Origin of the sequence: Variovorax sp. RO1 (genome assembly GCF_002849325.1) — a bacterium.
Taxonomy (GTDB): Bacteria; Pseudomonadota; Gammaproteobacteria; order Burkholderiales; family Burkholderiaceae_C; genus Variovorax.
The window spans coordinates 171,244-223,717 of sequence record NZ_PKMT01000004.1; the positions used below are offsets into that span (position 1 = coordinate 171,244).

General features: G+C 68.5%; 61 protein-coding genes (2 of these 61 running past the window's edge). 17 read left to right on the forward strand and 44 right to left on the reverse strand.

The window, feature by feature from the left end:
- The 4 genes in view from CY658_RS21075 to CY658_RS21090 are tightly spaced (at most 46 nt apart) and all read right to left on the reverse strand, a layout consistent with a single transcriptional unit that may run on beyond the window.
- Nucleotides 1-884, reverse strand: partial view of a phosphatidate phosphatase App1 family protein gene (locus CY658_RS21075; protein ID WP_101492050.1) — the 5' portion only. Its footprint begins 244 nt before the window's first position; 884 of the gene's 1,128 nt are visible here — the first part of the coding sequence; its start codon is at nt 882-884; its stop codon lies beyond the left edge, outside the window.
- The gene (locus CY658_RS21080) at nt 881-1,384 is read right to left on the reverse strand and encodes a dihydrofolate reductase (protein WP_101492051.1); all 504 of its coding nucleotides are present in this window, start codon (nt 1,382-1,384) and stop codon (nt 881-883) included. The genes CY658_RS21075 and CY658_RS21080 overlap by 4 nt, the downstream gene beginning before the upstream one ends.
- A 25-nt stretch (nt 1,385-1,409) precedes the next feature.
- Nucleotides 1,410-3,275: a M48 family metalloprotease gene (locus tag CY658_RS21085; protein ID WP_101492052.1), complete on the reverse strand. Its 1,866-nt coding sequence runs from the start codon at nt 3,273-3,275 to the stop codon at nt 1,410-1,412.
- A 46-nt stretch (nt 3,276-3,321) separates the two neighbouring features.
- Nucleotides 3,322-4,161, reverse strand: coding sequence for a thymidylate synthase (locus tag CY658_RS21090; protein ID WP_101492053.1), 840 nt, complete (start codon nt 4,159-4,161; stop codon nt 3,322-3,324).
- A gap of 36 nt (nt 4,162-4,197) precedes the next feature.
- Here CY658_RS21090 and nthA point away from each other — a divergent pair, with 36 nt between their 5' ends.
- Genes nthA through CY658_RS21105 form a run of 3 tightly spaced genes read left to right on the forward strand, consistent with a single transcriptional unit; the run spans nt 4,198 to nt 5,881 of the window.
- Nucleotides 4,198-4,845 carry a nitrile hydratase subunit alpha gene (gene nthA, locus CY658_RS21095; protein WP_101492054.1) on the forward strand — a complete coding sequence of 216 codons (648 nt, stop codon included), beginning with the start codon at nt 4,198-4,200 and terminating at the stop codon, nt 4,843-4,845.
- Nucleotides 4,842-5,507 (forward strand): nitrile hydratase subunit beta, encoded by a 666-nt coding sequence (nthB, locus tag CY658_RS21100; protein ID WP_101492055.1) that lies wholly within the window; start codon nt 4,842-4,844, stop codon nt 5,505-5,507. Before nthA ends, nthB begins: the two co-directional genes overlap by 4 nt.
- Entirely contained in the window at nt 5,504-5,881 is a 378-nt protein-coding gene (locus tag CY658_RS21105) for a nitrile hydratase accessory protein (protein WP_101492056.1), read from the forward strand. The genes nthB and CY658_RS21105 overlap by 4 nt, the downstream gene beginning before the upstream one ends.
- Before the next feature lie 142 nt (nt 5,882-6,023).
- On the opposite strand, the gene CY658_RS21110 is transcribed toward CY658_RS21105, so the two are convergent.
- On the reverse strand, nt 6,024-7,457 hold the full coding sequence (locus CY658_RS21110; protein ID WP_101492057.1) for an FAD-binding oxidoreductase: 1,434 nt from the start codon (nt 7,455-7,457) through the stop codon (nt 6,024-6,026).
- Nucleotides 7,454-7,870, reverse strand: coding sequence for a DUF2069 domain-containing protein (locus CY658_RS21115; protein WP_101492058.1), 417 nt, complete (start codon nt 7,868-7,870; stop codon nt 7,454-7,456). The genes CY658_RS21110 and CY658_RS21115 overlap by 4 nt, the downstream gene beginning before the upstream one ends.
- 109 nt (nt 7,871-7,979) lie before the next feature.
- On the opposite strand from CY658_RS21115, the gene CY658_RS21125 reads away from it, so the two are divergent.
- A complete protein-coding gene (locus CY658_RS21125; protein WP_101492059.1) occupies nt 7,980-9,191 on the forward strand; it encodes a YihY family inner membrane protein in 1,212 nt (403 codons plus the stop codon).
- A 5-nt stretch (nt 9,192-9,196) separates the two neighbouring features.
- Here the strand turns inward: CY658_RS21125 and CY658_RS21130 are convergent, their stop codons facing one another.
- Nucleotides 9,197-9,547 (reverse strand): Mpo1-like protein, encoded by a 351-nt coding sequence (locus CY658_RS21130; protein WP_101492060.1) that lies wholly within the window; start codon nt 9,545-9,547, stop codon nt 9,197-9,199.
- Between the two features lie 98 nt (nt 9,548-9,645).
- Between CY658_RS21130 and CY658_RS21135 the strand changes: the two genes are divergently transcribed.
- Both CY658_RS21135 and CY658_RS21140 read left to right on the forward strand, forming a co-directional pair.
- Entirely contained in the window at nt 9,646-10,029 is a 384-nt protein-coding gene (locus CY658_RS21135; RefSeq protein ID WP_101492397.1) for a thioredoxin family protein, read from the forward strand.
- 25 nt (nt 10,030-10,054) lie between these two features.
- Nucleotides 10,055-10,720, forward strand: a complete 666-nt coding sequence (locus tag CY658_RS21140; RefSeq protein ID WP_101492061.1) for an NAD-dependent epimerase/dehydratase family protein — start codon at nt 10,055-10,057, stop codon at nt 10,718-10,720.
- A 30-nt stretch (nt 10,721-10,750) separates the two neighbouring features.
- On the opposite strand, the gene CY658_RS21145 is transcribed toward CY658_RS21140, so the two are convergent.
- Both CY658_RS21145 and CY658_RS21150 read right to left on the reverse strand, forming a co-directional pair.
- Nucleotides 10,751-11,557 (reverse strand): alpha/beta fold hydrolase, encoded by an 807-nt coding sequence (locus tag CY658_RS21145; protein ID WP_101492062.1) that lies wholly within the window; start codon nt 11,555-11,557, stop codon nt 10,751-10,753.
- A 1-nt stretch (nt 11,558) separates the two neighbouring features.
- Nucleotides 11,559-12,869 (reverse strand): O-acetylhomoserine aminocarboxypropyltransferase, encoded by a 1,311-nt coding sequence (locus tag CY658_RS21150; RefSeq protein ID WP_101492063.1) that lies wholly within the window; start codon nt 12,867-12,869, stop codon nt 11,559-11,561.
- A 148-nt stretch (nt 12,870-13,017) separates the two neighbouring features.
- Here CY658_RS21150 and CY658_RS21155 point away from each other — a divergent pair, with 148 nt between their 5' ends.
- Nucleotides 13,018-13,476, forward strand: a complete 459-nt coding sequence (locus CY658_RS21155; protein ID WP_099796075.1) for a CBS domain-containing protein — start codon at nt 13,018-13,020, stop codon at nt 13,474-13,476.
- 31 nt (nt 13,477-13,507) lie between these two features.
- On the opposite strand, the gene CY658_RS21160 is transcribed toward CY658_RS21155, so the two are convergent.
- Entirely contained in the window at nt 13,508-14,491 is a 984-nt protein-coding gene (locus tag CY658_RS21160; RefSeq protein WP_101492064.1) for a Bug family tripartite tricarboxylate transporter substrate binding protein, read from the reverse strand.
- An 8-nt stretch (nt 14,492-14,499) separates the two neighbouring features.
- A complete protein-coding gene (locus CY658_RS21165; RefSeq protein ID WP_257884954.1) occupies nt 14,500-15,612 on the reverse strand; it encodes an adenosine deaminase family protein in 1,113 nt (370 codons plus the stop codon).
- Between the two features lie 85 nt (nt 15,613-15,697).
- Between CY658_RS21165 and CY658_RS21170 the strand changes: the two genes are divergently transcribed.
- On the forward strand, nt 15,698-16,600 hold the full coding sequence (locus CY658_RS21170; RefSeq protein WP_101492066.1) for a LysR family transcriptional regulator: 903 nt from the start codon (nt 15,698-15,700) through the stop codon (nt 16,598-16,600).
- On the opposite strand, the gene CY658_RS21175 is transcribed toward CY658_RS21170, so the two are convergent.
- From CY658_RS21175 to CY658_RS21180, 3 genes are all read right to left on the reverse strand, one after another.
- Nucleotides 16,597-17,295 (reverse strand): GNAT family N-acetyltransferase, encoded by a 699-nt coding sequence (locus CY658_RS21175; protein WP_257884955.1) that lies wholly within the window; start codon nt 17,293-17,295, stop codon nt 16,597-16,599. The two genes, CY658_RS21170 and CY658_RS21175, sit on opposite strands and share 4 nt — an antisense overlap.
- 212 nt (nt 17,296-17,507) lie before the next feature.
- Nucleotides 17,508-17,633, reverse strand: coding sequence for a hypothetical protein (locus CY658_RS33065; protein WP_257884956.1), 126 nt, complete (start codon nt 17,631-17,633; stop codon nt 17,508-17,510).
- Between the two features lie 68 nt (nt 17,634-17,701).
- Nucleotides 17,702-18,922 (reverse strand): polyhydroxyalkanoate depolymerase, encoded by a 1,221-nt coding sequence (locus CY658_RS21180; protein WP_101492067.1) that lies wholly within the window; start codon nt 18,920-18,922, stop codon nt 17,702-17,704.
- Between the two features lie 91 nt (nt 18,923-19,013).
- Between CY658_RS21180 and CY658_RS21185 the strand changes: the two genes are divergently transcribed.
- Nucleotides 19,014-19,670 (forward strand): glutathione S-transferase family protein, encoded by a 657-nt coding sequence (locus CY658_RS21185; protein WP_101492068.1) that lies wholly within the window; start codon nt 19,014-19,016, stop codon nt 19,668-19,670.
- Nucleotides 19,671-19,680: 10 nt separating this feature from the next.
- On the opposite strand, the gene CY658_RS21190 is transcribed toward CY658_RS21185, so the two are convergent.
- Nucleotides 19,681-20,508, reverse strand: coding sequence for a helix-turn-helix domain-containing protein (locus CY658_RS21190; RefSeq protein ID WP_101492069.1), 828 nt, complete (start codon nt 20,506-20,508; stop codon nt 19,681-19,683).
- Nucleotides 20,509-20,623: 115 nt separating this feature from the next.
- Between CY658_RS21190 and CY658_RS21195 the strand changes: the two genes are divergently transcribed.
- The 3 genes from CY658_RS21195 to CY658_RS21205 all read left to right on the forward strand — a co-directional run bounded on the left by CY658_RS21195 (nt 20,624) and on the right by CY658_RS21205 (nt 23,709).
- The gene (locus CY658_RS21195) at nt 20,624-21,607 is read left to right on the forward strand and encodes a Bug family tripartite tricarboxylate transporter substrate binding protein (protein ID WP_101492070.1); all 984 of its coding nucleotides are present in this window, start codon (nt 20,624-20,626) and stop codon (nt 21,605-21,607) included.
- A 29-nt stretch (nt 21,608-21,636) separates the two neighbouring features.
- Nucleotides 21,637-22,974: an aromatic ring-hydroxylating dioxygenase subunit alpha gene (locus CY658_RS21200; RefSeq protein WP_101492071.1), complete on the forward strand. Its 1,338-nt coding sequence runs from the start codon at nt 21,637-21,639 to the stop codon at nt 22,972-22,974.
- An 87-nt stretch (nt 22,975-23,061) separates the two neighbouring features.
- Entirely contained in the window at nt 23,062-23,709 is a 648-nt protein-coding gene (locus tag CY658_RS21205) for a phosphoribosyltransferase (protein WP_257884957.1), read from the forward strand.
- Here CY658_RS21205 and CY658_RS21210 read toward each other — a convergent pair.
- The 6 genes from CY658_RS21210 to CY658_RS21235 form a co-directional block, all read right to left on the reverse strand.
- A complete protein-coding gene (locus CY658_RS21210; protein WP_101492073.1) occupies nt 23,706-24,053 on the reverse strand; it encodes a DOPA 4,5-dioxygenase family protein in 348 nt (115 codons plus the stop codon). The genes CY658_RS21205 and CY658_RS21210 overlap by 4 nt on opposite strands.
- A gap of 7 nt (nt 24,054-24,060) precedes the next feature.
- Nucleotides 24,061-24,678, reverse strand: a complete 618-nt coding sequence (locus CY658_RS21215; protein ID WP_101492074.1) for a DUF4166 domain-containing protein — start codon at nt 24,676-24,678, stop codon at nt 24,061-24,063.
- Entirely contained in the window at nt 24,675-25,715 is a 1,041-nt protein-coding gene (locus tag CY658_RS21220) for a polyketide cyclase (RefSeq protein ID WP_101492075.1), read from the reverse strand. Before CY658_RS21220 ends, CY658_RS21215 begins: the two co-directional genes overlap by 4 nt.
- A gap of 34 nt (nt 25,716-25,749) precedes the next feature.
- The gene (locus CY658_RS21225; RefSeq protein ID WP_101492076.1) at nt 25,750-26,691 is read right to left on the reverse strand and encodes an SAM-dependent methyltransferase; all 942 of its coding nucleotides are present in this window, start codon (nt 26,689-26,691) and stop codon (nt 25,750-25,752) included.
- 29 nt (nt 26,692-26,720) lie between these two features.
- Nucleotides 26,721-27,152: a thiol-disulfide oxidoreductase DCC family protein gene (locus tag CY658_RS21230; protein WP_101492077.1), complete on the reverse strand. Its 432-nt coding sequence runs from the start codon at nt 27,150-27,152 to the stop codon at nt 26,721-26,723.
- Between the two features lie 69 nt (nt 27,153-27,221).
- Entirely contained in the window at nt 27,222-27,815 is a 594-nt protein-coding gene (locus tag CY658_RS21235) for a GbsR/MarR family transcriptional regulator (protein ID WP_101492078.1), read from the reverse strand.
- Between the two features lie 135 nt (nt 27,816-27,950).
- Between CY658_RS21235 and CY658_RS21240 the strand changes: the two genes are divergently transcribed.
- Nucleotides 27,951-29,045 carry a PA0069 family radical SAM protein gene (locus CY658_RS21240; protein ID WP_101492079.1) on the forward strand — a complete coding sequence of 365 codons (1,095 nt, stop codon included), beginning with the start codon at nt 27,951-27,953 and terminating at the stop codon, nt 29,043-29,045.
- Between the two features lie 13 nt (nt 29,046-29,058).
- On the opposite strand, the gene gnd is transcribed toward CY658_RS21240, so the two are convergent.
- Entirely contained in the window at nt 29,059-30,480 is a 1,422-nt protein-coding gene (gene gnd, locus CY658_RS21245; RefSeq protein ID WP_101492080.1) for a decarboxylating NADP(+)-dependent phosphogluconate dehydrogenase, read from the reverse strand.
- A 148-nt stretch (nt 30,481-30,628) separates the two neighbouring features.
- Between gnd and CY658_RS21250 the strand changes: the two genes are divergently transcribed.
- Complete coding sequence (locus CY658_RS21250; RefSeq protein WP_101492081.1) at nt 30,629-31,597, forward strand: helix-turn-helix domain-containing protein; 969 nt, start codon at nt 30,629-30,631, stop codon at nt 31,595-31,597.
- 7 nt (nt 31,598-31,604) lie between these two features.
- On the opposite strand, the gene CY658_RS21255 is transcribed toward CY658_RS21250, so the two are convergent.
- The 6 genes from CY658_RS21255 to CY658_RS21280 are packed head-to-tail and all read right to left on the reverse strand — an operon-like array spanning nt 31,605 to nt 37,065.
- The gene (locus CY658_RS21255; RefSeq protein WP_101492082.1) at nt 31,605-32,390 is read right to left on the reverse strand and encodes an SDR family oxidoreductase; all 786 of its coding nucleotides are present in this window, start codon (nt 32,388-32,390) and stop codon (nt 31,605-31,607) included.
- The gene (locus CY658_RS21260) at nt 32,387-32,980 is read right to left on the reverse strand and encodes a cysteine hydrolase family protein (RefSeq protein WP_101492083.1); all 594 of its coding nucleotides are present in this window, start codon (nt 32,978-32,980) and stop codon (nt 32,387-32,389) included. The genes CY658_RS21255 and CY658_RS21260 overlap by 4 nt, the downstream gene beginning before the upstream one ends.
- Nucleotides 32,977-33,465 carry an aromatic-ring-hydroxylating dioxygenase subunit beta gene (locus CY658_RS21265; RefSeq protein WP_101492084.1) on the reverse strand — a complete coding sequence of 163 codons (489 nt, stop codon included), beginning with the start codon at nt 33,463-33,465 and terminating at the stop codon, nt 32,977-32,979. The genes CY658_RS21260 and CY658_RS21265 overlap by 4 nt, the downstream gene beginning before the upstream one ends.
- Nucleotides 33,462-34,817 carry an aromatic ring-hydroxylating dioxygenase subunit alpha gene (locus tag CY658_RS21270; protein WP_101492085.1) on the reverse strand — a complete coding sequence of 452 codons (1,356 nt, stop codon included), beginning with the start codon at nt 34,815-34,817 and terminating at the stop codon, nt 33,462-33,464. The genes CY658_RS21265 and CY658_RS21270 overlap by 4 nt, the downstream gene beginning before the upstream one ends.
- A 23-nt stretch (nt 34,818-34,840) precedes the next feature.
- A complete protein-coding gene (locus CY658_RS21275; RefSeq protein ID WP_101492086.1) occupies nt 34,841-35,806 on the reverse strand; it encodes a PDR/VanB family oxidoreductase in 966 nt (321 codons plus the stop codon).
- Nucleotides 35,803-37,065 (reverse strand): dienelactone hydrolase family protein, encoded by a 1,263-nt coding sequence (locus CY658_RS21280; RefSeq protein WP_101492087.1) that lies wholly within the window; start codon nt 37,063-37,065, stop codon nt 35,803-35,805. Before CY658_RS21280 ends, CY658_RS21275 begins: the two co-directional genes overlap by 4 nt.
- A gap of 189 nt (nt 37,066-37,254) precedes the next feature.
- Here CY658_RS21280 and CY658_RS21285 point away from each other — a divergent pair, with 189 nt between their 5' ends.
- Nucleotides 37,255-38,442 (forward strand): ABC transporter substrate-binding protein, encoded by a 1,188-nt coding sequence (locus CY658_RS21285; protein ID WP_101492088.1) that lies wholly within the window; start codon nt 37,255-37,257, stop codon nt 38,440-38,442.
- A 26-nt stretch (nt 38,443-38,468) separates the two neighbouring features.
- Here CY658_RS21285 and CY658_RS21290 read toward each other — a convergent pair whose 3' ends face one another.
- The 6 genes from CY658_RS21290 to CY658_RS21315 all read right to left on the reverse strand — a co-directional run bounded on the left by CY658_RS21290 (nt 38,469) and on the right by CY658_RS21315 (nt 43,911).
- Nucleotides 38,469-39,557: a hypothetical protein gene (locus CY658_RS21290; protein WP_101492089.1), complete on the reverse strand. Its 1,089-nt coding sequence runs from the start codon at nt 39,555-39,557 to the stop codon at nt 38,469-38,471.
- Nucleotides 39,558-39,629: 72 nt separating this feature from the next.
- Complete coding sequence (locus CY658_RS21295) at nt 39,630-40,667, reverse strand: AraC family transcriptional regulator (protein ID WP_101492090.1); 1,038 nt, start codon at nt 40,665-40,667, stop codon at nt 39,630-39,632.
- A 149-nt stretch (nt 40,668-40,816) separates the two neighbouring features.
- Nucleotides 40,817-41,536, reverse strand: a complete 720-nt coding sequence (gene arsH, locus CY658_RS21300; RefSeq protein WP_101492091.1) for an arsenical resistance protein ArsH — start codon at nt 41,534-41,536, stop codon at nt 40,817-40,819.
- Entirely contained in the window at nt 41,520-41,951 is a 432-nt protein-coding gene (gene arsC / locus CY658_RS21305; protein WP_101492092.1) for an arsenate reductase (glutaredoxin), read from the reverse strand. Before arsC ends, arsH begins: the two co-directional genes overlap by 17 nt.
- A gap of 35 nt (nt 41,952-41,986) precedes the next feature.
- Nucleotides 41,987-43,273 carry an arsenic transporter gene (locus CY658_RS21310; protein WP_101492093.1) on the reverse strand — a complete coding sequence of 429 codons (1,287 nt, stop codon included), beginning with the start codon at nt 43,271-43,273 and terminating at the stop codon, nt 41,987-41,989.
- A gap of 311 nt (nt 43,274-43,584) precedes the next feature.
- Nucleotides 43,585-43,911, reverse strand: a complete 327-nt coding sequence (locus CY658_RS21315) for an ArsR/SmtB family transcription factor (RefSeq protein WP_101492094.1) — start codon at nt 43,909-43,911, stop codon at nt 43,585-43,587.
- Nucleotides 43,912-44,078: 167 nt separating this feature from the next.
- Here CY658_RS21315 and CY658_RS21320 point away from each other — a divergent pair, with 167 nt between their 5' ends.
- On the forward strand, nt 44,079-44,807 hold the full coding sequence (locus CY658_RS21320) for an alpha/beta fold hydrolase (protein WP_101492095.1): 729 nt from the start codon (nt 44,079-44,081) through the stop codon (nt 44,805-44,807).
- Between the two features lie 18 nt (nt 44,808-44,825).
- On the opposite strand, the gene CY658_RS21325 is transcribed toward CY658_RS21320, so the two are convergent.
- From CY658_RS21325 to CY658_RS21370, 10 genes are read right to left on the reverse strand one after another with little or no spacing between them, the layout of a single operon-like run.
- Nucleotides 44,826-45,458 (reverse strand): 3'-5' exonuclease, encoded by a 633-nt coding sequence (locus CY658_RS21325; RefSeq protein WP_101492096.1) that lies wholly within the window; start codon nt 45,456-45,458, stop codon nt 44,826-44,828.
- Complete coding sequence (locus CY658_RS21330; protein WP_101492097.1) at nt 45,455-45,847, reverse strand: TfoX/Sxy family protein; 393 nt, start codon at nt 45,845-45,847, stop codon at nt 45,455-45,457. The genes CY658_RS21325 and CY658_RS21330 overlap by 4 nt, the downstream gene beginning before the upstream one ends.
- A complete protein-coding gene (locus tag CY658_RS21335) occupies nt 45,844-46,239 on the reverse strand; it encodes a VOC family protein (RefSeq protein WP_257884958.1) in 396 nt (131 codons plus the stop codon). The genes CY658_RS21330 and CY658_RS21335 overlap by 4 nt, the downstream gene beginning before the upstream one ends.
- A gap of 27 nt (nt 46,240-46,266) precedes the next feature.
- A complete protein-coding gene (locus tag CY658_RS21340; protein ID WP_101492098.1) occupies nt 46,267-46,770 on the reverse strand; it encodes a GNAT family N-acetyltransferase in 504 nt (167 codons plus the stop codon).
- 36 nt (nt 46,771-46,806) lie between these two features.
- Nucleotides 46,807-47,691: an S-formylglutathione hydrolase gene (fghA, locus tag CY658_RS21345; RefSeq protein WP_101492099.1), complete on the reverse strand. Its 885-nt coding sequence runs from the start codon at nt 47,689-47,691 to the stop codon at nt 46,807-46,809.
- Nucleotides 47,688-48,620: an alpha/beta fold hydrolase gene (locus tag CY658_RS21350; RefSeq protein ID WP_101492100.1), complete on the reverse strand. Its 933-nt coding sequence runs from the start codon at nt 48,618-48,620 to the stop codon at nt 47,688-47,690. The genes fghA and CY658_RS21350 overlap by 4 nt, the downstream gene beginning before the upstream one ends.
- A 19-nt stretch (nt 48,621-48,639) precedes the next feature.
- Nucleotides 48,640-49,746, reverse strand: coding sequence for an S-(hydroxymethyl)glutathione dehydrogenase/class III alcohol dehydrogenase (locus CY658_RS21355; RefSeq protein ID WP_101492101.1), 1,107 nt, complete (start codon nt 49,744-49,746; stop codon nt 48,640-48,642).
- Nucleotides 49,747-49,798: 52 nt separating this feature from the next.
- Nucleotides 49,799-50,446, reverse strand: a complete 648-nt coding sequence (locus CY658_RS21360; RefSeq protein ID WP_101492102.1) for a glutathione S-transferase family protein — start codon at nt 50,444-50,446, stop codon at nt 49,799-49,801.
- On the reverse strand, nt 50,443-51,288 hold the full coding sequence (locus CY658_RS21365) for an aromatic ring-hydroxylating oxygenase subunit alpha (protein WP_101492103.1): 846 nt from the start codon (nt 51,286-51,288) through the stop codon (nt 50,443-50,445). Before CY658_RS21365 ends, CY658_RS21360 begins: the two co-directional genes overlap by 4 nt.
- A gap of 17 nt (nt 51,289-51,305) precedes the next feature.
- A complete protein-coding gene (locus CY658_RS21370; RefSeq protein WP_101492104.1) occupies nt 51,306-51,980 on the reverse strand; it encodes a Rieske (2Fe-2S) protein in 675 nt (224 codons plus the stop codon).
- 171 nt (nt 51,981-52,151) lie between these two features.
- Between CY658_RS21370 and CY658_RS21375 the strand changes: the two genes are divergently transcribed.
- Nucleotides 52,152-52,474 carry the 5' portion of a LysR family transcriptional regulator gene (locus CY658_RS21375; RefSeq protein WP_101492105.1) on the forward strand. 676 nt of this gene lie beyond the right edge of the window, so 323 of the gene's 999 nt are visible here — the first part of the coding sequence; the start codon lies at nt 52,152-52,154; its stop codon lies off the right edge, out of view.

Below are 52,474 nucleotides of genomic sequence, written 5' to 3' on the forward strand. Positions count from 1 at the left end.
AGCAGCCGCTCGATCACGCCGAGCTTGTGCGCGCGCGATTCTTCACCGCTGGGGATCAGCGTGCGCCACGTCGTGCTCTCGCGCAGGTGCATGCTGCCGGCGGGAAAGTCGGCATCGCGAATGAAGTCGGTGAGCGCCGGGTACAGCTGGATCGGGCTGCCCGAGAGGTAGTGAAAGCGCGTGCCCGGCGCCTGCGCCAGCGCGCGGTAGTACGCCGCCATGCCCGGCGCGGCCTCGAAGCGGCGCGCGAAGGTGTTCAGCAGCATCTCGCGCCGGTCGCGCACCTGCGTGCGCTTGATGGTGTCGTCGATGTCCGAGATGACCGACACGCCCTGCGCCGGCACGATCTGCGCACGGCCGCGAAAGCGCGGCAGCAGCTCGCCCGGACCGGTCACACCGTGGAACGGCAGCCACTCCTGCGACGCCGGGATGTGCGAGGCCTCGACGACCGCGCGCAGGTTGCTGCGGCCGTCGGCGCCCGAGGGCGGCATCGTGAGGCGCGTGGCCGAGCCGTCGAAGACGACGTCGATCACCTTGTCTTCTTCTGACTCGGCGTGGAACAGCGCGGTGCGCTGGCTGAAGCGCAGCCGCGCGGCCGGCGTGAGCTTCTTCAGGTTCATGCCGAGGTAGCGCGCGAGCGCGGCGTCCAGGCCCCAGCGGTGCTCGCGCTCGAACACCCAGGCATGCACGTCGACCTCGATCCGGCCGTCGGCGGTGGGGCGCGCGGTGCCGGGCATGAAGAGCGCTTCTTCGTCCGACTCCAGCGGCCCGGCGGCGTGCAGGGCCTGCAGCGGCGCGAGGCCGGCGAGCAGGGCGGCACCGGCCAGCACGGTGCGCCGCGAGAGTTGGGGCGAGGTACCGGGCGCGCGGTGCTTGATCGTCATGCAGTGATGCGTTCGTAGGTCACGAAGCTGAAGGGCAGGCCGTCCTTGGCCGAGACGTGCGACTCGCGCTGTGTCTCGCGCCACACGGCCGCGTCGAGCACGGGCGCGTGCGCATCGCCTTCGTAATCGCGTGCGATCTCGGTGACGACTGCGCGCTGGGCCAGTGGTTCGGCTTCGGCGTAGATCTGTGCGCCGCCGATCACCCAGGCATCGGGCAGCTTCAGTGCTTCGCACAGCGCGATCGCCTCCTGCACGCTGCCCACTCGCTGCGCGCCATCGGCGGCCCAGTCGGCCTGCCGCGTGATCACGATGTTCTGGCGACCCGGCAACGGGCGGAAGCGCGGCGGCAGCGAGTCCCAGGTCTTGCGCCCCATGATCACCGGCGCGCCCAGCGTCTGCTGCTTGAAGTGCGCCATGTCCTCCGGCAGGTGCCAGGGAATGGTGTTGTTCGCGCCGATCACGCCGTTGGCGGCGCGCGCGAAGATCAGGTGGATGTTCATGGCAGGTACGGCAGTTTCGTCGGAATCAGAGCGAATCGATCTTGATCAGGCCCACGTTGATCGGTACGGTCGGCGTGCGGATCTCGCAGCCACGGACTTGCGCGAAGCGCTCCAGCAGGCGGGGACTCATGACTTCCGTGTCGAAGAACACGCGCACGCGGGCCAGTTCATTGTGAGGGAAAAGCGTCCCGAGGTAAGACGCATACCGTTCGATGAGCGCGTCTTCGTTGGCTTCTTCCGCAGTCAGTTTTGCATGGCGCACGCGCACGACCAGGATGTTCACGGTGAACACCAGCTCCGCCTCGTTCGCGATGTCGGCGCGGACTGCCCAGCAGCCGTCAATGGCGTCGTCTTCGTCGATCGCCTTGGAGAGCAGCTGCGCGGCCCAGAGCGGCAGCGGACTCAGGGGCTCTTTCAACAGATGGCGCCAGAGTTTCTCCCGGATCTTGTCCAGCTTTTCCGCGGCGAGGTCCAGGCGCTTGGTGAATTCGCGAATCTCGGCTTCGGTGCCATGCGCATGCAGATGCCCGAGGATCTCGCCGTAGCCGGCCACGGCCAGGCGCTTGTCCAGCCGGATGGCGTTGCGCATCTGCTCGATGCCTTCGTTGCGTGCACGTTGCAGCAGCGCACGGCCCAGGCCGTATTGCGCCAGCGCGTCGGAGGCGTGCGCTTGGGCGTGGCGCTCCAGATTCGACAGGCTTTCGTCCGTTGCGTTGATCGCGTCGTCCGCGAGCAGACGCTCAAGCGCATGGCCATCGCCGCCAGGCGCGCCCGCGGGCCATTGCTCCGCCTGCAGGGCCGCCAGCTTCAGATGCTGAAGCCGCCAGGTGGGCGCCGTCTTTTCGTGCCAGCGTGTGTTGGCGGCGGCCAGTTCGGTGGCCCAGTTGGCGCCGAACAGAAGCTCGCCGGCACAGACGGGTTCGGTCCAATGGGGGATGGCGACCGATTGACCGAGGGCCTGAGCGCGGTCGTCGAGCGCGGGATGGCTGTCGTTGCGCCGGGGCGGGCGGCGGCGCGCATCGGCGAGGGCGGCTTCCAACTGAGTGGTGCCCGTGTCGCGCACGAATTCCCCGACGACGTTCCAGAAGGTCCGTGGCGCGTCGATCGATGCGGCCTGCAGTTCGCCCAGTCGGGTACGCAGGTCCGATCGCATCAAGCTGCCGGTGATTTCGAGCTTGGTCAACGCGCGCGCGAGATCGGCGCCGCTCGTTGCCTGGGCCGCGAGCGCATCGGCTTCGAACTCGCAGGCGCGCGACCAGCTGGCAGACATCCGGATGAAGCGCGGCAGGAAGGCCGACGCGATCCAGCGGCGCAGCCGATCGATGCCGCCATCGCGTGCGGGATTGCTGTCGAGATAGATGTCCCACTTGGCGCGCACGTTGTAGATCCAGTGCCCGAGCCGGCCATGGCGGCGCGAGAAGTGCCCGAGCTCATGTGCGACCACCGCCAGCAGTTCCCGATCGGACAGCAGCTTGAGCAGCGGCACGCCGAGCATCAGGGTACGCCGGCCACCGGCCAGGGCCAGAAAGCCGCCGGACTGGTAGGCGGCGGCATTGGGTTCGTCGATCAGCACGACGTGGTCGATCGACGGTGCGTCGAGCTGCTGCCGGAGATCGTCGAGCGCGCGGAAGAAGGTGGGCGCCTTGTCCCGGGGCAGCACCGTGCCGGTGATCCAGACCGTCGGCTGGACGATCCACCAGGTCATCAGGGTGAAGGCGACGCCGGTGGCGGTTGCCACCACGGGGCCGAGAAAGACGCCCTGCAGGATGATCAAGGGAGCCCAGCCCAGCATCGAGGCGCCGACGAAAGTCAGCTCGGCTAGCACGGCGAGCGTTGCCAGCGTCGCGCGCTGGCTGAAAGGGTGGGGCCGGGCCTGGGCTGCCACCGTCACCGCGCGTCGCTCAGGCAGGGCGAGGCGGCCGCGCGGCTTGTTGCCATCACACCGCCACCGGCGCCTTGATCGGATCGCCGTGCTTGTAGTCGAGCACTTCGAAGTCTTCGTACTGGTAGTCGAAGATCGAATCGGGCTTGCGCTTGATGTTCAGCGTGGGGTAGGGGTAGGGGTCGCGGCTCAGCTGCAGCTTCACCTGCTCGGCGTGGTTGCTGTAGATGTGGCAGTCGCCGCCAGTCCAGACGAAGTCGCCCACGTCGAGGTCGCACTGTTGCGCGACCATGTGCGTGAGCAGCGCGTAGCTGGCGATGTTGAAGGGTACGCCCAGGAAGATGTCGGCGCTGCGCTGGTAGAGCTGGCAGCTGAGCTTGCCGCGCTCGCCTTCGGCCTGCGGCGGCGCCACGTAGAACTGGAAGAAGGCATGGCAGGGCATGAGCGCCATCTTCGACAGCTCGGCCACGTTCCAGGCGCTCACGATGATGCGGCGCGAATCGGGGTTGGTCTTCAGGGTCTTGATGACGTCGGAAATCTGGTCGATGTGGCCGCCGTCGGGCGTGGGCCAGCTGCGCCACTGCACGCCGTACACCGGGCCCAGGTCGCCGTCTTCACGCGCCCACTCGTCCCAGATGCTGACGCCGCGCTCCTTGAGCCAGTTGTTGTTGCTGGAGCCGGTCAGGAACCACAGCAGTTCCTGGATGATGGATTTGAGGTGCACCTTCTTCGTGGTCACCAGCGGAAAGCCCTCGTTCAGGTCGAAGCGCATCTGGTGGCCGAACACGCTCTTGGTGCCCGTGCCCGTGCGGTCGCTCTTGAAGACGCCATGGGTGTCGACATGGCGCATGAAGTCTTCGTACTGGGAGCGGATGGGGCGGGTGGACGAGGTCATGTTGGGAATTTTACGGGGCGGCGCTAGCATCGGCCGATGACCGGCCATGACCACTCCCACGACTCCCACGACCATTCCCACGACCACAGCGAACTCGGCGAGATGGACCTGCGGGTGCGCGCCCTCGAAAGCGTGCTCACCCAAAAGGGCTACATCGACCCCGCCGCGCTCGACGCGCTGATCGACACCTACCAGACCCGCATCGGCCCGCGCAACGGGGCGCGGGTGGTGGCACGGGCCTGGGTCGACCCAAGCTTCCATGAATGGCTGATGGCCGATGCCACGGCTGCGATCGCCTCGCTGGGCTACACCGGCCGACAGGGCGAGCACATGGTGGCCGTGGCCAACACCGACGACCAGCACCACATGGTCGTCTGCACCCTCTGCAGTTGCTACCCCTGGCCCGTGCTCGGCCTGCCACCTACCTGGTACAAGAGCGCGCCGTACCGCTCGCGCGCCGTGAAAGATCCGCGCGGTGTGCTGGCTGATTTCGGCACCACGCTGCCCGAGAACACCCGTATCCGCGTCTGGGACTCGACCGCCGAGGTGCGCTACCTCGTGATCCCGCAGCGCCCCGCCGGCACCGAAGGCTGGAGCGAGGACGAGTTGGCGGCGCTGGTCTCGCGCGATTCGATGATCGGCACGCGCGTGGTCGAGGCGCCGTCTGCAAGGAGCGCCGCATGACCTACACGACCCACGCCGACCTCGGCGGGCAACCCGGTTTCGGCCCCGTCACGCCCGAGCCTGAGGGCGAGCTGTTCCATGGCGCCTGGGAGCCGCGCGCGCTGGCGCTCACGCTGGCCATGGGGGCCACCGGCTCCTGGAACATCGACACCAGCCGCGCCGCGCGCGAGACGCTGCCCGATTACCGCGACCTGAGCTACTACCAGATCTGGCTCGGCGCGCTGGAGCAGCTGATGCTGCAGCGCGGCCAGGTCTTCGCGGACGAGATCGCGTCGGGCGAGATGCACCATCCGGCCGCCTCGGTCGCCCGCGTGCTGCAGGCCGCGAACGTGCCCGCCGTGCTCGCCAAGGGCTCGGGCACCGAACGCCCCGCACCGGCGCCCGCGCGCTTCGCGATCGGCCAGTCCGTGCGCATGCACCTCGGGCGCGTCGACCACCACACGCGCCTGCCGGGCTATGTGCAGGGCAAGCGCGGCACGATCGAACACATCCACGGCGCGCATGTGTTCGCCGATGCGAACGCGCAGGGCCTGGGCGAGCAGCCGCAATGGCTCTACACCGTGGTCTTCGACGAGGCCGAACTGTGGGGCGGCGACGCGCCGCGCCAGAACCTCGCCGTGTCGGTCGATGCGTGGGAAAGCTACCTGGAGCCCGCGGCATGAAGGCGAACGACATGCCGCCACTCGCGCTCGCCCCGGGCATGCCGCGCGACGCCGACGGGCCGGTGTTCAGGGAGCCGTGGGAGGCGCAGGCCTTCGCGATGACACTGGCGCTGCACGAGCGCGGCCTGTTCAGCTGGGTCGAATGGGCCGAGGCGCTGGCCACCCAGATCACCGCCGCGCAAGCCGCGGGCGACCCGGACACGGGCGACACCTACTACCGCCACTGGCTTGCGGCGCTCGAAGGCCTCGTGGCCCGCAAGGGCGCGAGCTCCGGCGACGAGCTGGCCCGTTACCGCCACGCCTGGGACCACGCGGCGGAGCGCACGCCGCACGGGCAGCCGATCGAGCTGCGGGGCGAAGACTTCGCCGGCTGAGTGTTTTGTCTTGCTCCTTCCCCCGCTGGGGGAAGGTTGGGATGGGGGCAAGCGGCGCTGGTTCGGCGCAGTGCTTCATCGAGCGCCGCGTGCCCCCACCCCGGCCCTCCCCCGGGAGGGGAGGGAGAAATACCCGGGAGCCTTAAACGCGGATCACGCGCCCTGGGTTGAGGATGTTCTTCGGATCGAGCCCGCGCTTGATCGCCCGCATCATCTCCAGCGCCACCGGCGACTTGTGCTTCTCGAGCTTGTCGACCTTGAGCGAGCCCACGCCATGCTCGGCCGAGAACGAGCCGCCGAACTGCTCGACCGCGTCGTAGACCAGCGTGTTGATGCGCTCTTCCTCCTTCTTCAAAAACGCCTTGGTGTCGATGTTCTCGGGCGCCTGCACGTTGTAGTGCAGGTTGCCGTCGCCCAGGTGGCCGAAGTTGACCAGCCGCACGCCGGCGATCTCGCGCTGGAGCAGCGCGTCGGTCGCTTCCACGAAGGCCGGGATGCGCGACACCGGAATGGAGATGTCGTGCTTGATGTTCAGCCCCTCTTCGGCCTGCGCGAGAGGAATGCTCTCGCGAATGTGCCAGAGCTGGTGCGCCTGCGTGAGGTTCTCGGCCACCACTGCGTCGCTCACGCAGCCGTCTTCAAACGCGGTTTCGAGCAGCGCTTCGAAGCGCGCGCGGGCGTGGTCTTCGGACTCGCTGTCGGAGTTCTCGAGCAGCACGCAGTAGGGCACCGCTTCATCGTTGATGAAGGGCACGCGCAGCTGCGGCATGTGCTTGTCGACCAGGCTCAGCGCAAACTTGCCCATCACTTCGAAGCCCGTGAGGCCCGAGCCCAGGTGCTTGTGCGCCAGGCCCAGCAGCGTGACCGCGTGGTCGAGCGAAGGCACTGCCGCCCAGGCCGTGAGCTGCGCGGCGGGCAGCGGGTACAGCTTCATGGTCGCGGCGGTGATGACGCCCAGCGTGCCTTCGCTGCCGACGATCAGGTCGCGCAGGTCGTAGCCGGTGTTGTCCTTGCGCAGGCCGCTCGTGCCTTCCCAGATTTCGCCCTGCGGCGTGACCACTTCCAGGCCCAGGCACAGGTCGCGCGTGTTGCCGTAGCGCACCACCTGCGTGCCGCCCGCGTTGGTGGCCAGGTTGCCGCCGATGGTGCAGCTGCCCTCGGCCGCGAGGCTCAGCGGGAACAGGTAGCCGGCCTTCTCGGCCGTCTCTTGCAGGGTCTGCAGGATGCAGCCGGCCTCGACGGTCATCGTGAGGTTGGCTGCGTCGATGCTGCGGATCGCGTTCAGGCGCTGCAGGCTCAGCACCACCTGCGTGCCGCTGTCGTCGGGAATGGAGCCGACCGCCAGGCCGGTGTTGCCGCCCTGCGGAATGACGGCCGTGCCGGCCGCGGCGCAGGCCTTGACCACGTCGGCCACCTGCTGCGCATTGGCCGGGCGCACCACGGCCAGCGACTTGCCGCGCGCGCGCTTGCGCCAGTCCTGCTCGTAGGCGGTGAGGTCGCCCTCGTTCAGCACATGCGAGGCGCCGACGATGGCGCGCAGTTGGTCGATCAATGCGGTGTTGGCAGAAGAAGTCATTGGGCGGAAGCCTCCAGTTGACGGGCAGCAGCAGCGGCCTTGGCGTGGCGCAGGCGAAGGCGCACATGCCACGCGCAGGCCGCGAAGAGCACGAGGCACAGCAGCACCTCGATGAGCGCGAGGATCTGTCCCACGCCGTTGGTGTCGCTCCAGGCGCGCACCACGCCTTCGGTGAAGTAGAGCCAGATCATCAGGCTGACCCAGCGGTAGGTGTACATGCGGTTCTTGTAGAGCCCCGCGAGCGGAATGACCAGCGGCAGCACCTTGAGCGCGAGCAGCGAGCCGCCCGGACGCAGCGGCGCCAGCCACAGCTCCCAGGCCAGGCCCAGCACGATCAGGCCGACGAGGCTGCCCACGGCAAACCAACGGGTGGCGCGGACGGAAGAGGGAGGAAGCGGCTGATTGGCATTCATGAGCGGGATACCGCGGAACCGGCTTTGCCGGGCCGCTGGTATCGCCCCCGGTGAGGGGGTTGGCGCAGCGACACGAAGTGCGCGGAGACTGGGGGAGAGTTCAACTCCTATGATACCGGCCATGAATCGTCGGCAGCTTTGGAGGGATCTTTCGCGCTTTCCTTGGCGCAACACCGCAGCCGTGCTGGGCGAGCGTTTTCGCGAAGACCGCCTCGGGCTCACGGCCAGCAGTCTGACCTTCACCACGACCATCGCGATGGTGCCGTTCTTCACGGTGGCGCTCGCGCTGTTCACCGTGTTCCCGATGTTCGCCACCATGCAGGGCCGCCTGCAGCGCTGGCTGATCGAGAGCCTGATTCCCGACAACATCGCGCGCCAGGTGCTGGGCTACCTGAACCAGTTCGCGAGCAAGGCCGGCGGCCTGGGCATCGCGGGGCTGGTGGTGCTGCTGATCACAGCGATTGCGCTGATCCTCACCGTCGACAAGACGCTCAACAACATCTGGCGCGTGCGCACGCCGCGGCCGTTGGCGCAGCGGGTGCTCATCTACTGGGCCACCATCACGCTCGGGCCGCTGATCCTCGCGGTGAGCCTGTCGACCACCTCGTATGTGTTCACCGCCTCGCGCGGCGTGGTGGGCGTAAGCATCGTGAAGCTGGTCTTCGACACCTTCGAATTCGTGCTGCTCGCGGCCGGCATGGCCGCGCTGTACCACTACGTGCCGAACACCACGGTGCGCTGGTCGCACGCCTGGGCCGGTGGCCTCTTCGTGGCGGCCGCCATCGAGATCGCCAAGCGTGTGCTCGGCTACTACCTGAGCCTGGTGCCGACCTACTCGGTGCTGTACGGCGCCTTTGCCACCTTTCCGATCCTGCTGGTGTGGATCTACGTGGCGTGGGTGATCGTGCTGCTGGGCGCCGTCATTGCGGCCTACCTGCCGAGCCTGTTGGTGGGCGTGGCGCGCCGGGGCGGTGCGGCGGGCTGGCCGATGCAGCTCGCGATGGAGGTGCTGCAGCACCTGGCGCGCGCGCGGGCCACGCCAGCCAAGGGCATGGGCGCGAGCGAGCTGCTGACGCGCATGCGGGTCGACGGGCTGCAATTGGTGCCGGTGATCGACACGCTGGTGCGGCTCGACTGGATCGCGCCGCTGGCCGAAGAGCCCGCCAACGAGGACCCGCGCTACGTGCTGCTGGCCGACCCGTCGACGCCCATCGAGCCGCTGCTGCGCGAGCTGCTGATGCCGCGCGCCGAGCCGCTCGAAGACCTGTGGCAGAAGGGCCCGCTGCACACGCTGCGGCTGGGCGACGTGCTATTGATCTAGGAGCGTCAGATTTTTACGCGGCCGGCCCAGATGTCGCGGTACATCGTCCAGTCGCCCATGAAGGAATACAGCGGGCGCTTGAACGAGGCCGGCTTGTTCTTCTCGAAGCCGAAGTGCCCGACCCAGGCGAAGCCGTAGCCCGCCACCAGCCCGGCCAGCAGCCACCACGGATTGAGCGTGACGACGAGGGCCACGAGGCACAGCAGCGAGATCGTCGAGCCCGCGAAATGCAGCCGCCGGCAGGTGACGTTGGCGTGCTCGGTCAGATAGAAGGGATAGAACTCGGCAAAGCTTGTGAAGCGGCGCGGATCGACCGTGGCCGGCGTGTCGGGCGCGGTGGGGGTGGAGGTGTTCATCGTGGGTCTCCTGCGCCCCGCAGGGGCTTTGTTGATAATAGCCACGAGCCTGCGGACGCACCACCCGGGTTCGCCATCCCACCTTCACCGTGTCCACTTTGAGCGCTGTTCCCGCCGTCCCCGCCGCTTCTTCTTCCGATGCCAACGCGCCGTGGGTCGTCTGCCTGTGCGCCGAATGGTGCGGCACCTGCCGCGACTACCGGCCGCTGCTGGTCGAACTGGCAAAGGCGCACCCGCAGTTCCGCTTTGCCTGGGTCGACATCGAAGACCACGCCGAGATCGCCGACGCCTTCGACGTCGAGACCTTCCCGACCCTGCTGGTGGCAGGCGCCGACGGCACACGCTTTCTGGGTCCGCTGCTGCCGCACATCGAGACGCTGTCGCGCCTGCTGGGCGCGCTGCAGCCGCCGCAACCTTCCAGCCTCGACGTCGACCTGCTCCTGGCCGTGCTCGACAAAAAGCCCGCGGTCTTCGCGGTCTGACTGACCCCTTCGGAGCCTCCCTCCCATGAACATCCTGATCTTTGGCGCCACCGGCATGGTGGGGCAGGGCGTGCTGCGCGAGTGCCTGCTGGCGCCCGACGTGGAACGCGTGGTGGCCGTGGGGCGCAGTGCCACCGGGCAGCAGCATCCCAAGCTGCAGGACCTGGTGCACAAAGACATGTACGACTACCGCGCCATCGAGTCGCAGCTGACAGGCTTCGATGCCTGCTTCTTCTGCCTGGGCGTGTCGTCGGTGGGCATGAAGGAGCCCGAGTACAAGCGCATCACCTACGACCTGACGATGGCCGCGGCCACCGTGCTGGCGCGGCTCAATCCGGGCATGACCTTCACCTACGTGACGGGCGCCGGCACCGACAGCAGCGAGCGCGGCGAACGCATGTGGGCGCGCGTGAAGGGCGCGACCGAGAACGCGCTGATGCGCCTGCCGTTCCGTGCGTCCTACATGTTCCGGCCCGGGATGATCCAGCCGCTGCACGGCGTGCGCTCGAAGACGCCGCTGTACGACGCCGCGATCGTCGTGCTCAAGCCCGTGCTCGGGCTGGCCCACCGCTGGTGGCCCGACCGCGTGACCACCACCGAGAAACTAGGCCGCGCGATGCTCACGGTGGCGCGCCAGGGCGCGCGCAAGGTACTGCTCGACCCGGCGGACATCAACGCCCTGGGCAGCTGAACAGCAGCTGAAACACCGCCCTGCGTTCTTTCAGCCCGCGACGAAGTCGCGCAGCGCGAACAGCACCTCGTCCGGCGCCTCGCTCATCAGCGCGTGGCCGGCGTGCACCGTCACCACCTTGGGATTGCGCGCCTTGCTCACCAGCGCCTTGGTGGCGCGCGGTGGCGTCATCTGGTCGGCGTCGCCGAGCAGGAACAGCACGGGGCACTGCACCTTCTCGATCGCTACTTCGCCGTTCGCGTAGTCGTTGCAGGCCTTGAAGCCGATGTGGAACACGTTGGCCTCGCGGTTGCTCGCGAGCACGCGGCGCATCAGCGCGCGCGAGCTGCCGTACAGCCACGTGCCCGGGCCGAGCGAGGAGGGCGGCGGCGCCAGCAGCGAGTGCGAGAAGGTGTTGACCATCGCGATGGCGCGCTGTGGGTCGCTCACCGAGCTTTCGAGCAGCGCGGGCGACACCACCATCGGGTAGGCCGTGCCGACCATCGCGAGCTGCGTGATGCGCTCGGGCGCGCGCGCCGCGGTTTCGAGCGCGATCAGCGAGCCGAAGCTGTGGCCGATGAGCGCGGCCTTCTGCACCCCCGCCGCGTCGAGCAGTGCAATGACGAACTGCGCCGCGTCTTCCACGCTGGCCGGCGGCGCGCCGGCGCTCTTGCAGTGGCCCGGCAGGTCGACCGCCAGCACGTTCCAGCCGTGGTTGGCGAACCAGCGGCTTTGCAGAATCCACACGCTGTGGTCGTTGAGCACGCCGTGGATGAACACCACCGTGGGCTTGGCCGCATCGAAGGGCTTTCCGGCGGTGTAGCAGTAGGTGCTGTGGCCGTTGACGGTGTAGTGCATCTCAGGCACCCGCCTTTTCCGCGGCCTTCAGCGCGCGCTTGAGGTCGTCGATCAGGTCGGCCGGGTCTTCCAGGCCGATCGACAGGCGGATCGTGCCCTGCGAGATGCCCGCGCCCGCGAGCGCCTCGTCGGTCATGCGGAAGTGCGTGGTGCTGGCCGGGTGGATCACCAGGCTGCGGCAGTCGCCCACGTTGGCCAGGTGGCTGAACAGCTTGAGCGCCTCGATGAAGGCCTTGCCCTGTGCGCGGCTGCCCTTGATGTCGAAGCTGAACACCGCGCCCGCGCCGCGCGCGCCGTGGCGCAGCAGCTTTTTCGCGAGCGCATGGCTGGGGTGTGACTCGATCAGCGGGTGGCCCACACGGGACACGAACGGGTGCGTGGACAGGAACTCGACCACCTTCTGCGTGTTGTCGATGTGGCGCTCCATGCGCAGCGGCAGCGTCTCGATGCCCTGCAAGATGAGCCACGCCGTGTGCGGGCTCATCGAGGCGCCGAAGTCGCGCAGGCCTTCGCGGCGCGCGCGCAGCAGGAAGGCGCCGACGGTGCTTTCCTCGCTGAACACCATGTTGTGGAAGCCGTCGTAGGCCTGCGTGAGTTCGGCGAACTTGCCCGACTTCTCCCAGTCGAAGCTGCCGCCGTCGACCACCACGCCGCCGATCACGGTGCCGTGGCCCGACAGGAACTTGGTGGCCGAGTGATAGACCAGGTCGGCGCCCCAGTCGAAGGGCTTGATGAGGTAGGGCGAAGTGAGCGTGGAGTCGACCAGCAGCGGCACGCCGGCTTCGTGGGCGATGTCGCTCACGGCGGGAATGTCGAGCACGTCGAGGCCCGGGTTGCCCACGGTTTCGCCGAAGAAGAGCTTGGTCTCGGGGCGCACCGCGGCGCGCCAGCCGTCGAGGTCGCCGGGCTTCACGAAGGTGGTGTCGATGCCGAAGCGGCGCATCGTGTAGTGCAGCAGGTTCTGCGAACCGCCGTACAGCGCCGTGCTGGCGACGATGTGCGAGCCCGCGCCCATCAGCGTGGCCACCGACAGATGCAGCGCCGCCTGGCCGCTGGCCGTGGCGATGGCGCCGATGCCGCCTTCGAGCGCCGACACGCGCTGCTCCAGCACCGCGTTGGTCGGGTTGCTGATGCGCGAATACACGTGGCCCGCGCGCTCCAGGTTGAAGAGCGCGGCGGCGTGGTCGCTGGATTCGAAGACGAAGGAGGTCGTCAGGTGGATGGGAACGGCCCGCGCACCGGTGGTGGGGTCGGGGGCGGCGCCGGCGTGCAGCGCGAGGGTGTCGAAACCGGGGTCGGAATAACCGGGCATGAAGGCCTTTCTGTTGTCTCTTCGCAATGCCCCGTTACGCCTGCAATGCATGCACAGGCGACAGGGGCGTTCGGGTCGGCGTCGATTGTGGGCTATATTCAAATTGGCACGACGCCGAGAACGACGAATCCCCGAGAGGAGCACCACCATGAAAGTCAGCGACATTCTTCGCGTCAAGGGCAACACGCTCTTCACCATCACGCCCGACGACCCGCTGGCAGAAGCCGCCCAGACCATGGCGGACAAGGACATCGGTTCGCTGGTGGTCATGGAGCACGGCGACCTAGTCGGCATGCTCACGTTCCGTGAAGTGATCATGGCCGTCGTCAAAAACGGCGGCCAGGTCGGGACCACGCTGGTGCGCAAGGCCATGGACGACGCGCCGGTCACCTGCACGCTCGAAACCGATCTCGACGAAATCCGCCGCATCATGCTGGAGCGCCACGCGCGCTACATGCCCGTGATGGACAAGCGCATGCTCATGGGCGTGATCAGCTTCTACGACGTGGCCAAGGCCGTGGTCGACGCGCAGAACTTCGAGAACAAGATGCTCAAGGCGTACATCCGCGACTGGCCGGAAGACGAGAGCAACGAAAAGGCCGGCTGAGCCTTTTCAGCCAGCCATGGCCGACTGACCGCTACTCCTTGATGTTGGCAGTCTCGACGATTTTCTTGTTTCGTGCGTACTCCGACTGCACGAACTTCCCGAACGTCTCCGGCGTTCCGCTGCCCGGCAATGCGCCTTGCTCCGCCAGCTTGGCGCGTACGCCTTCCTCCTGCAGCACCGCATTCAATTCCTGGTTGAGCCGCGCCACCACGGCCGGCGGCGTCTTCGCGGGCGCGAAGATGCCGGTCCAGCTCACCATGTCGTAGCCCTTCAGGCCAGGCATCTCGTTGAAGGTCGGGACCTGCGACAGCGCCGGCAGACGCTGACTGCCGGTGATGCCCAAGGCCTTCAGGCGCTTGCCGTTCACATGTGGAATGGCGCTCGTGCTCACCAGCATCGCGAGGTCGACCTGGTCGCCGATCACGTCGGTGGCAATCTGCGCACCGCCGCGGTAAGGCACGTGCGTCACGAAGATGCCGCTGCGCTCCTTGAGCAGTTCCATTGCCAGTTGCAGCACGGTGCCCACGCCCGAGGTGGCGTAGTTGTAGTGGCCGGGCTGGGCCTTGGCGAGCTTCACGAAGTCGGCGTAACTGCGCACGTCCAGGCCGGGGCGCGCCACCAGCACCATCGGCGCGGTGTTGAGCAGGCCGACGGGCGCCAGATCTTTCAACGGATCGAAGCGGAAGGCCGAGGGGTTGACCAGCCGACCGATGGCGATGGCGCTGTCGGGGCCGACCACCAGCGTGTAGCCGTCGGGCGCCGCGTTCACGGCCTTGGCCACGCCGATGGCGCCGCCCGCGCCGCTCACGTTCTCGATCACGACCGATTGCTTGAGCCGCTCGCCCAGGCGCTGCGCCACGAGGCGGGCGTTGACGTCCACGCTGCCGCCGGCCGTGTAGGGCACGATCAGCGTGAGAGGCTTGGCAGCGGGCCAGGCCTGCTGGGCGAAGGCGCCCGTGGGCAGGGCGGCGCAGAGTGCGGCAGCGGCAAGGATCAGGCGGCGGTTCGTGGTCATGGCGGGGTTCATCCGGGGAAGGGGGTGGCGGAAGGCGTGGGCTCGGTGGGCAGGCGGGCGCGCAGCGCGTCGAAGGCGGCGCTCCATTCGGCGCGCCACTGGCGGCGCTGCGTGTCGTCGATCCACGCGCCGTCCAGGCCGTTGTGCATGAAGCCGCGCAGGTCGTCCAGGCCGAAGCCGAAGTCGCGCACCATCATCAGCCAGGCGCCCGTGGGCGTGACCTGGTGCAGCGTCGGGTCGTCGGTGTTGGGGTGGATGCGCAGGCCCAGGCCGGGCATGCGGCGGATGGGGTGGTCAATAGCCCAACGTTCGGGCGGCAGCGTGCGCAGGTAGTACGAGTTGGTCGGCACGACCGTGAAGATCACGCCGCGGTCTGCACATTCGCGCGCGAAGTCGGGCTGGTCGACCACCGTGTAGCCGTGGTCGATGCGGTCGACCTGCAACAGCTCGACCGCGGTGCGCACATTGGTCCAGGGCATGCCGAACTCGCCGGCGTGCGCGGTGGTCTTGAGGCCGGCCTTCTTCGCATCGGCATACGCACGGGCGAACAGCTCGGGTGGCCGGTCGTTCTCGCGGTAGTCGATGCCGATGCCGATCACTTCGTCGCAGCGGTGGGCCTTGACCCACTCGACCATCTCCACGGCCGCCTCCGCGCTGGCCTCGCGGTCGATGGCGGCAATGAGCCGTCCGGTGATGCCGAACTCTTGCTGTGCATCCTGGATCGCGCGGACGATGGCGCCCTGCGCGAGCGGGTACGCAATGCCCGAGCCGTGCACCGTGCCGGTCGGGTTCCAGAAGAACTCGGCGTAGCGCACCTGGTGCGAGGCCGCGTCCTGCAGGTATTCGCGCGTGAGCTGGTACAGGTCGCCGGCGCTGCGCACCAGCTGGGCGTCGAGCGCGCGCAGCACGCGCAGCACGCCCACGGGCTTTTCGCCGCGCGTGTAGAAGCCGTCGATTTCCGCGTCGGCCAGCGGCGCGCCGGCGCGCTGGTTGAGCTGGCGGAAGGTCTCGTGGCGCACGGTGCCGAAGAGGTGGCAGTGCAGCTCCACCTTGGGAATCTCGCGCAGCATCGCTTCGAGCGCGAAAGGAGCGGAGGCGGGCGTGGGCGCGGCAAGGGTCATGCGGCGCAGTCTAGGCAGTGCGTGCTCATAAGGAAAATTTTGAATTTCTATAATTTGATTCATTGAATCGATAACCAGGACGTCCATGGTCGCCTTGCCCCTGCGTGCGCTCACGCTGCGCCAGCTGCAGTGTTTCTCGGTGCTGGTCGAGGAAGGGCACTTCGGACGCGCGGCGCGCCGGCTCGCCATCACGCAGCCCGCGCTGAGCAACGCGATCAAGCAGATGGAAAAGCTGCTCGGCGCCGAGCTGCTGACCCGCTCCACCCACCGGCTCGAACTCACACCCGTCGGCGCCGAGGTGCTGGCGCGCACCGATTTCCTGGTCCACACCTTCGAGGTGGCGCTGCGCGACATCGAAAGCACGGTGCAGCGCGGCCAGGCTTATGTGCGTGTGGGCGTGATCCCCTCGGCCAGCGCGCGCGTCGCGGCGGCGGCGGCCGACTTCCTGCAGCAGCGCGGCGAGGTCGAACTGGCCTGGCGCGACGCGCCCTCCACGGTGCTGCTGGCCGAGCTGCGCAGCGGCCAGCTCGACATGGCCGTGGCCGCGATCACCGAGCCGCCCGGCGGGCTGGAATGCATCGACCTGTTCCGCGACCCGCTGGTGCTGGTGGTGCGGCGCGACCACGCGCTGGCGGCGGCCGGCGAGGCGCGCTGGGAGGCCATCGGCAGCGAACGCCTCGTGCTGTTCGAAAGCGGCAGCATGCCGGCGCTGGGCGACCCGGCGCGCGCGCAGTTCGCGCAAGGCGCGCAGCCGTACCGCGTGAGCTATTCCGAAACGCTCTATGCGCTGGTGCGCAGCGGGCAGGCGCTGGGGCTGATGCCGCGGCTGTACACCTCGTCGCTGCGCGACCCCGAGCTGGCCGTGGTGCCGTTGTCGGCGCCGCGCATCGAGCGGCGCGTGGTGCTGGCCTACCTGCCGGGGCCGATGCGCAATGTGGCGGCGCAGGAGCTCATCGGGTTCCTGCGCGAGCGGTTGCCGCAGGCTTAGGCGACTTCCAACATCGCCATGCGCGTTTCGCTACTGAAACGCTCCAGCGTCCAGCCTTCGCCGAGCATGAACATGCGCGTGTGCAGCTGCGACAGCGTGTCGCCATCCACTTCGTCGCCGAGATAACTCAAGCGCTTCTCGCGCAGGTCGACAAAGCCCGTCGTGTAGTCACGCCCCAGGCGCAGCCACAGCGCATGCGCGCCCGGCGACTGGCGCGCGCCGCTCATCAGGCACATGCCACTGCCGAGTGCCCAGCGGTACACGGCCGTGGCCAGCCCGCGCCGCTGGTAGGCGGGGTCGTACTGCGAATGCGGCGCACGGATGTGGCGGTCGGCGCGGCGGTCGAGTTCGATGAGGCGGTTGAACACGGTGTAGCCGACCAGCCGCTGGTGGCGCACATCCTCGATGTACACATAGGTCTCGCCGTCGGCCTCGCGAAAGCGCGCGCGCAGGTCGGGGTCGTCCAGACGCAGTGCGGGCAGGTCCTGCACGCGGTCGCCCATGGCGCGCATGCGCTCGTACACGGGCGTCAGCGGCTCGCTCGGACGACCCTTCTTCGGGTCGACGTCGATGCGCAGTTCGGCCGGCCGCAGGAAGCGGCAGCGCAGCGCGTCGAACGACAGCCATGCGGGCCAGGGCGGCAGGGCAGGCGAAGGCGAAAAAGGAACGAAAGGGGAGCAGGCAAGAGCCACCACGGGGAAATCCTCACGACGAAACACGACGACGAAGCGGGCGAGGCTCTTCCGCGCGGCATGGGGCCGGAGGCGGGAAGAAGGTCGGACGCTGGGGAAGTGGTGCGTTGCCCGGGCCGATCGATCAAGCGATCAGGGCCAGGGCGCGCGACCGCGCGGGGCAGGTGCCCGACGGTCGATGTGCGCTGAAGAAAAAAGGAGGCTGACCGCCGGGCTCAGGGATGTGCGAGGGTCTGCTGCGACCTCGCCGTCATTGCGGCGGGCGCGCGCACGCGCGCATCGCCCGGGGCCGCGGAGGCCGCCGTGCGATCGAAACCGGCAATGAAAACCATGACGTTCATAGGGTCGATTGTAGAAAGCCGGGGGCGTTCGGGCAACCAAAGCCCCCGCGGTCTCTGCCAGATTGGCCCTAGTGCAGTTCGTCGGCCGCGTGGATCGTTTCGCGCACGCGCGGGTAGATCTGCGTGTTCCATTTGCTGCCGCTGAACACGCCGTAGTGCCCCACACCGGCCTGCAGGTGGTGCGTCTTGAGGTACGGGCGGATGCCGCTGCACAGGTCTTGCGCGGCCACGGTCTGGCCGACCGCGCAGATGTCGTCGCGCTCGCCTTCCACCGTGAGCAGTGCGGTGCGCCGGATCGCCGCGGGGTTCACGGTGCGCCCGGCCACGGTGAGCACGCCGCGCGGCAGGTCGTAGGTCTGGAACACGCGCTCGACGGTCTCCAGGTAGAACTCGGCCGGCAGGTCGTTCACCGCCAGGTACTCGTCGTAGAAGTCGGCGATGGTGCGGGCCTTGTCGAGCTCGCCCTCGACGAGCAGGCGCTCCATGTCCTCGAACTGCTTCTTGTGGCGCTCGGGGTTCATGCTCATGAAGGCCGTGAGTTGCAGGAAGCCAGGGTACACGCGCCGCATCGCGCCCGCATGCGGCCACGGCACATGGCTGATGAGGTTGCGGCGGAACCACTCGATGGGCTTGCTGGTTGCGAGCACGTTCACGCCGGTCGGGTTGATGCGGCAATCGACCGGCCCCGCCATCAGCGTGAGGCTGCGCGGCGTGGCCGGGTGGTCGTCTTCGGCCATGAGCGCGGTCGCGGCCAGTGCGGCCACGCAGGGCTGGCACACGGCCACCATGTGCGCGCCCGGGCCCATCGCCTCGAGGAAGCGCATCAGCTGCAGCGTGTAGTCGTCGAGCCCGAAGCCGCCCTGCCACAGCGGCACGTCGCGCGCGTTGTGCCAGTCGGTCAGGTACACGTCGTGGTCGCGCAGCAGGGTGCGCACGGTTTCGCGCAGCAAGGTCGCGAAATGGCCCGACAGTGGTGCGACCAGCAGCACGCGCGGGTGCACCGCATCGGTGTGCGCCTTGCGAAAGTGCAGCAAGGTGCCGAAAGGCGAGACCAGCGCGACCTCTTCGTGCACGGGCACGTCGGTGCCGTCGACCATGACCGAGTCAATGCCGTAGTCGGGCCGCGTGTGGGTGAGCCGCATGCGCGAGAAGACCTCGCAGCGTGCGGCCATGCGCCGCAGCGCGGTGCGCTCGGTGTCGTTCTGCCAGAGTGCGCGGCCCAGGTACTGCGCGGTGAGTCGCCATGGCGAGAGCAGGTCGGCCTGGTTCTGGTAAGCGCGGTACAGCATGCAGGGGGTGCAGGCAAGTTGCGGGCCAACAAACATTGCATCTCATGGCACGGCGCTTGCACACACTTGGCATCGTCCAAGGAGTGTCGCGATGGCCAAACCCGTTCTCACGATCAGCAGCAAGAACTACGGCGCGTGGTCGCTGCGCGGCTGGCTGATGTGCAGGCTCGCGGGGCTGGACTTCAGCGAGAAGGTCATCCCGCCCGACGACCCGGCCATGAAGGCCGAGATGCTGCTGCTGTCGTCGTCGATGCTGGTGCCCTCGCTGCAGCACGGCGGCATCAAGGTGTGGGACACGCTGGCCATCGGCGAGTACCTGAACGAGATCAAGCCGAAGGCCGGCCTGTTGCCCGCCGACGCCGCGGCGCGCGCGCACTGCCGCGCCATCTGCGGCGAGATGCACTCGGGCTTTGCCTCGATGCGCGGCGCATTGCCGATGAACATCAAGGCCCGCTTCAAGAACTTCAAGGTGTGGTCGCGCGCGCAGGGCGACATCGACCGCATCGTCGCCATCTGGCGCGAGTGCCTCAAGGCCTACGGCGGTCCCTACCTGTTCGGCAAGCAGCCCGGCATGGCCGACGCGATGTACGCACCCGTGGTCACGCGCTTCCTGAGCTACGACGTGGCACTCGACAGCACCTGCGCCGCCTACTGCAAGCGCGTGATGGAACTTCCCGCCATGAAGGAATGGGTGGCCGCCGCGCTGCAGGAGCCCGACGAGATCGACGAGCTCGAGGCCGAGTTCTGACGCTTGTTCTTCAGGGGCTCGCGGGCGGCAGGCCGAGGCCGTCTTGCCGCAGCCGTCGCTCGATGCTTTGCGCGGCCTGCTGCAGCTCGCCCAGGTGCGCCGTCACGATCTCGCGCTCGCTCTTCACCGTCGGCAGCCACGCGCAACTGAGGCAACCCACCACCTGATCGCCCAGCCGCACCGGCACCGACACCGCGCCGAAGCGGTCGGGCGAATCGAGGCTGGTGGACGTGGGGTCGCGCGCGGCGTAGCCCTGGTCGCGTGCGTGCGCCACCATGCGGCGGATGCTGTCGGGGCGCCGCGCGCCGCGGTCGAAATCGTTCGGTGAACGCGCCAGTGCGGCGAGGATTTCTCGGCGCTCGTCTTCGGGGCAGAAGGCGAGGTAGCAACGCCCGAGCGACGACAACAGCATCGGCGGGCGAAAGCCCAGTGCCCGGTAGTTCACCGCGAGCCCGTTGCGCGGCCGGTCGGTGTCGAGGATCAGCATGGCCGTGCCGTCGCGCACGCCGAGGTCGATCGGCCACGGCACCAGCCGCTGCAGCGTGGCGCGCGGCGACGCCGCCAGGGCCGTGAGCCGCGTGCGCCACGCCGCTGCGGTGCCCGACTGGCCGGTGGCCGAGGTGGGAACGTAGCGCTTCTCCAGCTCGTTGCGCTCGACCCATCCGGCCTGCTGCAGCGTCTTCAAGATGCGCAGCAGCGTGGCCTTCGAGAGGCCTGTCTGCCGGTGCAGCTCCTGCAGCGTGACGGCCGACGATCGCTGGATCGCCAGCATCACGTCGAGCCCGCGGCGCAGTGCGTCGATCGACTTGACGCTCTGCGCGCCGGTGGTGTCTGACATGCCGCCTCCGAAGAAAAAAGGTTCACTCAGTGAAACTATATCTTCTGGCAGCGCGGCGGCATTCCTACAGTCCGATGACACCCAACGTCGTCCCACCGAGAAGGAAAACAACATCATGTTTCACCAAAGAAACGCGGTCCGTGCCGCTGCAGGAGCCATTCTTTTGCTGTGTGCCGCCACGGCGTCCCTGGCGCAAGCGTGGCCGACGAAGCCGATCACCATCGTCGTCGCCTACCCGGCCGGCGGCGACACCGACGCCATCGCGCGCGCCTACGCCGAGAAGCTCGCACAGCGCGTCGGCCAGCCGGTGCTCATCGACAACCGCCCCGGCGCGAGCGGCATGATCGGCAACGCCTGGGTCGCGAAGGCGCCGGCCGACGGCTACACGCTGCTCTTCACGCCCAGCACCTTTCCCATTGCGCAGCACGTGCTGAAGGCCGGCCCCGGCGTGGCGCACGACGTGGTGAAAGACTTCACCCCCATCGTCAAGACCGGCAACATCCCGGTGCTGATGGTCACGGCGCCCACGAGCGGCATCCAGAACGTGGCGCAGCTCGTGGCCGGCGCCAAGGCCGGCAAGGCCTTCACCTACGGCACGCCGGGCGCGGGCTCGCCGATGCACATCGCGGGCGAGCTCTTCAACAAGGACGCCGGCATTGCCGTTGCGCATGCGCCGTACCGCGGCGTGGCGCCGGTGGTCAACGACACGCTGGGCGGTCACGTGAGCGTAGGCTGGATCACGCCGGGCGCGGTGGCGGCCCACATCACCGCCGGCAAGCTCGTGCCGTTGGCCGTGGCCGAGCGCCAGCGCACGAAGCTCATGCCCCACGTGCCCACCTTCCTGGAATTGGGCTACCGCGACATGGACGTGAGCGCCTGGATGGGCCTGCTTGGGCCGAAGGCCTTGCCAGCCGAGGTCGTGCAGACGCTCAACCGCCACTTCAACGAGATCCTGAAGATGCCCGACGTGCAGGCCCGCATGGCTGCGCTCGGCATCGAGCCCGTGGGCGGCGCGCCGGCCGTGCTGGCACAGCAGATCAGCGACGACGACCAGCGCTTCGGCAAGCTGGTGCGCGAGTTCGGCATCCGCGCCGATTGACGACAAGCAGACACCCAAGGAGACGATGCATGTTGAGCGAAGAAAAGAACCGCCTGCTGACCGAAGTCGGTCCGGGCAAGCCCATGGGCGACTACCTGCGCCGCTACTGGCACCCGATCGCCGGCGCCAGCGAGTTCGACGACAAGGCCGTGAAGCCGCTGCGCATCCTCGGCGAGGACCTGGTGCTCTACAAGGATCTGAGCGGCAACTACGGCCTGGTCGATCGGCGCTGCCCGCACCGCAACGCCGACATGTCGTACGGCTACGTCGAGAAGTGCGGCCTGCGCTGCAGCTACCACGGCTGGCAGTACGACACGAGCGGCCAGTGCATCCACCAGCCCTTTGAAGAAACGCTGGACCCCGATGCGCGCATGCGCAAGAACACGAAGATCAAGGCCTACCCGGTGCAGGAAAAGGCCGGCCTGCTGTGGGTCTACATGGGCCCGCAGCCTGCGCCGCTGCTGCCCGACTGGGAACTCTTCAACTGCAAGAACGGCTTCGCGCAGGCCGTGTTCGCCGAGATTCCCTGCAACTGGTTCCAGTGCCAGGAGAACTCCATCGACCCCGTGCATTTCGAATGGACGCACAACAACTGGACCACGCGCCTGCAGGGCGACGAAGGCCCCTACGTGCCCACGCACCTGAAGCTGGCCTTCGAAGAGTTCGAGCACGGCTTCGTCTACAAGCGCCTGCGCGGCGGCGAGCGCGAAGACAACGTCATGTGGACCACCGGCCGCGTCACGCTGTGGCCCAACGGCTTCTTCCTCGGCCACCACTTCGAATGGCGCGTGCCGATCGATGACCACCACACGCTGAGCGTGCTGTGGGTGCTCAGCCGCGTGCCCACCGAACAGGAACCGTACGTGCAGGAGCGCATTCCCTCGTGGTACGGCCCCATCAAAGATTCGGTCACGGGCCGCTGGATCACCAGCCATGTCGCCAACCAGGACTTCGTCGTGTGGGTGGGGCAGGGCACCGTGACCGACCGCACGCGCGAGAAGCTAGGTCAGAGCGACAAGGGCATCGTGATGATGCGGCGGCGCTTTTTTGAAGAACTCGAGTCGATGCAGTCCGACCCGTCGCACGAGCCCAAGGGCCTCATCCGCGACCCCGAGAAGAACCACGACGTGAGCCTGCCGTCGGCCTGCCGCGACGAGATGCTGCACGGCCTGCCGCGCGAGGAACTGGCGGCGCATCCGCTGCTGGGGCCGTACCTGAAGGACTTCTTCGGTCAGGCCGGGCAGCCCGACGATGTGCGCGCGGCGTATGAGCAGGCCATCGGGCAGAAGGTCGAAGGGGCGCAGTTCTTCAAGGTGCACGGCGGCGCGTCGGACGCCGAGGTGGAAACGCAAGAGGCTGCGAGTTAGTTAATGCACGCCGCGATCCGGGTCTTTGCGCCGGGGCTCGCCTCGACGCCAACAGCGTGTGAACATCCCGTGTCGGGAGCACACGCCGTGAAGTTTCGTGATCGCGCACAGGCCGGCCGCCAGCTCGCTGCGTTGCTGCAGCGGCGTGGCGGATTTCCGGACGCCGTGGTGCTGGCGCTGCCGCGCGGCGGCGTGCCGGTGGCCTTCGAGGTGGCCCGCGCGCTGCGGCTGCCGCTCGACGTGCTGGTGGTTCGCAAGCTGGGCCTGCCGGAACAACCCGAGTACGCCTTCGGCGCGCTCGCGGGCGATGGCGTGCCCGAGATCGACGAGCACCTGGTGCGCACGCTGGACCTGCGCCCGTCGGAGATCGATGCCGTCGTCCGCGCCGAACGCGCGGAGCTGGCGCGCCGCACGCAGGTCTACCGCGGTGATCGTCCGGCGTGCGATGTGCAAGGCCGCACGGTGCTCGTGATCGACGACGGGCTTGCCACCGGTGCCACGATGCGCGCGGCCGTTCGCGGGCTGCGCCGGCAGGGCGCCGGCACCATCGTCGCCGCCGTGCCCGTGGGCTCGCCCGAGGCCTGCGAGGTCTTGCAGCGCGAAGCCGACGATGTGTTGTGCGTGCGCTGCCCCACGGTGTTTCGCGCGGTTGGCGCCTGGTACGGCGATTTCTCGCAGACGACGGATGACGAGGTGTGCGCGCTGCTGGCGCAGGCGCGCGACGAAGCGCTCTAGCGCCGGAACATCCGCAGATCGAGCGCGCTCTCTTCGCCCAGCCACATCGCATGCGTCGTGTGGTCCGCGAAGTCGTCGCCGGTCACGCCGTGCACGAACACATCGAGGCCGTTGCGGTTGGCGTCGAGCCAGCCGATGACCTCGTCGAACTCGGCGGCGTCGAAGGCCAGCTGGCAGCTCCAGTGGGGGTGCGGGCCGACGAGGCGTTCGTGCACGCGGCCGACCACCACCATCAGCTCGTGGCCCGCCCGCTCGCAGAGGGCGCGCGCCTGCGCCACCGTATCGGGTGCGAAGTAGATGTGGGCGTGGTACTGGGCGTAGAGGTTTTCGGGGCGGCGCGGCATGGTGGGCTCATTGTGAACCGAGGCGGAAACGTCCGCTGTAGCGGAACACGTCGCCGAACCAGCGGTGGCGCAGCAGCATCTTCATGGTGAAGTGATCGGGGTCGGTGGGGTCGGGCCGCTCCTCGACATAGGCGGTGCCGAGCAAGAGGCCCAGCGGCAGCGGAATGCGCAGCCCCGCGATGCGCCAAATGTAGCCCCTGTCGCGGAACACCACCGCGCCATCTTCCGCGCTCACCGCCAGGCGCATGCCGATGCCGAAGCGCACGTACTCGATCACCTCGTTGCCTTGGCTCGCGTCGTGTTCCATGTGCGAACGGAAATGGAAGGGCGGCCTGCCCGGGAAGTGGAAGACGCGGTCCCAGTAGAGGTGGGCGTCGTCGGGGTGGCAGCGGTAGTGCACCTCGATCGGCACGTGGGTGCCCTGGTGCGGCACCAGCGCGCCGAACAACCGGCCGAAGGGCATCAGCAGCGCAGCCCACGGGGCGTGCCAGACCTCGCGCATCGTGCCGCGCACGCACACGTAGTCGTCAGAGAACGGCGCCATCGTGTAGTGGCGGCGGATGACGTCGCCGAGCTGGTTCCATGCGGGGCCGAGCGCCTGCTGGAAGACGGGGGGCGCGCTCATCCTGCCACCGCCAGAGTGGCTTCGCTGCGCGCCTTGTAGAAGCGCAGGATGTTCTCGGAAGCGTCGCCAAGCAGGAACTGCATGACCGGGTCCGCATACCAGTTGAAGCGCGTGCTCAGCCGCCACGACACCGCGACGCGCAGCTCGGTGCCACCGTCGCGCGGGGTCAGGGTGTAGGTGGCGTCGCGCAGGTCGAAGTACTGGCCGCCAATCATCACGTGGTCGTCGAGCGCGCCGGCGGGGAAGGAGTCGGGCGTGAAGCGGAAGCGCCACTTCAGCAGGCGGTTGGGTTGCCACTCGGTGACGACCTCGTCGAAGTGCACGTTCTTCTGCCACTGCACCTGGCGCACGCGGCCCTCGGGCGTGTCGACGGTCACGCCCGACACCGGCATCGGCACGCCGACGCGGTAGGCCCACGCGTCGCCGACTTCGCTGGGGCGGATGTCGCGCGCGGCGTTGAGCTCGTGCCACACGCGCTCGGCCGGCGCTGCAATGAAGAGCGTGCGCGAGGTGTTCGAGAACTGGTCCGGGTTGGGCCATTGCGGCTCGATGCCGCCGAGCAGCAGCGGCACCAGGGCAAAGCTGTAGAGCGCGGGCTTCGGCCAGTTGGTGATGCGGCACACGATGCCCATGGCCAGCCCGCCGACACTGCCCATCACCGCGAACAGCGGCACGATGAAGGCGGCGCAGATGATGCCCTCGATGAACACCATCAGCGTGCCGCCGACGAACAGCGCAGTGGCCACCCACGGCGCCCAGAGGTAGTAGCCCCAGCTGCGCCGCTCGATGCGCTCGGCCATGTACACGGTGACCGCGCCGCATGCCGCGGGCGCGAGATAGACAAAGGAGCCCAACATGGCCGAGAAGGGCTCGCCGGGGCCGCCGCCGAAGACGATGCGCAGCACGAACGCGACCGCCGCGCCGGCGAACATCGGCCAGAACCAGCCGAAGGGCATGCCGCGCACGGGCTTGGCGGCCGGCACTTCGTTGTTGGGGGCCAGGTCGGCGCGCCTGCTTTCTTCGGGATCGGTGCGCATGGAAATCTCTTCTCCTCTTCTTTCTGGCGGGGGCTCAGTCGGCGCGGCGCCGGGCCGTCACCATGGCGTAGTCGAAGTCGCGCCAGAACATGCCCAGCGCGAGCGCGCAGTAGCTGGCCACGATGTGCTTGCGCCGCCAGGGGCTGAGCTTGCCGCGCGCCTTCCAGAGTTCGGCCAGCGTGAAGCGCGTGGCCAGCACCGGGATGTGCAGCGCGCTCGGTGCCACGCGCCAGCGCAGCGACGTCACTTCGATGTCGTCGAAGCCGTGCGTGCGCAGCGCGGCGACGAAGTCTTCGCGCACGGCCAGCGTGGGCACGGCCCAGCTGTCGGCCCACAGGCGGTGCAGCCAGCCCGCGAGGCGGCCCGGCTGGCGGCGCAGCAGGAAGCCGTCGACCACCACCAGCCGCGCGCCGGGCTTGAGCAGCCGCGCGGCTTCGCGCACGAAGTTGGCCTTGGCGGTGCCTTCTGCATAGCAGGCACTTTCGAGTGCCCAGGCGCCATCGGCCTGGGCGGCGGGCAGGCCGGTGCGCGTGTAGTCGGCCTCGACGTGCGCAACGCGGTCGGCCACGCCGGCCCGGGCGTCGAGCCGCGCGGCGATGCCGTTCTGCACCGGCACGTTGGTCACGGTGACCGCATGCAGCGCAGGGTCGTCGTCGACCAGCGTGCGCGAGGTGGCGCCGGCGCCGCAGCCGAGGTCGAGCACGCAGCGCGGGCCGGTGGTGGCGGTGTCGAGCTGCAGTGCGCGACCGACGGTGCGGTTCATCTCGATCAGCATGCCTTCGCGCCGCAGCGGGTTCAGGCCCAGGCGCCAGAAGCCGAAGTGCATGTTGTAGCTCGGGCTCCAGGCGCGGTAGTCGTCGGCGACCTCGGTGAAATAGTCCTGCGTGTCCTCGCGGCTCACGTGGCCTTCGACCGCGGGCGGCGTGGGCCGCGCGGTGCCGGGCAGGCGGAAGTCGGGCTGGAAGACGTCGGGCATCGAAACTCCTTCAGGCGATGTGAGTTTTTTCAGAGCTTGCAGTGGTCGTCGGCGCAGGTGGTTGGCGCGATCGCACCGTGCCCCGCGAGCCGCAGCACCAGCCAGCGCGGCAGCCGGTAGCGGTTGCGGGCCAGCACCGCGTAGGCGCGGTCGGCCAGCCGGCCGATCACCGGCAGATCGAGCACCGCGCCACCGGCCGGCAGGCCCACCGCGGCGCGGCAGGCGCGGATGGCGTTCACGCCCACGCGCAGTTGGCCAGCCGCATCGACCGCGTGCAGTGAACGCATCAGCGCCTCGCGCGGCGCCGGGCCGTTCGCGAAGCCGACGGGCGAGCAGTCGATCAGGCGCAGCCGGCCAGCGCTGTCGCGCGCCTGCATGGCGCCCATCTCGGCCGTGCACAGCGGGCAGGTGGCGTCGAAATAAACCGTGAGCGGGTAGGTGGCGGGAGCGAAGCGGGTCATGACGTTCTTGGTTCTCGATATTTCAGTCAAAACAGAAATAAGAAGGCAAAAAAAAGGACGCTGCCTTTCTCAGATCATCGGCAGGCTGGCGTGGTGCGCGTCGGGGTCGTCGCCCTTGTCGGGGGGCGGTGGCGGTGCGGTGTCGCCGCGCACGAACTTCTGCACGCTGGCGCCGAGCGTGAGCACCTTGTCGAGCGTGCCGGGCGACAGCCGCAGCATCTCGTCGGCCCAGGTGGCGAGCTTGGTCATGAGGTCCATGGTGGAGCGGATGCGGTCTTGCGCATCGGGCGGCTCCTTCTGGAAATCGGGGCTGGAAACGATCTCGCGCAGCACGCGGATGGTGGGGTCGAACTCGCGCTCCTTGCGCTCGCGCACCACGGTGCGGAACAGTTCCCACACGTCGACGCTGGTCTCGAAGTAGTCGCGCCGGTCGCCCAGCGTGTGGGTGACGCGCACGAGGTTCCAGGCCTGCAACTCCTTCAGGCTGTTGCTGACGTTGGAGCGGGCCACGCCCAGCGTTTCCGACAGCTCTTCGGCGTGCATCGGCTTGCCATGGGCGAACAGCAGGGCGTGGATCTGCGAGACCGTGCGGTTCACGCCCCACATGGAGCCCATCTCGCCCCAGTGCAGGACGAACTTGCGTTGAATGTCGGTGAGTTCCATGGCGTCGAGTTTAGGAATTCCTAAATTTCTGTCAAGACAGAAACAAAAAAATACTGCACGGCAGGATTAAAAGTGAAATACTGTATGAATAAACAGTTGTTCGACTTGTTTCCTGCCTCCTTCCAAGGACTCGCCATGCCCGCCGCCCAGGTTCCCATCCACATCATCAAGGGCCGTGGCGCGGCCACGCGGCTCGCGCACCGGTTCTCCAAAGACGAGCGCGACGCCTTCGACGACGGCTGGGGCACGCTGGAAGAGGGCGAAGCCGAGGCCGCCGAACTGCTGCCGCTGGCCACCGAGGTGCGCTTCGAAGACGTGAAGTCGGTGCTCAGCAGCAACGAGTCGCCCGACATTCCTTTCGACCGTTCGCTCAACCCGTACCGCGGCTGCGAGCACGGCTGCATCTACTGCTTTGCGCGGCCCACGCACAGCTACCTGAACCTCTCGCCCGGCCTCGACTTCGAGACCAAGCTCATCGCCAAGCGCAACCTCGTCGAGGTGCTGCGCGCCGAACTCGGGCGCAAGAGCTACCGCCCCAGCAACCTCGCCATCGGCACCGCGACCGACTGCTACCAGCCCATCGAGCGCGAGCTGCGCCTCACGCGCGGCGTGATCGAGCTGCTGAGCGAGGTGCGGCATCCGTTCGCGCTCATCACCAAGTCGAGCGCCGTGGAGCGCGACCTCGACCTGATCGCGCCGATGGCGGCCGACCGGCTCGCGGCTGTGTACGTCACGATCACAACGCTCGACGGCGAACTGGCGCGCAAGCTCGAGCCGCGCGCCGCCGCACCGCACCGGCGGCTGCGCACCATCCGCACCCTGGCCGAGGCCGGCGTGCCGGTGGGCGTGAGCGTGGCGCCGCAGATTCCGTTCATCACCGAAGACATGGAGCAGGTGCTCGAAGCCGCCTGGGAGGCCGGCGCGCGCAGCGCCTTCTACACCGTGGTGCGGCTGCCGTGGGAGGTGGCGCCGCTCTTCAAGGAATGGCTCGAGCTGCACTACCCGCAGCGCGCCGAGCGTGTGATGGCGCGCATCCACGAGATGCGCGGCGGCAAGGACTACGACGCCGACTTCGCCACGCGCATGAAGGGCAGCGGCCTGTGGGCCGACCTGATCCACCAGCGCTTCCAGAAGGCGACGAACCGGCTGGGCTTCAACCGCGAGCGGATTGCGCTCGATACCTCGGCCTTCCGGCCGCCAGGCGCGCAAGGGCAGGGCAATCTGTTCTGAGCCCGGACGCCGCTTACTCGATGACTTCGGGCCAGTCCGTATGGAAGAACTGGCCTTCAGGCTTGTCGACCCGCTCGTACGTGTGCGCCCCGAAGAAGTCGCGCTGCGCCTGCAGCAGGTTCGCGCTCAGGCGTGCCGTGCGGTAGCTGTCGTAGTAGGCCAGCGAGGCGCTGAAGGCCGGCACCGGAATGCCGTTGCTGACCGCCAGCGCCACCACCTCGCGCCAGTTCTGCTGCGTGCGGTTCAGCAGGTCCTGAAAGAACGGGTCGAGCATCAGGTTGCCCAGCGCCGGGTCGGTGCGGAAGGCGTCGGTGATGCGATTCAAAAAGCGCGCGCGGATGATGCAGCCGCCGCGCCAGATCGACGCGATGCCCGCCAGGTCGAGCTTCCAGCCTTTCTTCTCGCCCATCGTCTGGATGAGGTCGAAGCCCTGCGTGTAGCTGATGACCTTCGAGGCATAGAGCGCGTCGTGCACCTTGGCCACGAGGGCCTGCTTCTCGATCGACAGCGCGGGCACCGGCCCGTGCAGCAGCTGGCTGGCCGCGACGCGTGCCTTCTTCTGCGACGACAGCACGCGCGCCTCGACCGCGGCGTTGATGGTGCTGATGACCACCGCGTTCTCGGCCGCGTTCAGCAGCGTCCACTGGCCCGTGCCTTTCTGGCCGGCCTTGTCCAGGATGAGGTCGACCACCGGCTGGCCGGTTTCCGGGTCTTTCTGTTCGAGCGCCTTGGCGGTGATCTGGATCAGGTAGCTCTGCAGCTCGCCCTCGTTCCACTCGTTGAAGATCGCGGCCATCTCGTCGGTCGTGAAGCCGGCGGCCTTGAACAGGCTGTAGGCCTCGCAGATCAGCTGCATGTCGCCGTACTCGATGCCGTTGTGCACCATCTTCACGTAGTGGCCCGCGCCGCCCGGGCCGATGTGAATGACGCAGGGCTCGCCGTCCACCTTGGCCGCGATGCTCTCGAAGATCGGCTTCATCACCTCCCAGGTCGAGAGCGGCCCGCCGGGCATGATCGACGGCCCCTTGCGCGCGCCTTCCTCGCCGCCCGACACGCCCGCGCCGATGAAGCGCAGGCCCTTGCTCGCGAGGTAGGCGTCGCGGCGCTCGGTGTCGGTGTACAGGCTGTTGCCGCCGTCGATGACGATGTCGTCCTTGTCGAGCAGTGGGATCAGCTGTTCGATCACCTGGTCGACCGGCGCACCGGCCTTCACCATGATCTGGATCTTGCGGGGCTTGGCCAGGCTTTGAACGAATTCTTCGAGCGTCTTGGCGCCGACCAGCTTCTTGCCGGGGTTGGCGGCAATGAAGGCCTCGGTGGTGGCCTCGGTGCGGTTGTAGACGCTGACCTGGAAGCCGCGGCTTTCCACGTTCAGCACCAGGTTCTGTCCCATCACGGCCAGGCCGATCAATCCGAAATCGCTTTGCTTGCTCATGTGTGCCGGGCCCTTCGTGCGTGTGCGGTTGGAAAAAAGTAGCCGGTCATTGTGCCGGGCACCTGTGCGGCGCGGCGTCGGAGGGCGTCTATACCCGCTTGGCAAACGGGTCGGGGCTGGCTATGTTGGCGGGATGACCTCCGCCGCCATGTCCGCAACCCCCGCAGCGATCCACACCTGGTCGACCGACGCGGTGCCGCCGCCGCAGCGGCTGGACTACTGGATCGGCGCGATCTGCGAGGGCTTTCTCGAGATGGATGTGACCAGCCCGCAGGCCGGCGGCTTCGGCGCCTCGCTCGAATCCGCACCGCTTGGGCCACTGCATGTGAACCGCGTGCGCGGCAGCGCGCAAGACGTCTACCGCACGCGCCGCGCCATCGCCCACAGCCGCCAGAACTACTACTACCTGCTGTGCAAGGCCGATTCGCCCTGGGTCGCGGTGCAGGAGGAGCGCTCGGCGCGCCTGCTGCCCGGCGACGCGGTGCTGGTCGATTCGCGCCGCTGCTACGCCTTCCACCTGCAGCAGTCGGCTGACACCGTGTCGATCGAGCTGCCGACCGCCTGGGTCGAGTCGTGGCTGCCCGATGCCGGAGACCACGTGGCGCGCCGCATCGACGGCCACAGCGGCTGGGGCGCGGCGCTCAGCGGCTTTGCCCGGGCACTCTCGCCCGAAGTGGCCACGCGGCCGCCGCTGCCGGCGGCGCTGCTGGCCGACCAGCTCGGCGGCCTGCTGGCCCTGGCGCTCGGTCCCGGCGTGGCGGTGCCCGACGCGTGTGGCCGCGCGGCCTTGCGCCAGCGCGTGCTCGACGCCACGCGCGAGCGCCATGCCGAGGCGGGCCTCACGGCCGCGGCCGTGGCGCAGGGGCTCGGCATTTCGGAGCGCAGCCTGCACCGCTGCCTCGCGCAAGCGGGCGAGGGCGCGACGACGTTCGCCAACGCGCTGGCCGCCTGCCGCATGCAGGTGGCGCAGCGCATGCTGGCCGATGCGCGCTTCGACCGCCTGAGCGTGGCGCAGATCGGGCTGCGCGTCGGCTTGGCTGATGCCTCGCACTTCGTGCGCCTGTGCCGCCGCCATCTGGGCGGCACGCCGGGCGCGCTGCGGCAGTCGCGCGGCTGAACGGCTGCTACGCCTCGAACCAGTCCCGCGCCGACCGCCCCTGGTCCGGCCCCAGCATCGAGAAGCCGCCGTCGACCGGAATGTCCGCACCGGTCACGAAGCGCGCCGCGTCCGAGCACAGGAACAGCACCACCTGCGCCACGTCGTCGCCGTCGCCCACGCGGCCCAGCGGGTGCATCGGCGCGCCGACGCGGTCAGCGCGTGCGCGGTCGCCGTTCGCCATGCGCGACAGCGCGTCCGACCAGGTCCAGCCCGGCGACACCGAGTTCACCCGCACGCCGCGCGGCGCCAGCGTGGCGGCCTGGTTGCGCGTGAGCTGCAGGATGGCGGCCTTGGCTGCGGGGTACAGCGCCCGGCCCGCCGCGCCGAACTTGCCGCCGACGCTGCCCATGTTCACGATGGCGCCGCCGTGCGCAGCCAGCGCGTCGGCAGTCTTCTGCACCAGCATCGCGCCCGAGACCAGGTTGACGTTCAGCGCGGCCAGCCAGTCGGCGCGCGCGGAATCCAGGCCTGCATCGCCGTAGACCACGGCGTTGTTGACGAGGAAGTCGATGCGGCCTTCGGTGCGCAGCGTGCCGGCCACGAGTGCATCGAGCGCATCGTCCGAGGCGATGTCGCAGGCGACGAAGCGGCAGCCTGCGCCCACATCGGCCGCCAGTGCGGCGCCGCGCGCCGCGTCGATGTCGACGGCGACCACGCGCGCGCCGGCCTGCACGAAGGCCCGCACGATGGCGCTGCCCAGCAGTGCGGCGGCGCCCGTCACGATCGCGACCTTGCCTTGCAGCGCCGTCATGACCGGCCTCCCATTTGCGCGACGGCGTCGTCCACGTGCACCACGTCCGCGAGCATCGCCAGGGTTTCGAGGCTCGCTGCCTGCAGGTGCGCCTGCGCGGTGCTGCAGGCGTCGGCGACGACCGCCACGTCGTAGCCCAGGTCGCTCGCGTGGCGCGCGCCGTGCTCGACGACGTGGTTGGTCGCGATGCCGGCCACGTACAGGCGGCTGGCACCGGTGGCACGCACCGCCTCTTCGAGCCCGCTGGCCCAGAAGGGGTTGTTGCGCTTGTGGGTGACGATGGCCTCGCCCGGCAGCGGCGCGAGCTCGTCGTAGAAGCCGGCGCCCCAGCTGCCTTCCTGCACCGCGCCGCTCTCCGCCACGCGCCGGAACAGCGTGCAGTTGTGCAGGCAGTCCGCGTAGTCGGGTGCGAAGGCGATGCGCACGAAGATCACCGGCACGCCGTTCGCGCGCGCACCGGCGATCAGCCGTGCGGTCGCGGCGATGAGGCGCGGGCGCGCGGGGTCGTCGGCGGCCACGCCCACGCGCACCTTGCCGTCGACGTGCAGCACGTCGTTCTGGTAGTGCATCGCCAGCAGCGCGGCCTTCACAGGAACACCTGCAAGGCTTCGTGCGGCGCGTCGCAGTTGACGAGGTCGATGCGCTTGGTCTGGATGCGCCAGCCGTCGTCGGCGCGGCGCAGCGTGTGCCGCACGCTGCCGCCGAAGGTGCGCTGTTCGGTCTTGCGCCACTCCAGCAGCAGGAAGGTCGAGCGCACGGTGCAGGTTGCGTCGTCGTCGCGCGATTCGAGCGCGATGTTGCCCAGCACGTGCACGGTGCGCGTGGGCGGCTGCTGCGAATAGGCACGCGCCTGCTCGAGCCGCCGCGCGCGCATCGAGCGCAGCAGCGCGTCCTCGCAGAACAGCGAGGCGTGGTTGAGGTGGTCGACCTGGCCGTGCACCAGCGGCACCCAGTACAGGCCGTCGGGCGTGAAGAGCTTCTGCCATTCGTCCCAGCGGTGCTCGTCGAGCAGGCGCGCCTCGTGGTGCAGGAACTGCGTGAGGTCCTGCTGTTCGTTCCAGTCGCGGAAGTTCATTCGGCGCTCCCGGTCTGCGTGCCCGTGTCGACGCCCATGTACCCGGCCCACGCCGCGAACATGTTGCGCGAGGGCATCTCGCTGTTGCCGTTGGACGCGCGCCCGCCCGGCAGCGGCTGGTCGCGCCCCGCGGCGCGGTGCATGCTGACCCAGTCGCCGCCGTCGGAGCCCAGGCCTTCCTGCACGCGGTTGTAGGCCTCCAGGTCGTCGGACATCACGTTCGACGAGGGCGCGTTGACGATGTTGGTGTACTTGAGCGTGCGCTGGAAGGTGGCCTCGGGCGCGCCCTTGAGCCGGAAGCTGAAGATCTCGACCAGCGTGCGGTCCACCGAGAGCGGCCGGATCACGCGGATCTGCTGGAACGAGGTGTGCGGCGAACAGCTCGGATACACGATGGTGTTGTGCCGGTTCACGCGCAGGATCTCGTCGGTGCGCTCGGCGCCCTTCGCGGCTTCGAGCGAGGCCACGTAGGCCAGGCTCACCGGGTCGGTCGGCGGCACGAAGATGCCTTCCATGAAGCCGTGGCCGTGGTCGTAGCCCTTGAGTTCCAGCTTCTCCCAGAACTCCAGCGGCTCGCCGTTGCCGTCGACGATCACCACCTCGAAGGGCTTGGGCGTGCCGGCGGGCATCGATTCGTGCTCTTCCTTGGCCGCGCGCCACGACGACTCGTGCGTGGCCACGGCGTGGATGGTGTCGTGCAGGTTCTCGAAGAAGATCTTCCAGTTGTTGCGCTGAATCACGCGTTGCACTCCTCCGGCGACCTCGACTTCGCCTTCCGGCGCGCGGTCGCAGAAGTTGTCCAGCGACGTGGCCACGCCGCCCAGGAATTCCTTCAGCTCGGGTCCATCTTCCGACAGGCTCGCGAACACGAAGCCGCGGTGCGTGGCCACGCGCGCGACCTTGCGCACGCCGTACTGCGGGTCTTTCAGGTCGAGCGCGGTGCATTCGTAGCCGCTGCGCAGCGGCACCGACAGCAGGCTTCCGTCGCACTTGAAGGTCCAGCCGTGGTACAGGCAGCGCAGGAACTTGCCGGCACTGCCGCTGCCGTCGGGCACGAGCTTGGCGCCCTTGTGCGGGCAGCGGTTGAACATCACATGCACCTGGCCGTCGGTGTGCCGCACCATCACCACGGGCTCGCGGCCCAGGCGGGTGGTGAAGTAGTCGCCGGGCTTGGGCACCTGGCTTTCGTGGCCGATGTAGATCCAGGCCTGGCCGAACACGCGGTCCATCTCCAGCTCGAAGATGGCGGGGTCGGTGTAGACGCGCTTGTGCACGCGGTCGGGCTGCACGAGCGACTGGATGTCGATCGGGTTTGTCGCCGCGATGGGGATGATGGGGATCACGGAATTCATCGGGTGGGTCTCCTGAAACGTCATCAGATGTCGAGCACCAGGTGCGGCGTCTTCGCGCGCGACACGCAGGTGCACAGGGTCTTGCCGTCCGCCTTCTCGCGCGGACTGAGGTTGTGGTCGCGGTGGTCGGGCACGCCCTCGACCACGTCGACCACGCACACGCCGCAGTCGCCCTGGCGGCAGTCGTACAGCGGGTCCAGGCCCGCGGCGATGAGCACGTCGAGCAGGCTCTGGTGCGGCGCCACGGTCAGCGTCTTGCCCGAGCGCAGCGTGCGCACCTCGAAGGGCGCATCGCCCGCCTGCTCGATGGCGCCGGCGAAGAGTTCGAAGTGCACGTGGTCGTCGGGCCAGCCGAGCGCACGGGCGGTGTCGATCACGGCCTGCACCATGCCGCGCGGGCCGCACACATGCAGGTGGCGGCCGGGCACGGGTGCGGCCAGCAGCGCGCGCAGGTCAATGCCGCGTGACGGGTCGCCGCCGTCGTGCACCACGGTGCCACCGAGCGCGCGCACCTCGTGCAGGTAGGCCGTGGCGTCCTCGCTGCGTGTGGCATAGACGAACTCGAAGGGGCGCGCTTCGGCCGCAAGCGAGCGCGCCATGCACAACAGCGGCGTGATGCCGATGCCACCCGCAAGGAGCAGCGGCGGCGTGCTGCCCGCGTGCAGCGCGAAGTCGTTGCGCGGCGCGTGCGCGGCCAGCGTGGCGCCGGGTTGCAGCGCGTGCATCCAGGTCGAACCGCCTGCGCCTTGGGGCTCGCACAGCACCGCGATTTCGCAGCGGTCCGAGCCGTCGTGCGGCTTGGCGAGCGAGTAGGCGCGTTGACCCGCGTGGCCGTTGGCCTGCACCACCTGCACGCCCAGGTGCGCGCCCGGCGCGAACGGCGGCAGGGGCTCGCCGTTCGCCGAGCGCAGCACGAAGGCCTTGATGGCCGGCGTGAGCGGCGTGACCGCGTCCACGACCAGCGCCAGCATGTCGGAGGCGCCGCTCATCCCAAGGGCAGCGCCGGGTCGGCGATGGTGAGCCCGGTCGATTTTTCCCAGCGCGGCATCAGCGTGTTCGACGGCTGTGTTTCGTCGACCAGCTTGCGCGCGGTCTCGGCGCCGGCTACGGGCAGGCCCTTCGGATCGAGCAGGCCGATCTGCACCAGCACGCTGGCCTGGTCCCAGTAGATGTGCTCGTGGTAGAGCTTGTCCCCACGGAACTTCACGATGGCCACGAGCGGAATCTCCACCGGCTTGCCGGTGGGCGCGATGCCCGGCAGCAGCCAGTCGATCTCGACCGTGTGGGTGAAGCTGAACAGCATCTCGTCCACGATCTGCGTCGCGCCCACCGTGCGCGAGATGGGCGTGAGCCGCGTGTCGGGCGGTGTGCTCGGAATGAAGTGGTGCTTGTAGAAGCGCGACAGCTCCCTGGCGCCCACGCCGCCGGTCATGGTCGGGATGTGGTTCACGTAGGGCTCGCTCACCATCGTGGCCATGGTGGCGACCACGTCGCGCGTGGCGAACTCGTACTCGCAGTGCTTGTCCCACAGCGTCGAGAGGTCGTACACCGGGCCGATCGCGTCCTTGAACAGCGCCATCGAGCGCTGGTGCGCCATGAGCGTGGAGGGCTTGTCGAAATGGTCGCCGCCGGTGCGTGCAAATGCATGGTCGACGCCGGGGTAGACGTACATCTGCGCATCGGGCTGGCCGGCGAAGGCTGCGAGCACCTGGGCGCGTGCTTCGGGCGGGCAGAACTGGTCGAGCTCCGCGAAGTGCAGGGCGATCGGGCACTCGATTTTCGGCACGAGGTCGAGCGCGCCTTCGATGCCCACGCCGTAGTAGCCCACGGCCGCGTCCACGCCCGAGTGCGCGGCGGCCAGGTAGGCCAGCTTGCCGCCGAGGCAGAAGCCCAGTGCGCCGACCTTGCCGGTGCAGGCCGGGTGCGCGCGCAGCGCTTTCACGCTCGCCGTGACGTCGGCCACGCCGGCTTCGATGTCGAACTTCTGGAAGAAGCCGAAGGCGCGCTGCCAGTCCTCGGGCGAATAGCCCAGATCGACGCCGGGCTCCATGCGCCAGAACAGGTCGGGCGCGAGCACCACGTAGCCCTCTTCGGCGTAGAGGTCGGCCACCTCGCGCACGTAGTCGTTGATGCCGAAGATTTCCTGGCACAGCACGATGCCGGGGCCGCGCCCCGAGGCCGGCAGGGCCAGGTAGCCGCGAAAGGTCTGGGTGCCGTCGCCGGTGGGAATGTCGATGGTGTCGCTCATCGGTTCGTCTCTCGAAGTGGTGGGGTCGGCGGCGATTCTGGGGAGCGTGCCGGGGCGTTGTCTGTCCATTTCGTGCAGCGGTTTGCGCCGCACGAAACGGATAGCGGGACGCCGCCGCCGCACAGAGACTGCGCCCTGCATTTGCTGCAGCCCCCACGTTCAACGAACTCACTCCCGAGGAGACCTTTCATGTCGCAGGCCACGCCCCGATCCGTCTTGTGCGCGCTCACCGTCCTGGTGGGCGCGCTGGCATTACCCGCGCAGGCGCAGACCGTGAAAGTCGGCCTGGCGATGGACCTGTCCGGCCCCTTCGCCGTCGGCGGCGCCGAGGCCAAGGCCGGCTTCGCCGTCGCGATGAAGCAGCTGGGCGGCAAGCTCGGCGGCGTGCCGGTGGAGTTCGTCGAGGCCGACACGGCAGGCAACCCCGAGATGGCGCGCCAGGTGGTCGAGCGCATGCTGCTGCGCGACAAGATCGACCTGTTCACCGGGCCCGTCGGCTCGTCGGTCGCGCTGGCCGTGGGCCCGCCGCTCTTCGCGGCCAAGGTGCCCTATCTGTCGAGCAACACCGGCCCGAGCGGCTATTCGGGCGCGGGCTGCAACCCGTACTTCTTCGGCGCCTCGTACCCGAACGACGCGTACTACGAATCGGCCGGCAAGTTCGCCTCGGACAAGGGCTTCAAGAAGGTCGCGATGATCGCGCCCAGCTACCCGGGCGGCAAGGACGCCATCAACGGCTTCAAGCACACCTTCAAGGGCGGCGTGGGCGACGAGCTGTACACCAAGCTCGGGCAGCTCGACTACTCGGCCGAGCTCGCGCAGATCCGCGCGTCGAAGCCCGATGCGCTGTACTTCTTTTTGCCCGGCGCGATGGGCGTGAGCTTCATCAAGCAGTTCGTCGGCGCGGGGCTGTCGAAAGACGTGGCGCTGATCTCCACCGCCTTCTCGGCCGACGAAGACATGATCCCCGCCGTCGGCGAGCCGATGCTCGGCCTGTTCAACACCGCGCACTGGTCGTTCGACCTCGACAACGCCGCCAACCAGCGCTTCGTGACGGCGTTCCGCCAGCAGAACAACGGGCGCAACCCGTCGTTCTATGCCGGCCAGGCCTACGACGTGCTGATGGCGATGGACGCGGCCGTGCGCGACGTCGGCGGCAAGGTGGCCGACAAGCCCGCGCTGCTGAAGGCGATCAAGGCGGCGAACTACAAGTCGGTGCGCGGCGACTTTCGCTATGGGTCGAACAACTTCCCGATCCAGAACTACTACCTGCGCGTGATCGCCAAGGACGCGAACGGGCGCATCGCCAACAAGGTGATCGGCACCGTGCTGGAGCGCTACCAGGACCGCACGGCCGTGCAGTGCGCGATGAAGTCCTGAGGCGCGTAAACGGCGCGGCCCGCCGCTCAGTGCGGCGCCAATCGCGGCTTCGTGAGCTTGGCGTTTTCCAGTTCGAGCACGAAGCGCATCGGGGGCCCTTCGACCAGCAACTGCACCTTGAGCGTTCCCGTCAACGCGTCGAAGCCGAGTTGCGCGCCTTTCCATGTTGCGGTGGCGTCGCGCGCCGACAGCGAGGCGATGTCCGCGGTCAAGCCGCGGCCGGCGGACTTCGAGTGCAGCGCGATGGCATTGGCCCCTTCATGGCGCCCCTGCAGATGCACTTGCAGGCCTGGCATGGCGAGCAACCCATCGCCGAGCCGGACCTCGCCCGACAGCCCGGTGCGGGCCATCAACAGGCGCGCCTGCGCGGTCAGTCCGGGGTCGAGGTTCTCGCGGCCTTGTCGCAGCGTCGACTCTGCGAAGGCCTGCAGTTGCAGCTTGCCGCGCTCGGAGACCCACGAGCCCAGCAGCGCGCCGCGGTGCTCGAATTCCACGCCGGCGAGCGGCGCCGACGCGAACTGGTACAGGTAGCTGCGGCCGTTGGGCGCATCGACATACAGGCCCAGCCGGCTGATGCCCATGCGCGAGTCGGGTCCGACGTGCTCGACGGTCGCATCGTTGAAGTCGATCTGGCCGTGCCGGATCGGCACCGTCACGTCGGCATCGAACAGCAAGTGCGCATCGGTGATCTGCGCGCGGACCGTGCCTTCGGCCTGGCCGAGCGGGTCAAGGCGCCACGCATCGTCTGGCGTCTGCGAGGCGTCGCCTGCCTTGCGCACGTGCGGCGCCATGTTGAGGGGGCCCTGCAGCTTCAAGCCTGCACATTCGACTTCGCGCGCCTCCACGACATCCAGGCGCGTCGCGCCGGCGTCGGTTCGTATCTGCGTCACCAGGTCGTGCACCGCCAGGCGGCCGATCTCCAGCACGAACGGCCCCGAGGCAAGCCGCAGTGCGGCGGCCTCGATGTGCTGTATCCGGATTTCGAGCCCGCCGTCAGGCCCGGGCTTGCATGTCGCGCCCTCCAGCGTGAAGCGGTTGCCGTCGGCCTTGTCTGCCGCTGACAGCTCCATTCCGAGCGCGAGGTTGAGGAGGGAAGCCGCGAGTGAGACGGTCATGGCGTTTTCTACCAGACATCGCGACGCCAGCGATGCAGGACTGCAGCGCGACCCGAGCCCACCCGTCTGCGCTCAATGCCTCGAAACAGAAAGGCGCGAATTGCCTTGCACGGTGTCACGCGAGGTGTCGCGCGGCAGCTGCCCGAAGCGCTCGCGGTAGCAGGCGGCAAAGCGGCTCAGGTGCGAGAAGCCGCAGTTCAGCGCCACCTCGGTGACGCTGGCGCCGTCGTGCCGCGCCAGCTGCGCGTGCGCGGCATCGAGCCGCATGTTGCGCAGCACCTCGCCGGGCGAGAGGTCGCGGTAGCGTCGGAAGAGCAGGGCGAGGCCGCGGCGCGTGACGCCCGCGGCCTGCGCCACGTCTTCGAGCGACAGCAGCGAGTCGAGCCGCTCGCGCATGAACTCTTCGGCGCGTCGCAGCTGTCGCAGGCTGGTTTCTTCGGTGCCGCGCTGCGCGTCGGCATGCCGCTGCAGCACCGAGTTCGGCCGGTGGCACAGCAGGTAGAGCATGAGGTTGTCTTCGCAGTGCGCGAGCCAGCGCGGGTCGTAGCGCTCGAACTCGTTCGCCGGCAGCAGCGAGGCCAGGCTCGCGACCATGCGGCACCACTGCGTGCCTGCGGCGTCGTCGAGCCGTAAGGGCATGTCGAAATCGATCTCGCCCACGGTGTCGCCACCGCGCAGCGCGAAGGCGTGGCGCGCGACTTCCTGCAGGCGGCTGAGCTCGATCTTCAGCATCAGCTGTTCGCAGTCGGCATGCCAGCGCAGGCGCACCGGCTTGTGGGCGGAAATGATGGCGCCTTGCCCGGGATGGATCTGCAGCGTCTGGCCGCCGGTGTGGATGTCGGCGTGGCCGCGCAGCGGCATCTGCACCAGCACGAAGTTGCCGAGCGCGTCGGGCTCGATGTCGACGTCGCAGCCGTAGCGCAGGATGCACAGCGACAGTGCGCTCATCTCGGCGCGGCAGAAGATGGCATCGACATCGCCCGCGCCCCACGCGCTGCGGTGCGGCTTCAGTTCGCGGGCCACGCGCGCGTCGGTCTCTTCGGCCTCGCGCGAGCGGAAGACCTCGCGTCTGTACAGCGGGGACAGTTGCTGACTCGACCATGCGTCCATGGACACTCCTGCGGGGCCAAAGTGGGGGAAAGCGACGACAACGGACGCTTAAGTTCTACGCTGGAATCTACGTCGGTGCGCCGCGCGCCGCCATGGGAATTGCCCGGGCAACGGGCGTCCCCGTTGCAAGAAGCTTGCCTGGCTTGTGTCTAAATACTGCGCAGGTTGACCCGTTTTGACAGCGCCTCCGCGCTCTCGCGCCGCTCGCTGTAGCGGTCGACCAGGTGATCCGCGCAGTCGCGCGTGAGCAGCGTGAACTTCACTAGCTCTTCCATCACGTCGACCACGCGCTCGTAGTACGGCGAGGGCTTCATGCGGCCCGCGTCGTCGAACTCGAGAAAAGCCTTGGCCACCGACGACTGGTTGGGGATGGTGATCATGCGCATCCATCGCCCGAGCACGCGCAGCTGGTTCACCGCGTTGAACGACTGCGAGCCGCCCGACACTTCCATCACCGCGAGCGTCTTGCCCTGCGTGGGCCGCACGGAGCCGACGGCCAGCGGAATCCAGTCGATCTGCGCCTTCATGATGCCGGTCATGGCGCCGTGGCGCTCGGGCGAGGTCCACACCATGCCCTCGGCCCACTGCGCGAGATCGCGCAGCTCCTGCACCTTCGGATGGTCTTCGGGTTCGCCGTCGGGCAGCGGCAGGCCGCGCGGGTCGTAGATGCGGGGCTCGGCGCCCATCGCGCGCAGCAGGCGCGCGGCCTCTTCGGTCAGCAGGCGGCTGTAGGAGCGCTCGCGCAGCGAACCGTACAGCAGCAGGATGCGCGGCGCATGCGTGGCGCGTGCGGTGGGCAGAAGCTCCTGCAGGCTGGGGACGCGGAACGCGTCGGCGTCGATGTGGGGGAGGTCAGGGCTTGGCGACACGCTGGCCTTTCGCGTCGATCACGGCTTCGCCGTCTTCCTTGGCGAACGCGCCTTGCTGCGGCTTCGGCAGGATGTCGAGCACCGCTTCGGACGGCCGGCACAGGCGCGTTCCGAGCGGCGTGACGACGATGGGGCGGTTGATCAGGATCGGGTGCTGCCCCATGAAGTCGATGAGCTGTTCGTCGCTCCACTTCGGATCGCCGAGACCCAGTTCGTCGTACGGCGTGCCTTTCTGGCGCAGCACGTCGCGCACGGGCACGCCCATCGCCGCGATCAGCGCTGTGAGCGTGGCGCGGTCGGGTGGGGTCTTCAGGTACTCGACGACGGTGGGCTCGTCGCCCGTGTTGCGGATCAGCGCGAGCACGTTGCGCGACGTGCCGCAGGCGGGGTTGTGATAGATCGTGATGTCGCTCATGGGAATCTCGGTGGACGAAAGAAAAATGAAAGGGGTCAGCCGAGGCTGAGGCGCAACGCGAGCGCGGCCAGCGTGACGGCCAGCACGGGAAGCGTCATCGCGATGCCGACCTTGAAGTAGTAGCCCCAGGCGATGGTCGTGCCCTTTTTCTCGAGCACGTGCAGCCACAGCAGCGTGGCCAGGCTGCCGATCGGCGTGATCTTGGGGCCAAGGTCGCAGCCGATGACGTTGGCGTAGATCATGGCTTCCTTCACGAGGCCCGTGGCGCCCGACGCGTCGATCGAGAGCGCGCCCACCAGCACGGTCGGCATGTTGTTCATGACCGATGACAGCCCTGCGGCCAGGAAGCCGGTGCCCATGGCGGCACCCCACACGCCGCCTTGCGCGAACACGTCGAGCAGCGACGCGATCTGGCTCGTCAGCCCGGCGTTGCGCAACCCGTAGACCACGAGGTACATGCCCAGCGAGAAGACGACGATCTGCCACGGCGCGCCATGCAGCACCTTGCGCGTGCTGATGACGTGCCCGCGCGCAGCCACGGCCAGAAGAAGGGCGGCACCCACGGCCGCCACGGCGCTGACCGGCACGCCCAGCGGCTCCAGCCCGAAGAAGCCGACGAGCAGCAGCACCAGCACGACCCAACCGGCCCGGAAGGTGGCCGGGTCACGGATGGCTTCGACGGGGTTCTTGAGCTGCGCCACGTCGTAGCTGGCTGGAATGTCGCGGCGGAAGTACAGCATCAGCACCAGAAGGCTGGCCGCGACCGCAGCGAGGTTCACCGGGATCATCACGGCCGCGTAGTCGTTGAAGCCGATCTTGAAGAAGTCGGCCGACACGATGTTCACGAGGTTCGACACGATCAGCGGCAGGCTGGCCGTGTCGGCAATGAAGCCCGCCGCCATGACGAAGGCGAGCGTGGCGGCGGGCCGGAAGCCGAGCGCCACGAGCATCGCCATCACGATGGGCGTGAGGATGAGCGCCGCGCCGTCGTTCGCAAAGAGGGCCGACACCGCCGCGCCCAGCAGCACGATGAAGGCGAACAGCCGCCGGCCGTTGCCGCGCCCCCAGCGGGCGACGTGCAGGGCAGCCCATTCGAAGAAGCCGGCTTCGTCGAGCAGCAGGCTGATGATGATGACGGCGATGAAGGTTGCGGTGGCGTTCCAGACGATGCCCCACACCACGGGGATGTCGGCCAAGTGAACGACACCGAAGAGCAGGGCGATGACGGCGCCCAGCATGGCGCTCCAGCCGATGCCGAGGCCGCGGGGCTGCCAGATGACCAGCACCAACGTGCAGGCGAAGATGAGGAGGGCTGTGGTCATGTCAGTTCTTGTTGTTGTTCAGGGCGCGTGCACAGGCCACCGGGTACTTCCCTCCGCGAATGTCCCCCGGGCTTCGCCCTCCTCCTTGATTTCGCTGCGGGAAGCACCCAGTGTCCTGCGCACGCCGAGCGCGGTCGTGGTGCTGGTTGATCAACAGCCGCACCGAACGACGCTCACGTCGATGGGGTGCCTTGCGCAGCGAAATCAAGGGGGAGCCCGAAGGGCGGAGGACATTCGCGGAGCAAGGTGCCCCGTCGGCGGGAGCACGCCAGAGCGCACGCACGCGGCGTGCAACAGCACAGACTTTCATGTCAGCAGTCGCAGGCTTGAGTAGCAGTCGCCGGAAGGCAGGCTTCCCCCTGGCAGCAGTTCTCGGTGAGGTAGCCAAGCAGGCCGTTCATCCGGTCGAACGACGCGCGGTAGATGAGGTTGCGCCCTTGCCGCTCCTGAGAGACCAGGCTCGCGTTCACCAGCTCCTTGAGATGAAAAGACAGGCCCGTGGCCGACACCGCCAGCGCTTCAGTGAGCGCACCCGGCGTCAGCCCGTCGGGCCCCGCAACCACCAGGGCACGAAACACCCGCAGGCGCACGGGTTGCGCGAGTGCGCCCAAGGCGCGGACCACATCGTTTTCTTCCATAGTTCAAGTATCTTTGAATTATTGAATCGAGGCAACCCACGCAACAAAAAGACCGGTGGCGCGAATCGGCCATCAGGTTGGCAGGCAGCGGCCACCCGCGACGCACCGTTTTTTCTACAGTCGCCTCGGTCTATCACCCAACGACGCATCCAACGAAGGAGACACCCATGTCCGACACCTATGTTCTGGTTCACGGCGCCTGGCACACCGGCGCTGAAATGGAGGCTGTGGCCGACGGCCTGCGCGCAGCCGGCCACACCGTGCATTGCCCCACCGTGGCAGGCAACAACCCCGGCGACAGCCGCGCGAACACCGGGCTGGACGACGCCATCGCGTCGGTGGTCCGCTACATCGAGGGCAAAGACCTCACGCAGGTGCGGCTCGTGGGCCACAGCTACGGCGGCATGGTGATCTCGGGCGTGGCCGATCGCATCGCGGCACGGCTGCGGCGGCTGGTCTACATCAACGCCTTCGTGCCGCTCGATGGCGAGGCGCTCAACGACATGGTGCCGCCGCATTACGTGAGCATGTTCGACGCGGTGGCGGCAGGCAACGACAACGCCGTGACGCTGCCGTTCGAGATCTGGCGCGAGGCCTTCATCAACGACGCCGACCTGGCGCTGGCGCAGTCCGCCTACGACCAGCTCAACCCGCACCCGTACCGCACCTTCACCGACAAGATCCAGCTGAAGCAGCCGCTGGCGGCGCTGGCGCTGGGCAAGTCGTACGTCAATTGCCTGCAGGACACGGCGCTGCCGCACAGCCTGCCGTGGCATCCGCGGCTGTCGGAGCGGCTCGGGTTGTTCCGGCTCGTGGAGTGCCCGGGCAGCCACGAGATGTTCTTCTCGAACCCGCAGCGGCTGGCGCAGGCGATCCTCGAAGCGGGGCGCGACTGACGGCAGTCGCGCGCTCGGTCAGCCGTTCGGAAAGAGCGCGTCGAACACGCGCAGCGACGCATAGGCGTCGTTGGCTGCATAGCGGATCTGCGATTCGCTGAGCTGCTTGTGCGCCCAGTTCGACGTGGTCGCCTTGCGCGACTTGGCGAAGCGCTGGTTGAACATCAGCGCCACCGCCGTCTTCACGCCGACCGAGCGGCGGTAGCCGCGCCGACGGAATTCGTCGTCGATGTCGAAGACGGCCTGCGGCGCAATGGCCAGGCGCAGGCGGATCATCGACAGGTCGCTCGAGAGACCGAAGCCGACCTTGCGCAGCTCGGTGGAGGCGAGCAGGCCCGCGACCACGTGGTTGCACTCGTCGCGGTGCAGCTGGAACAGCCAGGCCGTGTCGCGCGTGGCGAACTGCACCACGTGCGGGCCGGTCGACACCTCGTTCTTTGCAAAAGTGGGGCGCGACTCGGTGTCGAAGCCGGCCACGCCGGCCGTGAGCAATTCGTCTGCGGCGCGCTCGGCTTCGGCCAGCGAGGCGATGACCACGATGTCTTTCAGGTCGAGGCTGTCGAAGGGATCGAGCAGCGCGATCTGTTCGCGCTCGGGCAGCGGAGGGAGCCGGTGGCTGGGGTTGTTGCTGTTGTTGTTCTGTTCGTTCACCGGGTCTTCGCTTTCGCGGCCTTGGAGGGTGTCTTGGGTTGGGGCTTGGGCTTCTTCTGCTTCGGCGGCTGGCCCGAGCGCAGCGCAGCTTCGTAGGCGAGGCGGCCCCAGCGGGCGGCTTCCTCGCGGTCTTCGAACAGGTCGGCCGGCGCCAGCCGGTACGACATCGGCATCTCCTTGCCTGCGCGCACGTAGGTGAAGGGCGGCAGGTTGAGCGCATCGAAGTGCGCGGCGCTGCCGGCATCGGACTTGAGGTACAGCGTGTCCTTGGCGACGAGCGCGATCATGCGGCCCTCGTGCCACACGCCGTGGCCGCCGAACATGCGGCGGGTTTCGATGCGGCCGAGGCGTTCGAAGGTCTCGTGCAGGCTTTGAACGAATGCGCTCATGCGGTGATCTCGATGCGGTTGCCGTCCGGGTCGAGCACCACGCTCTCGTAGTAGCCGTCGCCGGTGCGACGCGGGCCGTCGAGCAGCGGATAGCCGTCGGCCTTCAGCCGTTGCGTGAGCGCATCGACCTCGGCGTCGGAGCCGACCGAGATCGCGAGGTGCGTCCAGCCCATGCGCTGCGCGCCGGCCTCGGCGACCACGGGCGACAGAGTGCTCGTGGTCATGGCTTCGATGCGCGCGCCGTCGCCCAGGCTCAGGAAGCACGAGGCGAAGCCCTTGGTCGGGTTGACATACCCCGCGCCGGCGGTGGCGCCGAAGTAGTCGACGTAGAAGCGCTTGCAGCGTTCGAGGTCGGTGGTCCAGAGGGCGATGTGATCGATGCGGATGCGCATGGGGAAAGAAGAAGGAAGAGGGCGGTGTCAGCCCGTGCGCCAGGGCGCGCGGGCAGGCGACCAATGGTAGGCGATGCGTTCGCGCCCGCTGCCCGGGTGCCGGTCGACCACGCCGCGCACGAGGCCGTAGCGTTCGTAGAAGCGCTGCGCCTCGGTGTTGCTGACGGCCACGTGCAGCCGCCAGCCGTGCGGCATGCGCACGCAGGCCTCGTCGAGCAGCGCCTTGCCCAGGCCCTGGCTGCGCAGGTGCGGTTCGACGAACAGCTGGGCCACGTACTCGCGTGCCGTGAGCAGCACCATGAAGGCCAGCACCTGGCCGTCGCGCTCGGCCAGAACCACGTCGGCGGGCGGGATGAATTCGGTCTGCACGCGGCGCAGCCAGTGGCCGATGGGCTCGACGTGGGCGGCGCCCCGGTTGGCCGACACCCAGGCGCGGCGCCAGATGCCGGCGAGCACCATGTTCTCTTCGGCGCCGCCATCGCGCGAGCGCAACTCGAAGGCGGGAATCTGGGCGGCAGACATGCGGACCATGATAGCCACGCCGGGTGCGAGCTGCACCCTTTGTGGTCAGCCGTTCAGCGTCTGCGCGTGGTGCGCGATGTGGTCGGCGATGAAGCTCTGGATGAAGTAGTAGCCGTGGTCGTAGCCCGCATGGCGGCGCAGCGTGAGCGGCTGGCCGGCGGCGAAGCAGGCGGCCTCGAAGACTTCGGGGTGCAGCTGCTCGGCGAGGAATTTGTCGGCCAGGCCCTGGTCGATGAGGATGCCTTGCGGATAGGGCGCCACGGTCTGCGATTGCATCAGCGCGCTGGCGTCGTGCGCGAGCCACTGCGCGCGGTCGTCGCCCGGCTCGCCCAGGTAGCCGGCGAAGGCCTTCTGGCCCCACGGGCACTGGGTGGGCGCGCAGATCGGCGCGAAGGCCGAGAGCGACAGGAAGCGCCCCGGGTGCCGCAACGCCAGCGTGAGCGCGCCGTGGCCGCCCATCGAGTGGCCGAAGATGCCCAGGCGCTGGCCGTCGACGGGCAGGTGCTGCGCCACGAGCGGCAGCAGCTCGTGGACGATCCAGCTTTCCATGCGCCAGTGCGTGGCCCAGGGCTCGGCGGTGGCGTCGAGATAGAAGCCGGCGCCGATGCCGAAGTCCCAGTTGTCCTTGGCGCCCGGCAGGCCTTCGGGCCCGGCGCCGCGCGGGCTGGTGTCGGGGGCGATGAGCGCCAGGCCCAGGCTCGCGGCCATGCGTTGTGCGCCGGCCTTCACCGCGAAGGTTTCCTCGTTGCAGGTCAGGCCCGCGAGGTAGAGCAGGGCGGGAACGGGCTTGCCTGCGGTCGCGGCCTGCGGCGGCAGGTAGACAGAGAAGCGCATCGGCAGGCCGATCTCGTGCGAGCGATGCTCGAAGAAGCGCTGCACGCCGCCGAAGGCGTGGTGTTCGGAAAGAAGTGTCGGAGTGGTGTCGGTCATGAAGAAGAGGTCGTCTGGCTGCGCATCAGTGCGGGCACGAGTTCAAGCACGGCGTCGGCGAAGGTGCGCGGTGCTTCCTGCGGCAGGTTGTGGCCTGCGCCGGGCACGAGGCGGTGCGAACGCGGCCCGCTGAAGCGGTGCGCGTGGGCCGAGGCATCGGCGGGCGGTCGCACGCCGTCGTCGATGCCATCGAAGGTGATGGCGGGCACGGTGATCGTCGGCTGCGCGGCAAGGCGCCGTTCGATGTCGGCATAGGCCGGGTCGCCGGGCACGAGGCCGAAGCGGTGGCGGTACGAATGGATCACCACGTCGACGAAGTCGGGATGGTCGAAGGCGGCGGCACTGCGTGCGAAGGTGGCGTCGTCGAAATTCCAGGTCGGTGACCACAGTTTCCAGAGCAGCTTCGCGATCGCGTTGCGGTCTTTCGCTAAACCGGCGCGGCCGCGCTCGCTGTGAAAGTAGTACTGGTACCAGAGGCTGTGTTCGTTCTCGGCCGTGTCCGGCTCCATCGCCTTCGCGATGTTCTGGATGTTGTAGCTGTTGAGCGAGACCAGCCCCGCGCAGCGCTCGGGCCACAGCGCCGCGACCACGCAGGCGGCGCGGCCGCCCCAGTCGTAGCCGGCGAGCACCGCGCGCTCTATCTTCAACGCGTCGAGCAGTGCGAGCAGGTCGGCGCCGAACGCTGCCTGTTCGCCCGAGCGCGGCGTCGCGTCGCTGAGGAAGCGCGTGCCGCCGTAGCCGCGCATGTACGGCACGACGACGCGGCAACCTTGCGCGGCCAACAGGGGCGCGACCTCGGCGTACGTGTGAATGTCGTACGGAAAGCCGTGCATCAGCAGCACGGGCGGGCCGTCGGCGGGGCCGGCTTCGTAATAGGCGACTTCGAGGACGCCCGCTTCGATGGTGCGCAAGGGTTCCATGCGGTTCATGGCGGGCGCCTCCTCGGGCTCAGTACAGCACCACGCCGCGAATGGACTCGCCGCGCTTCATCAGGTCGAAGCCCTTGTTGATGTCTTCCAGCGGCATGGTGTGCGTGATCAGGTCGTCGATGTTGATCTTGCCTTCCATGTACCAGTCGACAATCTTCGGCACGTCGGTGCGACCGCGCGCGCCGCCGAAGGCCGAGCCTTCCCACTTGCGGCCGGTGACCAGCTGGAACGGGCGCGTGCTGATCTCGGCACCGGCCTCGGCCACGCCGATGATGATGCTGCGGCCCCAGCCCTTGTGCGTGCACTCGAGCGCCTGGCGCATCACCTGCGTGTTGCCGATGCACTCGAAGCTGTAGTCGGCGCCGCCGTCGGTCAGCTGCACGATCGCGTCGACCACGTTCTCGGTGGTCTTGGGGTTGATGAAGTGCGTCATGCCGAACTTGCGGGCCATGGCCTCGCGCTCGGGGTTCAGGTCGACGCCGATGATCTTGTCGGCGCCCACCATCTTGGCGCCCTGGATCACGTTCAGGCCGATGCCGCCCAGGCCGAACACCACGACGTTCGCGCCGGCTTCGACCTTGGCCGTGAAGAGCACGGCGCCGATGCCGGTGGTCACGCCGCAGCCGATGTAGCAGACCTTGTCGAAGGGCGCGTCTTCGCGGATCTTGGCCAGCGAAATTTCGGGCGCGACCGTGTAGTTGCTGAAGGTGCTCGTGCCCATGTAGTGAAAGATGGGCTTGCCGTCGAGGCTGAAGCGCGAGGTGGCGTCGGGCATGAGGCCCTTGCCCTGCGTGCCGCGGATCAGCTGGCAGAGGTTGGTCTTGCGCGACAGGCAGAACTTGCACTGGCGGCATTCGGGCGTGTAAAGCGGAATGACGTGGTCGCCCTTTTTCAGCGTGGTGACACCCGGACCGACGTCGACCACGATGCCCGCGCCTTCATGGCCCAGGATGGCGGGGAAGATGCCTTCGGGGTCGGCGCCCGAGAGCGTGTAGTAGTCGGTGTGGCAGATGCCGGTGGCCTTGATCTCGACCAGCACTTCACCGAACTTCGGGCCCTGGAGGTCCACGGTTTCGATGGTGAGGGGTTGGCCTGCTTGCCAGGCGACGGCGGCTTTGGTTTTCATGGGATTCGGTTCTTCAGAGAGCGGAAGGGGACAAGGATACTCAGGCGCGCTTTCAGGCGGGGCCAGCGGGGAAGATACCCGACATGCCCACAAAACCGGGCAGGTGACGGAAATCCCAGACCCAGCGGCGCAGCGCGGGAAATTCGTCGAGCGGGATGCCGCCTTCGCCCGCCAGCGCCACGTACGGAAAGCAGGCGAGGTCGGCGATGGTCGGCTCGGGCGCAGCGGCGAGCCAGCGCAGGCCGGTGGCTGCGTGCTGCTCGGCGAGGTGGTCGTCGAGCACGCGGAAGGCCGCGCGCGCGCCGCGTCGGCAGGCGTCGACGTCCAGGTGCGTGTAGCCCAGCGCGTCGTGCAGCCGGGCGGCCGAGGCGGTGCGTGTGATCTCGTCGGCCATGGCGAGCCACATCGCGACCTGGCCGCGCAGCTTCGGGTCGGCGGGGTACCAGCGCTGCGATGCGTCGTAGCGGCTTGCGAGGTAGACGAGGATGGCTTGCGCATCGCGCAACACGAAGCCTTCATCGTCGATCACCGGGAGCTGACCCAGCGGGTTGATCTGTTCAAGGAATCTGGCGGACTTGTGTTCGCGACCCGGATGGAAATCGACCGGCACGCTCGCGTGGTCCACGCCGAGCCACAGCAGCATCTGCCGCACCTTGAAGCAGTTGCCCGAGAGCGGGTAGTCGTAGAGCCTGACGGTCATGCGGCGGCCCTCGCGGTGCCGAAGCGCATGCCGCGCTCGCGCAGCCAGCGGCGGTAGGTGACGGAGGTGGTGTCGCCGCGCGTGGGCGTCTCGGCGCGGCCTTCGAGCGGCATGCGCTTGAAGGCGTGGTTCTCCAGGATCGGCTTGTCCTGCCCGAAGATCGTGTGCTGAAAGGCGATGAGCTCGGCGTCGGTCGATACGTCGTCGAAGTAGGCCAGCAGCGTGTGGGCGATGACGTGCTCGTCGTCCACCGGCTGCAGGAACAGGCCGATGGCGTCGAGCTTGTCGGGCCGGTGGCTCGACTTGTAGAGCATGGCCGAGAAGGGCTGCATCACGCGGTACTTGTAGAACACCTCGCTGCCCGTGTCGTGGGCGGCCGAGGCGCGCGGCTGCCAGAAGCGGCAGTCGGTGGCCCAGATCTCGTCGGTGGCGGCGTCGACCTCGACGTTGTACTTGGCGACTTCGGTGTGCGGCACCTTGCCGAGGTAGTCGGGGTGCACGAAGGGGAAGTGCGCCATGTCCAGGAAGTTCTCGATCACGCGCAGGCCCGAGACGGCCACACCGAGCCCGCCGCAATCGACGAGGCGGCGGCCGGGCTCTTCGTGCTCGGGGAAGGCGAACAGCGCGCGCGCGGGGCGGCCGCTGGGGCAGACCCAGAGGAAGCCGTAGCGCGATTGCACGGTCAGTGCGTCGGTGCCGAGAAGGGCGTGCGGCACGCCGTCGGCATCGGTGTGCAGGTGCAGGGTTTCGCCGAGCAGCCGCGTTGTGTGGGGCAAGCCGCTCGCGGGGCCGGCGACGAGCCAGTCGTCGAGCATGTTGGGGTCGTCGGTGACGAAGGGCATGTTTTTCTTTCTTCTTTTCAGTGCGATGACGCGGCTTCGATGGCGCTGCGCAGCTGGCGCGCTGCGAGGTGCAGGCGGGCCATTGCGTCGGAACCGGGCGCTGCGTCGGTCCACAGGTGCAGGAAGCTCAGCTGCGGCTGGGCGTCGAGCAGCAATGCGGCGACGGGTGAATCGCCCAGCGTGCCTTGCCATGCATCGGGCGTTCCTGCCGGTGCGAAGCCATGCTGCGCCAGCGCGTCGCGCACTTCGGACGCGGCCACGCGCAAGGTCAACGTGCGAGCGAGGTGCCAGCCGGCGGGAACGGCGGTGACGAGTTCAGCCGGCGCGGGCGGGCCTTCGGCCGCAAGGCGCACCCACAGCATGCCCGCCGCATCCGCCGTGGCGAACACCTTGGCGCAGACGTTGCGCGGCGCCTGCATGGCCGGGTGCGCCGGGATGCGCACGCACGCGCCGCTGCCGGCCTCGTACTGCCAGCCGTGGTACGCGCAGGCCAGGCGGTCGCCGCCGGTCACCTGGCCGAGCGTGAAGCGCACGCTGCGGTGCGGGCAGCGGTTCTCCCAGGCCTGGGGCGTGCCATCGGCCGCGCGCCACAGTGCGAGCTCCTGGCCTTGCGCAAAGCCGGCGACGATGTTGGCGCCGGCGCGCACCTCGGCGGAGGGGGCGACGGGGTGCCAGGTGACTGAGGGATTCATGGGTCTTGATCGTGGGGTCGACGGAAAAGGGCGCCGCAAACCGGCATAGCATCGGCCATGCCCTTGTCGGCGGTGCCGCCTACCGTAGCGTGTCCGCCGCACCGATGAAAGCCCCATGCCAAGACGCTCCTTTTCATTCCTGCAACGACGACCCCCACGGCGGTGGCATTCATGAGCGCCGGGCGCATCGACCTCGCGCTGGTCGAGGCCTTCGTGCTCGTGATGAAGAGCGGAAGCCTCACCAAGGCCGAGAGCCTGTCGGGCGTGTCGAAGGCGACGCTGAGCCGGCAGCTCACGCGGCTGGAGGAACTGCTGGGCGCCCAGCTGCTGCTGCGCAGTTCGCGCCGCATCGCGCCGACGGAAGCCGGGCGTGCGTTCTTCGCACGCTGCGAGGGGCTGCTCGGCGAGGTGAGCGGCCGGCTGGAAACGGCGCGCACCGAGGTGCAGGAACTCACGGGCGGGGTGTCGGGGCGGCTCACGCTGCTGTCCGACAC

What these genes read in the sequence shown, in the direction of transcription:
- CY658_RS21080 (WP_101492051.1), bottom strand. Translation starts at nt 1,384, where the DNA reads ATGAACATCCACCTGATCTTCGCGCGCGCCGCCAACGGCGTGATCGGC.
- CY658_RS21225 (WP_101492076.1), bottom strand. Translation starts at nt 26,691, where the DNA reads ATGCCCGACGTCTTCCAGCCCGACTTCCGCCTGCCCGGCACCGCGCGG.
- CY658_RS21280 (WP_101492087.1), bottom strand. Translation starts at nt 37,065, where the DNA reads ATGAGCGACACCATCGACATTCCCACCGGCGACGGCACCCAGACCTTT.
- CY658_RS21200 (WP_101492071.1), top strand. Translation starts at nt 21,637, where the DNA reads ATGTTGAGCGAAGAAAAGAACCGCCTGCTGACCGAAGTCGGTCCGGGC.
- CY658_RS21360 (WP_101492102.1), bottom strand. Translation starts at nt 50,446, where the DNA reads ATGACCGTCAGGCTCTACGACTACCCGCTCTCGGGCAACTGCTTCAAG.
- CY658_RS21115 (WP_101492058.1), bottom strand. Translation starts at nt 7,870, where the DNA reads ATGAATGCCAATCAGCCGCTTCCTCCCTCTTCCGTCCGCGCCACCCGT.
- CY658_RS33065 (WP_257884956.1), bottom strand. Translation starts at nt 17,633, where the DNA reads ATGAACGTCATGGTTTTCATTGCCGGTTTCGATCGCACGGCGGCCTCC.
- CY658_RS21145 (WP_101492062.1), bottom strand. Translation starts at nt 11,557, where the DNA reads ATGCACTACACCGTCAACGGCCACAGCACCTACTGCTACACCGCCGGA.
- CY658_RS21320 (WP_101492095.1), top strand. Translation starts at nt 44,079, where the DNA reads ATGTCCGACACCTATGTTCTGGTTCACGGCGCCTGGCACACCGGCGCT.
- CY658_RS21285 (WP_101492088.1), top strand. Translation starts at nt 37,255, where the DNA reads ATGTCGCAGGCCACGCCCCGATCCGTCTTGTGCGCGCTCACCGTCCTG.
- CY658_RS21270 (WP_101492085.1), bottom strand. Translation starts at nt 34,817, where the DNA reads ATGAATTCCGTGATCCCCATCATCCCCATCGCGGCGACAAACCCGATC.
- CY658_RS21220 (WP_101492075.1), bottom strand. Translation starts at nt 25,715, where the DNA reads ATGCGCACCGATCCCGAAGAAAGCAGGCGCGCCGACCTGGCCCCCAAC.
- CY658_RS21295 (WP_101492090.1), bottom strand. Translation starts at nt 40,667, where the DNA reads ATGGACGCATGGTCGAGTCAGCAACTGTCCCCGCTGTACAGACGCGAG.
- CY658_RS21130 (WP_101492060.1), bottom strand. Translation starts at nt 9,547, where the DNA reads ATGAACACCTCCACCCCCACCGCGCCCGACACGCCGGCCACGGTCGAT.
- CY658_RS21370 (WP_101492104.1), bottom strand. Translation starts at nt 51,980, where the DNA reads ATGAATCCCTCAGTCACCTGGCACCCCGTCGCCCCCTCCGCCGAGGTG.
- nthA (WP_101492054.1), top strand. Translation starts at nt 4,198, where the DNA reads ATGACCGGCCATGACCACTCCCACGACTCCCACGACCATTCCCACGAC.
- CY658_RS21350 (WP_101492100.1), bottom strand. Translation starts at nt 48,620, where the DNA reads ATGAACCGCATGGAACCCTTGCGCACCATCGAAGCGGGCGTCCTCGAA.
- CY658_RS21210 (WP_101492073.1), bottom strand. Translation starts at nt 24,053, where the DNA reads ATGCCGCGCCGCCCCGAAAACCTCTACGCCCAGTACCACGCCCACATC.
- CY658_RS21125 (WP_101492059.1), top strand. Translation starts at nt 7,980, where the DNA reads ATGATACCGGCCATGAATCGTCGGCAGCTTTGGAGGGATCTTTCGCGC.
- CY658_RS21230 (WP_101492077.1), bottom strand. Translation starts at nt 27,152, where the DNA reads ATGACCCGCTTCGCTCCCGCCACCTACCCGCTCACGGTTTATTTCGAC.
- CY658_RS21090 (WP_101492053.1), bottom strand. Translation starts at nt 4,161, where the DNA reads ATGACCTCGTCCACCCGCCCCATCCGCTCCCAGTACGAAGACTTCATG.
- CY658_RS21165 (WP_257884954.1), bottom strand. Translation starts at nt 15,612, where the DNA reads ATGACCCTTGCCGCGCCCACGCCCGCCTCCGCTCCTTTCGCGCTCGAA.
- CY658_RS21160 (WP_101492064.1), bottom strand. Translation starts at nt 14,491, where the DNA reads ATGACCACGAACCGCCGCCTGATCCTTGCCGCTGCCGCACTCTGCGCC.
- CY658_RS21235 (WP_101492078.1), bottom strand. Translation starts at nt 27,815, where the DNA reads ATGGAACTCACCGACATTCAACGCAAGTTCGTCCTGCACTGGGGCGAG.
- CY658_RS21255 (WP_101492082.1), bottom strand. Translation starts at nt 32,390, where the DNA reads ATGACGGCGCTGCAAGGCAAGGTCGCGATCGTGACGGGCGCCGCCGCA.
- CY658_RS21105 (WP_101492056.1), top strand. Translation starts at nt 5,504, where the DNA reads ATGAAGGCGAACGACATGCCGCCACTCGCGCTCGCCCCGGGCATGCCG.
- CY658_RS21250 (WP_101492081.1), top strand. Translation starts at nt 30,629, where the DNA reads ATGTCCGCAACCCCCGCAGCGATCCACACCTGGTCGACCGACGCGGTG.
- CY658_RS21190 (WP_101492069.1), bottom strand. Translation starts at nt 20,508, where the DNA reads ATGTCAGACACCACCGGCGCGCAGAGCGTCAAGTCGATCGACGCACTG.
- CY658_RS21215 (WP_101492074.1), bottom strand. Translation starts at nt 24,678, where the DNA reads ATGAGCGCGCCCCCCGTCTTCCAGCAGGCGCTCGGCCCCGCATGGAAC.
- CY658_RS21240 (WP_101492079.1), top strand. Translation starts at nt 27,951, where the DNA reads ATGCCCGCCGCCCAGGTTCCCATCCACATCATCAAGGGCCGTGGCGCG.
- CY658_RS21290 (WP_101492089.1), bottom strand. Translation starts at nt 39,557, where the DNA reads ATGACCGTCTCACTCGCGGCTTCCCTCCTCAACCTCGCGCTCGGAATG.
- CY658_RS21180 (WP_101492067.1), bottom strand. Translation starts at nt 18,922, where the DNA reads ATGCTGTACCGCGCTTACCAGAACCAGGCCGACCTGCTCTCGCCATGG.
- nthB (WP_101492055.1), top strand. Translation starts at nt 4,842, where the DNA reads ATGACCTACACGACCCACGCCGACCTCGGCGGGCAACCCGGTTTCGGC.
- CY658_RS21335 (WP_257884958.1), bottom strand. Translation starts at nt 46,239, where the DNA reads ATGCGCATCCGCATCGATCACATCGCCCTCTGGACCACCGACCTCGAA.
- CY658_RS21185 (WP_101492068.1), top strand. Translation starts at nt 19,014, where the DNA reads ATGGCCAAACCCGTTCTCACGATCAGCAGCAAGAACTACGGCGCGTGG.
- CY658_RS21265 (WP_101492084.1), bottom strand. Translation starts at nt 33,465, where the DNA reads ATGAACTTCCGCGACTGGAACGAACAGCAGGACCTCACGCAGTTCCTG.
- CY658_RS21110 (WP_101492057.1), bottom strand. Translation starts at nt 7,457, where the DNA reads ATGACTTCTTCTGCCAACACCGCATTGATCGACCAACTGCGCGCCATC.
- CY658_RS21315 (WP_101492094.1), bottom strand. Translation starts at nt 43,911, where the DNA reads ATGGAAGAAAACGATGTGGTCCGCGCCTTGGGCGCACTCGCGCAACCC.
- CY658_RS21365 (WP_101492103.1), bottom strand. Translation starts at nt 51,288, where the DNA reads ATGCCCTTCGTCACCGACGACCCCAACATGCTCGACGACTGGCTCGTC.
- CY658_RS21170 (WP_101492066.1), top strand. Translation starts at nt 15,698, where the DNA reads ATGGTCGCCTTGCCCCTGCGTGCGCTCACGCTGCGCCAGCTGCAGTGT.
- CY658_RS21355 (WP_101492101.1), bottom strand. Translation starts at nt 49,746, where the DNA reads ATGAAAACCAAAGCCGCCGTCGCCTGGCAAGCAGGCCAACCCCTCACC.
- CY658_RS21155 (WP_099796075.1), top strand. Translation starts at nt 13,018, where the DNA reads ATGAAAGTCAGCGACATTCTTCGCGTCAAGGGCAACACGCTCTTCACC.
- CY658_RS21140 (WP_101492061.1), top strand. Translation starts at nt 10,055, where the DNA reads ATGAACATCCTGATCTTTGGCGCCACCGGCATGGTGGGGCAGGGCGTG.
- arsC (WP_101492092.1), bottom strand. Translation starts at nt 41,951, where the DNA reads ATGAGCGACATCACGATCTATCACAACCCCGCCTGCGGCACGTCGCGC.
- CY658_RS21275 (WP_101492086.1), bottom strand. Translation starts at nt 35,806, where the DNA reads ATGAGCGGCGCCTCCGACATGCTGGCGCTGGTCGTGGACGCGGTCACG.
- fghA (WP_101492099.1), bottom strand. Translation starts at nt 47,691, where the DNA reads ATGACCGACACCACTCCGACACTTCTTTCCGAACACCACGCCTTCGGC.
- CY658_RS21310 (WP_101492093.1), bottom strand. Translation starts at nt 43,273, where the DNA reads ATGACCACAGCCCTCCTCATCTTCGCCTGCACGTTGGTGCTGGTCATC.
- gnd (WP_101492080.1), bottom strand. Translation starts at nt 30,480, where the DNA reads ATGAGCAAGCAAAGCGATTTCGGATTGATCGGCCTGGCCGTGATGGGA.
- CY658_RS21330 (WP_101492097.1), bottom strand. Translation starts at nt 45,847, where the DNA reads ATGAGCGCATTCGTTCAAAGCCTGCACGAGACCTTCGAACGCCTCGGC.
- CY658_RS21150 (WP_101492063.1), bottom strand. Translation starts at nt 12,869, where the DNA reads ATGCCCGGTTATTCCGACCCCGGTTTCGACACCCTCGCGCTGCACGCC.
- CY658_RS21195 (WP_101492070.1), top strand. Translation starts at nt 20,624, where the DNA reads ATGTTTCACCAAAGAAACGCGGTCCGTGCCGCTGCAGGAGCCATTCTT.
- CY658_RS21340 (WP_101492098.1), bottom strand. Translation starts at nt 46,770, where the DNA reads ATGGTCCGCATGTCTGCCGCCCAGATTCCCGCCTTCGAGTTGCGCTCG.